Genomic DNA, 57413 nt, shown 5'->3' on the forward strand with positions numbered 1-57413 from the left:
TCGCCTTCGCATTTGCCGCCGCGCCGCTGCTGCGCGCACGCACGTTTCCGGCGATGGCGCTGATGCGTTCGGGCATAACCCCGCTAACACGCGATTGGCGCGCCTTGGGCTTTACGGTTGCAGGTCTTGCAGCGATTTGCGTTCTGGCGCTTCTCACCACCGATCAGGTCTGGCTGTCTGCGGGGTTTTTGGCTGGTGCAGCCGGAGCATTGCTCGCCCTCGCCGCGCTGGGCTTTGCAATAAAGAAACTTGCCAAGAGCCTGCCCCGCCCCAGTAACCCCTTGCTGCGCAGCGCACTGTCGAACCTCCATCGGCCCGGTGCGCCGACCAGTGCGCTTGTGACCGCACTGGGCTTCGGCCTGGCCGCTTTCGTTCTGCTGGCTGGCGTTCAAAGCGCGATTGACGGAAACATCGAAAGCCGTGTGCCGCAAGAGGCGCCTGACTACTTTGCGCTTGATGTGCCGGTTGCGGAAGAACAACGTTTCGTCGAACTGGTGCAAAACCGCTTTCCAGAAGCAGCACTGCGTACAGTGCCGACCCTGCGCGGAGCGGTGCTCGCATTCGGGCCTGAAGAAGACATGCAGCGCGTATCGGAACTCGAAGAGATCCCGGAAGGCGCATGGGCGCTGCGCGGTGAACGCGGCATCACCTATGCCGACGAAATCCCCCAGGGCAACCGCGTGGTCGAGGGCGAATGGTGGGACGCTGATTACTCAGGCGAACCTCTAGTTTCGATCGACAAACAATTGGCGGACGCAGCCGGGCTCGGCGTCGGGGACTACCTGACGATCGGTGTGCTCGGCGTTGAGCGCAAAACGCGCATCGCCAATATTCGGGAGATTGATTGGGAAAGCATGGGCTTCAACTTCACCATGGTCTTCTCTCGCAATGCCATAGCCGATGCGCCACACAACCTCTCGGCGACGCTCGATCTGCCCGACGGGGCGGACACAGCCGCGCGCGGTGAAATGCTGCGCGATCTTGTGCGCGAGTTCCCTTCAAGCTCGGTGATCGAGACCGGAGAGATTCTGGGCGAGGCCCGCACAATCTTGCGCCAGGTTGGCCTTGCAACCCTCGCAGCGGCCGCCGTCGCGGTTCTGGCTGGCCTCGCGGTCTTGATGGGCGCAATAGCAGCCGCAAGAGCCTCGCGCATGTATGACACGGTTGTGCTGCGCGTGCTTGGCGCTAGCCGCCGTCAAGTCTTGCTCATGCAATTGGCCGAATATGGGCTGATTGCAACGCTATTGGCCTTGGTCGCCTTGGCGCTTGGATCGACCCTCGCTTGGGTCATCATCACGCAATTGTTCGAGTTTGACTGGCTGCCGTCCTGGGGAGCCATTCTTGCGGTGCTCGGGGTTGGTCTTGCAATGGTGCTCGCTTTTGCTCTTGGCGGCTCGCTGCCACTGCTGCGCGCGAAGCCAGCCCAAGCATTGCGAGAGCTCTGACGCAGAGCTCTCGCCTAGCCTGCCCAAATCCTAGCCGAACGTTTCGCCGAGCTCTTGAACCGAGCTGTCGCTGACCTCTGCGTGCAACGCGGCCATCACGGTCGATGCGAACAGTGAGAAGAGAATGTAAAGCGGGAACAGCAACAGCAACCCAACTGCAAATGCTGCGACCATTCCGCCCACCCCAGCGGCAGGATTGTCGACATCGAAACCTGCACTGAAACCGATGCCAAACAGCACGCCGAACAGTGCGCCGAAAACGACAAATGCGCCCACGGACAACACCACCAGCACCACGAAGATGCGCAGCACATTGCCCGCTGTCAGCTGCCATGATCGGGACAGGGCATTGATCGGATTGTAGGTGCGATCAACTGCGATAACAGGCACTACCAGGACAAGGCGGCAGGCAAGATAGATCAGCACCGGCAATATCAGGATGGCAAACAGCGCCGCGCCAATATCGCCCAGCATTGTCATTACCGCGCCGACAAGTCCCAGCAGCAAAATGCCGATGAGGTAAGCGATAAGGATCAGGACCAACACACCCATAAAGGTCAGCCCGCCGCGCAATCCCGCATTCAGAGCGTCGCTGAAACTAGGTTTTTCAAGCGGAGTGGCCATGGCGACCATTGCGCATTGCTGGGCGCCGTTGATGTAGAAGTACCCCACGTAGAACAGCAGAATCAGGATGATGAAACCGGCGCCAAACGCCCCTGCATTCTCAAGATCTGTTCCCGCGCCCACAAACGCGGCTCCGCCCATGCCAAAGCCAAGCACCATAAACAGCGCGATGCTGGCGCCAAAGAATACACCCCACACACCCAGCAGTGACAAGAACCTCTGCCGGAGAATGGCAAAGCTATTGGTGAATACGCGTCCGATATCGACTTGCATGTGATCCCCTCTCACCGGTCATTCCGGCATCAACACTGCTTTGACAATGCACACAATTTTATTGTTGTCGCAACCGTACATCCGGCAATGTGCAAGGGTTGGACACAAAAAAGGGGCCCGCAAGCGCGAGCCCCTCTTGGTTGTCTTGATCTGATCGGATCAGAACTTGAAGCGAACCACGCCGCCATAGGTGCGTGGTTGGTTCGGATAGCCCGATACCGTACCAGCTTGCGCCACACCGTCGAACACAGTGAGGATGTGCTGGTCATCGGTGAGGTTACGGCCCCACACGCCAACTTCGAGGCCGTTGTTGAGGGCCAAAGTCATCGACGCGTTCACAAGGTTCACTTCGCGGCGGAAGATGTCGGTGTTACCCAGCGCCGTGTTGAACGTCGGCAGGCCATTGTTGATGTCGGTGTTGCTCTCGTGATTGTAGTCAACACGGCTGATCAGGCGCGTACCGCTGTCCCACTCATGTGTGTAGGTTGCAGAGGTAGAGATTGCCCATGATGGAATACCGCCAGGACGTTCACCGCTGAGATCGCCAAGAACGCTTCCGGGGAAATCATCGAAGATCGGGTCAAGGTGGGTTGCGGCAAAGGTGAGAACCAGACCGTCGGTCGGTTGGATCGTCGTGTCGAGCTCAAAGCCACGGACCGACTGTTGACCAGCGTTACGAAGCGCAAAGCCTGTGCCGGTGAAAGCAAAGCTCTGGAAGCCTTCAATCGTCTGGTCGAACACTGCGAGGTTGAAGCCAAATCCTTCGAACTGCCCCTTGATGCCGATTTCGTAGACTTCAGCTTCCTCTGGGCCAGCAAAACGCGAGCCTGATACGAGGTTCGGCAGCGCCAGTCCTGCATTCACGATTGGCGAATCCGGAGCGGCGAAAGTCGAACCACCTGGTCCGGCCAGGAAGTCTGTGTTTGATGGACGACTGTCGCGCGACAGGTTCACCGAGCTTGCTTTGAAGCCGGTCGCATAGCTTGCGTAGACGTTGATATCTGGTGTGATCTCAAAGGCTGCACGAAGCAGGTAGGTGAACTTGTCATCGTTGGTCTGACCAGGCTCAACCGCGTTTGGAATGGCCAAGAACGGTGGCTGGAACTGGAAACCAGCCAGCGGCAGCAATGGGTTTACGTTCGGATCTGTCGCAGCAGCAAGCAGTGCATCCTGGTTCGCCTGAGGCAGAGCCTGGAACTGGTCGCGTGTGGTGACAGCGCCGGCAGTGGCCCCGACGATGAAGGCATCGACGAAGTTAACCTGCGCAAGCGGGTCGAAGCTTGTCTGGCTAAGCGCGAAATCCTTCTGATCATCGGTGTAGTTGAAACCACCGGTCAAAACGATACCGTCAACCGGCTCGAAATCAACCGTTCCGAAAATCGACCACGAGGTGTTCTCCATGCGGAAGGTTTCTTCGGTCAACAGCGGCGTGTTGAAGATGCTCTCCTGAGGGAAACCAAAGTTAGCCTCAAGACCGTTGAACAGAGTCGGCTGACCCGTCAGAACCGCGACAGGATCTTCGCCTGCGAGGATTTCGAAGAAGTTGCGGATGTCAGCGCCGTTCTGAATCGCGCTGTCCTGGCTGATCTTCTCGTCGAAGTAGTAACCACCAAGCAGGAAGTTGATCGGCCCATCGAAATCAGAGCTGATGCGGAATTCCTGAGTGAAGCTCTCCACGTCCTGATCACGCGTCTCAGTCGCGATCGAAGCGCTGGTGTAGTCGATGTCTGACAGGAAGAAGTTCTTCAGCTCGCGATACGAGGTAATCGAAGTGACCGAGATGGGCCCGGAATCCCAATCGACCTGAACCGAGCCGCCATAATTGTCGACTTCGTTGGTCGGTACGAAGTTCAAGAATGCTTCGTAGCCGAAGAAATCGGTGCTAAGCTGACCGCCCACCGCGGCAATGCCCGCAGCCGTTGGACCAGCGACCAAGGTTGCGACCTGACAGCAAACCTCGTCAATGCGCGAATAGTCGCCGATCGCGCGGATGCGCAGATCAGGGGTTGGTTCAAACAGCAACTGGCCGCGAACGCCCCAGCGATTGCGATCGTTCTGCTCTTCGTTGAGGTTGACGATGTCAGCATAGCCATCGCGGCGGTTGTAGTTACCATCGAGTGAGAACGCGACGGTCTCGCTGATCGGGCCAGTTACGTCGGCCTTTACAGTCACCGCGTTGAAGTTGCCGTAGGTCACTTCGACAGCGCCGCCGAAGTCGAACTGCGGCTCGCGCGTAACAACCGAGATAACGCCTGCAGATGCGTTCTTGCCGAACAGCGTCGATTGCGGGCCGTTCAGGACCTCAATCCGCTGGACGTTCGGAAGGTCAGACAGAGCAGCGGCAGAGCGCGAACGGAAAACGCCGTCGATGAAGACGCCCACCGATGGCTCAATGCCGAAGTTGTTATCGCCGTTACCGAAACCGCGAATGATGAAGGTCGAGGCCGATGACGTTTGCAACTGGCTCACGCGCAGCGAAGGAGTAACGGTCTGCAGATCGAGCACGTCGCGGATCTGAGCCTGCTCCAGTGTTTCGCCGGTGGTAACCGACACCGAAACCGGAGTTTCCTGAAGGGTTTGTTCGCGCTTGGTCGCGGTAACAACAATTGTGTTGTTGTTGAACTCGTCGTCTGCTTCGACTTCGGCGTCTTGGGCAAAAGCCATGCTTGGCGCGCAAAGGGCAACAGCCGCGGCGCCAGAAAGCAGGGTGAATCGTTGAGCACCGGCAGAACCGGCAAAAATCGAACGCATGGGATCTCCTCTCCACAATAAAGTCAGCTGCGACCACATCTCCAAATGCGTTGATGCCCCAACTGATTACCCGCTTGAATAAGCGAGCGGTGCATATGCGACAAGTTACAAACGCCTCGCGCACGAGGGCGGAATCGACGCTGTGTCTTTGCCGTCACACTGTGGATTTGCTGCACTGCACCGATTTTTTGGGCCCGCTATTGCTTGCCGTAAGGGCGGCACTGCGCTAGGCGCGCCACCAATGTTGCAGCGCAACAACGTGTGCGCAGCCAATTTTGTCGAATTACAGGCGCTCGATAGACGCCGCACCTTTGCTGTTATAGCCGCTCGGCGACTGCCAGCAACATTCATCCGAAAGCGTTTTCAAACATGTCCGCCTCTCAAACCCGCGCGCTCCGCAACATCGCCATTATAGCGCACGTCGACCACGGAAAGACGACCCTGGTTGACCAGCTTTTCCGCCAATCGGGCACCTTCCGTGACAACCAACGGGTCGAGGAACGTGCGATGGACAGCGGCGACCTCGAAAAAGAGCGCGGCATCACGATTCTCGCAAAGTGCACCAGTGTTGAGTGGGAAGGCTCAGACGGTGAGACCACTCGCATTAATATCGTCGATACGCCAGGCCACGCCGATTTTGGTGCCGAGGTTGAGCGTATCCTCAGCATGGTTGACGGCGTAATTCTGCTGGTCGACAGCGCAGAAGGCGCGATGCCGCAGACCAAGTTTGTGACCGGCAAGGCGCTTGCATTGGGCCTGCGTCCTATCGTCGTCGTCAACAAGATCGACCGCCCCGATGGCCGCCCGCAGGAAGTGCTCGACGAGGTTTTCGATCTGTTCGCGAGCCTCGATGCCAATGATGAGCAATTGGACTTTCCTTCACTGTTTGCATCAGGCCGCGATGGCTATGCCAGCGAAGATGAGAATGCTCGCGAAGGCACTCTCGCCCCGCTGTTTGAGAAGATCATCGACCACGTGCCAGCGCCGGACCTCGACACAACTGGTCCATTCAGCTTCCTCGCCACGCTGCTCGACCGTGACAACTTCATGGGCCGCGTTCTGACCGGACGCGTGCAGTCGGGCACGCTCAAGGTGAACGATCCGATCCACGCCATCGACGTCGATGGCAACGTCGTCGAAGTCGGTCGCGCGACCAAACTGATGAGCTTTGACGGGCTTGACCGCGTACCTGTCGAAAGCGCGCAAGCCGGTGACATCATCGCACTCGCCGGCCTTGAAAAAGCTACCGTTTCCAACACCATATGCGACCCTTCTGTGAGCGATCCTATCGCCGCGCAGCCGATTGATCCGCCTACGCTTGCCATGCGCTTCGCGGTGAACGATAGCCCTCTTGCAGGCCGCGAAGGCGATAAGGTAACGAGCCGCATGATCCGCGATCGTCTGCTGCGCGAGGCTGAGACCAACGTTGCAATCCGCGTGACCGAGGCCGAAGACAAGGACGCCTTTGAGGTCGCTGGCCGCGGCGAATTGCAACTTGGCGTTCTGATCGAAACGATGCGCCGTGAAGGCTTCGAGCTTGGCATTTCGCGCCCGAAAGTGCTGTTCCGGGAAGAAGGCGGTGAACGCACAGAACCATACGAAACCGTCGTGATCGATGTGGATGACGAGCACTCCGGCACGGTCGTCGAGAAGATGCAAAAGCGCAAAGCCGACCTCACCGAAATGCGCCCATCGGGCCAAGGCAAGACGCGCATCACCTTCTCCGCTCCGTCGCGCGGGCTGATCGGCTATCACGGTGAGTTCCTGTCCGACACGCGCGGAACGGGCATCATGAACCGCTTGTTCGAGAAGTATGGCCCCTACAAAGGTGCGATTGACGGTACCGCAACAACGGAGTTCTGATTTCCAATAGCGACGGTGAAACGGTCGCCTACGCCCTCAATGCGCTTGAGGAACGTGGCGAGCTGTTCGTTGGCCCACAGATGAAGGTCTACGAAGGCATGGTGATCGGCGAAAACGCGAAGCCGGATGACCTTGAAGTCAACCCGCTCAAGTCGAAGCAGCTCACCAATATCCGCTCATCGGGCAAAGATGATGCGATCCGCCTGACCCCGCCACGCCGGATGAGCCTTGAGCAGTCAATCGCCTATATTGATGACGACGAGATGGTCGAAGTGACCCCGCAAAGCATCCGTTTGCGCAAGACTTTGCTGTGCCCGCATGAGCGCAAAAAAGCGAAGCGCAAGAAAGATGCAGCCTGAGTTGTTGCAGATTTGCTACAGCGAGAATGACGGCTCACTGCACGATGCAAATATCTGTGTCGAATGTACTTTTTAGATAAGTTTCGTTTTCGAAACTGATTTTACGCATTCCTATGCGTGACAAAGTTTCACCGCGAAACCAATCCGCACTTTCATTCGAGAATCTCCTTATTTATGAGGATATTTGAGAGAGAGGAGTGCCCCTAGATGAAACTCACCAAAACTGCATTTAAACTGTCGTGTGCCGCAGCCGCTGTAGCGTTTGCCTCACCTGCACTGGCCCAAGATCAAGACGTCAGCAGCGACACCGAAGCTGCCGACGAATTCGACGATGGTAACACTATCGTCGTCACGGGCTCGTTTATTCGCCGCAACTCGCAAGCCGACCTGGCCTCGCCACTGGCGACCGTCGATGCTGGCGCGATCAACGATATCGGTGCGCAGAACATCGGTGAGATTACGCAGTCGCTGACAATCAACAGCGGCGCGCAAAACAACCCGGATGCCTTCACCCAGGGCGGCACGACAGGTACGTCCAACATCAACCTGCGCGGTCTCGGTGTCGCCTCGACCCTGATCCTTCTCAACGGCAAGCGTCAGACGCTTTCCGCATCGCCAACCAATGACGGCATCAACTTCGTCGACACGTCTTCGTTAGTACCGCTGATTGCGGTTGAACGCGTCGAAATCCTGAAGGACGGTGCGTCATCGCTTTACGGTTCGGATGCTGTAGCCGGGGTGGTCAACTTCATCACCCGCAAGGACTACGAAGGTGTACTGCTGTCAGGCGAGTACACCAATCACCTCGGCACGGGCGATTACGACGAATATAACCTTCAGGCTCTCGCCGGTTTCCAAGCGGGCGATTTCAACCTGGTTGGCGCGATCAGCTATGTTGATCGTTCTCCGTTGACGACAGCCGAACGCCGCCTGTCACGCGGACCAGAATTCGACGCAAACGGCGTCCCGACATTCATCGGTGATGACACATCTTCGCTCGGCAACCCTGGCTCGTTTTTTGGCGTCCCCGGTTTTCCAGCAAGTGCACCAGTCATTGACCCCGGATGCGGCCAAGCCGGCGGCATTCCCACCGTCATCAGCGCTACACCCGCAGGCATTCCTGATGTGGGCCTCTGCCGTTTCGACTTCGGCGAGTTCTTCAACCTCGTTCCGGACGAAAAGCGCATCACCGCCTTCGTTTCTGCGAATGCTGATCTGTCTGACTCGGTACGCTTCAGCGCCGAGGTCGGCTATGCCGATAACGAAGCGCGGCGCGGCAACTCGCCAACCTTCCCGTTCTTGCAACTCGGCCAGGCTGTTGTTCCAGACTTCAACCCGAACAACCCGTTTGGTGCCAATGTGGTCTTCTTCGGCCGCGCGAGCGGTGTCGGCGGCGAGGTTTCCCCTGCGCTGTTTGAATCGCAAACACTGCGTATCTCGACCACTCTCGAGGGCGACTTTGACGGTTTGCTTTCTAACGGTCTGTGGAACGTCAGCCTGACCTATGCGGACAATGACTTCACCGGAAACACCGAAGACACCGTTCGCGACCGGTTCGCTTGCGCCCTGCGCGGCTTTAACGCTGTCCCTGCGTTCAATGCGGCAACCGGCCTCGATTGTACCGCGAGCAACCCGTTCCTGACTGCCAATGGCGCGACGATCCCGGGTGATGGCACATTCTTCAACCCGTTCTCGTCAGCACTGCTCGGCAGCCCGGGTAGCAATGCAGCTCTGCTTGAATACATCACCGAATTCTCGGTTTCGAACCGCGAATCTGAATTGTTCGTCGCAGAAGGCTTTATTTCGGGCGATCTGTTCGAATTGCCTGCGGGCCCCGTCGGGATCGCGCTTGGCGTGCAATATCGCGACCAGCGAATTTCGGCGACGTTCGACGACATCACGCAGAATGATGGCTTCGCCTTCCTGATTGGTGAGCAAGCGTTCTCCGGCGCTCAAGATGTCTATGCATTCTTCGGCGAACTTGCCGTGCCGGTGACTGAATGGCTCGACCTCCAGCTCGCTTTGCGCTTCGAAGACTATGGCGATGACGGTGGCGACACGCTCGACCCGAAAATCGCTCTGCTTGCCCGTCCAACCGATTGGCTGTCACTGCGTGGATCGTTTTCGACCTCGTTCCGCGCGCCGTCGACCTTCCAGCAGCAAGGTCAGTCGACCACGTTGCAACAGGTGTCTGACCCTAACAATGGCGGAGCAAACGCCTTTGTCGCGGTCCGTGCAGTCGGCAATCCGACTTTGGTTCCGGAGGACTCTACCGCATACAACCTCGGCTTCACATTGCAGCCATTCGGTGGTCTTGAGATCAGCGCAGACTATTACAATTTCGAGTTCGACAACGCGATTGTACAGACCTCGGCTCAGGCGCTCGTGAACGCCGATCCAAACGGCCCTGACATCATCCGCAGCCCGGCTGGCACGATCATCCAGGTCAACAACAGCTATGCCAATGCGGCCAGCGTTGAGACCTCGGGCATCGACTTCTCGATCCGCTACATCATCGACACCGGCTTCGGCACGATCACGCCAAGCTTCGAAGGTAACTACATCATCAGCTACGACCTTCAGGAATCTGTAGGTGGTCCGGTGATCGAGGGTGCTGGAGTTCGCAACTTCACAAACTTTGGTTCGCCAGCGCCAGAACTGCGCTTCAACGCAGGGCTCCAGGTCGAAGCGGGTGCGCATTCGCTGAACGTCTTCGGACGCTACATCGATAGCTATCTCGACGATCAGAACGCGTTGGCAGACATCGACAGCGACTTCCGTGTCGACATTCAATACAGCCTCGCCATCAACGAGCTGTTTGATCGCGACAAGGCTTTGACGCTGACCGCAGGTGTTAGGAACGTGTTTGACGTTCTCCCACCGCGCGTTGCCACGAATGGCGGGTTTGACAGCCGGGTCCACGACCCACGCGGCGCCGTTGGCACGATCGGCCTCGTTGCTGAATTCTAATCGCAGCCAACCTGAAAAATCGAAGGAGCCCCGACCGTTGCAAACGTCCGGGGCTTTTCCTTGCATCCGTCTGGTATGAATTCGAAACATCCACGCGGATGCCAACGAGCGGCCTCTTCCACCACGGCAAAACCTGTTACAACCATGGCTCCAGGACCTGGGAGGGAATTGAGAAATGACCGAAACGAACGAACCGCGCGTCACCGGATTGGGCGGCGTCTTCTATGTTGCCCAAGACCCGGCAGCGACACGCGAATGGTATCGCGACGTACTGGGCATTGACGGAGAGTACGGACCGCAGCTCGCTTGGGCTGACGAGCCCAAGAAAAACCCCTATTCCCTGATAAGTCACTTCTCCGATGATCAGTATATCAAACCGGGCAAAAGCGGGTTCATGATCAATCTCAGGGTTAGTGATCTCGACGGGTTCGTAGCCAAACTCAAAAAGAAGAAGGTGAAGATCCTCGACACCGCCGATGAAGGCTACGGAAAGTTCGCCTGGCTGCTTGATCCCAACGGCATCAAGATTGAGCTTTGGGAGCAAGTCGCCGAAGACCTGCCGTAGAGCTTTGGGATACGCGCCTCTAAGCGTTGCGGTGAATAGGGCCGATTTTGCGGCATGACCCACGCGTGCCAGTTATCCTTAGCAGCTTGTTAACCATGTTTGCGGCATGGTTCGAGCATCATGAAACACACTGCGCCGTTCCGTCTTACTCTTCTGTCGCTCAGCGCTTTTGGATTGACTGGATGCAGCCTGTTGCCCTCGTCAGGGGGATCGAGCAGCCCAAGCGCTCAGCGCAGCGATGCAAAGCCGCGCGTCACTTCCGCACAGAGCCGGATATCACAGCGCGCCGATGATCGCGCCTGTTTCAGCCAACTGAGCGCCAGCGGCACGCGATTCTCCGCTCTGCCTGATCAATACAACGCACCCGGCTGTACCCAGCTTGGCACGGTGCGATTGTCTTCGCTCGCCGGTGATCGTTCCGCCTTCGGCGTAAGCAATATCGGTCCAGTCCAGTGCAAGACCGCCAATGCATTCAGTGCCTGGGCACGTTTCGGAGTGGACCGCGCGGCGCGGCAAATTCTTGGCAGCCCGCTCGAACGGATCGAGACGATGGGTTCCTATTCATGCAGGAACGTGGCGGGGACGTCACGGCGCTCTGCACATGCGCGCGCCGAAGCGATCGACATATCCGGTTTCATCTTGAAAGACGGTCGGCGAATCAACGTCAAAGGCGACTGGTCAGGCGGAAGCGCGGCTGAACGCGAATTTTTGCGTGTCGTGCATCGCAGCGCCTGCAAGCGCTTTGGCACGGTATTGGGACCAGACTATAATCGCGCGCACGAAGACCACTTTCACGTCGAAGGAACTGGCGCAAAGTTCTGTCGCTAGTGCGATCTACCGCCTCAAGCGCGATTGGACGCCCCAATGCAGTCGCGCGAAACGACCGCACAAAAGACCTATGTTTTGATCCCAGGGCCAACCCGAAGGCCTCTTTTGTTCTTCAGCCAAACTGCGCCTCGTGCAAAGCGCTAGTCGGCGTTTGGCATATCCGGTTCAAGCTGGGCTTCGAGCTTCAGCCGCACTGCTTCAGCGGCATGCCGTGCGCCAAGTTTGCTCATCATATTGGCGCGGTGAATTTCGACCGTCCGGGGACTAATATCGAGCTCACGCGCAATAAGCTTGTTACTACTGCCCTCCGATAGCCAGTCTAGCACTTCGCGTTCGCGATTGGACAAATTGGAAATCCGATTTCGCGCTTCAATCATGCGGCGACGCGCCTCGCCAAAGACTTCGGCTTCTTTCTCGATCCGATCGAGACAGCGAGCGAAGCGCTCCGGATCGAGCGGCATGGAAAGGTAATCCAGCGCGCCGGATTTGACCGCCTCGACAATTCGTCCGGGCCGCGGCTGCTCATCGACCGCGATCAGGGGCAACCAGACGCCGAGCTTGCTCAAACGATCAAGGATCGTTGCAACCCCGCCTTCTTCAACAGCGTCTCGCGCGATGATGATACCGTCGCGGGGCGGGTGCACAGACAGATCGCCGAGATCGCCGTAGACCTCGCAATGGTGACCCAATGCGAACCCCACACGCGATAATTCTGCCCGATGCCGGCTCGACGAGTCGATAAAGTGAAGGGTTGCTTTGCGTGTCATGCGCATCTGATGCGCTGCGATTCAGTGCATTACACGCGAGAGCGTGTCCGATTTCGAGCAATGATTCGGCAATACTTATCTAAAGAGGCGCAAAATCACGCTTATTTTCCGCCATTTCGGAGATAGTTTGTATTCCAAGAAAAGAAGGCTTTCAAATCACTGGAAAATTTATCTCTATTTCGTGTCAATTGTATAATTGGGCAGCGAATGAAACGCCGATTTCAGCGCATCGCCCCAGCTAGACGAGATCGACTCAAAATATGGATCCTCCTGCGTGATGCGGTGCTGGTGGCTGGGCGCGAAAGCGTCTCGCTCGATCACCATCAGGTCGAGCGGAAGGCCGACCGACAGGTTCGCCTTCAGCGTTGAATCGAACGACACCATCAGCAGCTTCACCGCGTCTTCGAAACTCATGTCGCGATCATAACCGCGCAGGATAATCGGGCGTCCATACTTGGTCTCACCAATCTGGAAGAATGGAGTTTCAATGCCCGCTTCGATGAAGTTGCCCTCAGGATAGATCATGAACAGGCGCGGCTCCATACCTGCAATCTGTCCTGCGACAATGATCGATGCTGTGAAACGCCCCTTGCCCCGATCGCCATTAGCAGATTGGCTTTGTTCGACGGTAGAGCGCAGCAACTTGCCGATATCGGACGCGACTTGAAACATGGTCGGAGATTTAAACAGAGTGTTCTCGCGCTCATCGGGCGCCTTGGTCCGCTCTTCAAGCTGTCCGACCACGGCCTGCGTCGTAGCGAGATTACCCGCCGTCATCACTGTGATGATCCGCTCTCCCGGCACGCTCCAGTGAAACATCTTGCGAAACACAGAGATGTTGTCGACGCCCGAATTTGTGCGGGTATCGCTCATCATCACGAGCCCTTTGTCGAGCACCATCCCAACGCAATAAGTCATACAAGTCTCTGTCTAAAATGAGTGCGGCTGATTAGTCGAGAATGCGCGCCGATCAAAGCTATATTGCGCGGTTGGATATCGCCGAGCGTCATTGTTGGTGCTGCTGCTCAACAGCGACCTGCACCGTCAAAGCCTGCTCTGCCGAACCGAAGCTTATCCCGGTCACAGGCGCGGCGTCGCGATAGTCTCGCCCGGTTGCGACGCGGACATAGCGCGGATCGGGGCTGATCCCGTTTGATATGTCAAACCCAACCCAGCCCAGCCCGTCAATGTGCGCTTCTGCCCAGGCATGGGTGGCATCCTGGTCGATCCGGTCATTCATCATCAGATAGCCGCTCACATAGCGCGCCGGAATGTCTGATGCGCGCGCGGCGCCCAGAAAGATATGCGTGTGATCCTGACACACGCCTTTGCAAGCTTCCAATGCCTGTTCTGCGGTGGTGGTGACGGTACCGTGAACCCGGATTGATAGGCCACGTCCTCACGGATCTTCGCCGACAGTGCATGCAGGAAATCGAGCTTGTTCTGCTGGCTGCCGTCTCCGCTTTCGGACAGTTCACGCATGAGTGCGCGCATTTTTGGGCCTGGCTTGGTGAGCTTTGTCTGTCCGAGAAAACTCCACAGCGGCAGGTGTCCGGAATGCTTCCCGATGACGCCAGCATTGTCGCGTGTCTCAACTGTGCCGCGGCATGTTACCGTCACTTCGCGCGAGCCAGGCTTGACCGAGATCAAGGTAACTGTGTTGAAGTGCTGGTCCTCATGCTCAAGCTCGGCATGGGCGTTTTCATACTCCATTTGCCAATCGAGGATCGACTGGCCTTGCGTCTCCTTCGGGGTCAGGCGCAGCCGCTGCAGCGCGTGCACCACCGGCTCGGAAAAGGTGTAATGCGTGGTGTGGCGGATCGCCAATCTCATTGTGCGCTCCTCATGCCAGGAACCTGTAATCTTCACTGATGGCCTGCGCTATCGCGCCGCTGCGGGCCATGAACCTCAAAAGGAATTCGTGCAGGCCAAGTTCAAAAATTCCTTCAACGGTCAGCTCGTTGATCTCCATATCCGCATTGCGCATCAACTCATTGCACTCGCCCTCGGCACCGTGGATCTTCGCCAATGCGGCCAAGTGTACGCGCAGCGCATTGCGGCAAAAGGCAAGGCTGCGCGGAAAGCGATCATCGAGCACCAGAAACTCGACGATGCTGCGCGCGTCGATCACGCCTGCATTGAGCCAGCTATAGGCGCTTTCACCCGCAACCGAGCGCAGCACTTGATCCCACTGTCCGGTATCGAGACTGGTCCCGACATGCTTCACGCTCGGCAGCAGCAGATAGTATTTCATGTCGAGAATGCGCGCTGTGCTCTCCGCCCGCTCGATAAAGGTGCCAGCGCGCGCGAAGTGGTAGCCTTCATTGCGCAGCATGGAACCTTCGACCGCGCCGTGAACCATCGTGCCCGCCCGGCGGATCATGCTGATCACGTCACCGACAACATTGGGACCGATGGGCCTAGCGAGCCGCTCATCAAGCTCCATCCAGCTTTCATTGACCGCAGTCCACACCTCGCTCGAAATATTGGTCCGAGCCATGCGCGCATTCTGCCTGACCAGGCCGAACATTTCACGCACATTGGCAGAGTTTGCCCGCTCTCGCAGGATGAAATTCCACACCTGCTGTCCGGTATATTCGTCATATTCCGCTTCATAAGCGGCGCGCTGGCCAGAGGTTGCGATCACAGAGCGCCATTCGGCCTGAGCCGTCGCTTCATCGCGAGTAAGAGCCATGCGCATGCCCGCATCGAGCAGGCGCGCAGTGTTCTCCGCCCGCTCAAGATAGCGGAACATCCAGAACATCCCGTTGGCGGTCCGGCCTAGCATGTGCGCACCTCCACCATCAGTCTTTCAAAACCCAGGTGTCTTTGGTGCCGCCGCCCTGGCTGGAATTGACGACCAGCGATCCCTTCTTCAGCGCAACACGGGTCAGGCCACCGGGCGTAATGTCGATCCCGTCGGGCGAAACGAGCACGAACGGGCGCAGGTCTAAATGGCGCGGCGCAAGACCTTTATTGGTGAAGATCGGACAGGTCGACAGCGATAGGGTCGGCTGCGCGATATAGCTTTCCGGATTCGCTTCGATTTTCTTCCGGAACGCCTTGATCTCGCGTTTGGTCGCGGTCGGGCCGATCAGCATGCCGTACCCGCCCGAGCCGTGGACTTCCTTCACCACCAGCTCGTCAAGATTGTCGAGCACGTGCGCTAGGCTATCGGAATCGGCACACCGCCACGTTTCGACATTGGGCAGCAGCGGCTTTTCACCCGTGTAGAATTCGACGATCTCCGGCATGAAACTGTAAATCGCCTTGTCATCTGACACGCCCGTACCCGGTGCATTCGCGATGGTGACATTGCCCGCGCGATAGACATCCATGATGCCTGGAATGCCGAGCACGCTGTCAGGGTTGAACGTCAGCGGATCCAGATATTCATCGTCGACCCTACGATAGATCACATCGACTTGCTTATAGCCATCGGTGCAGCGCATCTGCACCCGGCCATCGACGACGCGCAGATCGCTCGCCTCGACGAGGACCGCGCCCATTTGGTCAGCGAGAAACGCGTGCTCGAAATAGGCGGAATTGTAGATGCCCGGCGTCAGCACCGCGACATTGGGTTTGCCGGTGATCCCTTCCGGTGCGCAAGCTGCAAGACTGCGCGCGAGACGGCGCGGATAGTTGGATACGCTCTCAACCGCGACGCGAGAGAAGAGGTCAGGGAACATCGACATCATCGTCTCGCGGTTTTCGAGCATGTAAGACACGCCCGACGGCGTGCGGGCATTGTCTTCGAGCACGAAGAAATCGTTCGGGCCGGTGCGAACCAGGTCAATTCCGACAATATGCGTGTAAATCCCGCCCGGCGGGGTGAAACCGACCATATTGGGCAGCCACGCATCGTTGTTGCGTAGCAGCCGCTCGGGAAAGCGCCCCGCACGAATGATCTCTTGCCGGTGATAGAGGTCATAGAGAAACGCGTTAAGCGCCCTCACCCGCTGCTCGATCCCGCGGGTAAGCTTGCGCCATTCATCCGCCGTGATGATGCGCGGCACCATATCAAACGGGATCAAGCGCTCTTCCGCCTCATCTTCGCCATAAACATTGAAGGTGATGCCGGTGCGGCGAAAACTCTCGTCCGCATCTTTCGCCTTGCGCTTCAACAGCTCGTTCGGCTGCTCGTCGAACCATTTACAATAGTCGGCATAGGCCGGGCGAACTTCGCCAGCCGCGTCATACATTTCGTCAAAGTTGGCGGACGACAGAACAGTTTCCCCGTGATTTGCGATCGCAGAGGGACGCTAAGCGCAAACCCCCGTCTTCACAAGGAAAGGCTCAGACGGATTCTAGTTCCTCAAGAACCGTCTCAATCGCATCGGTCGCATAGGTAAAGCCAATATGCGTGCAGCGCAGGGAAACGGCGCGGTCGCGCTCTCCTGGCTTACCGCAAGCGGCGCGCACGTCAATCATGCCGTCGCGCGGGCTCCACAATGCGATCGTTTCCACCGGCGGCTTTTCCGCAACATCGGTTTCGACCGGCGGATTGTCGACGCTGTGTCCAGTTACGAATTGATAGATGCGCCATACATTGTTCGCTCGCGGATCACCCGAAAACGGCGAGCCCATCGTGATGACTTTGGCGACCGCCTGGGGCTGGCGTTTGGCCAGTTCGCGCCCGAAGATCCCGCCAAGACTCCACCCGAGCAGCACGACCTTTTCACCGGAGCGCTCGTGCAATTCGAGCAGGCGCGCCTCCAACTGCTCCAGATTTTCCTCGGTAGGGCCAAGGTTCCAACCTAGCCCCCATCGCTTGGCCGTATGCCCGGCTTTTTCCAGATGCTGCGCCATATAGCGCATCCGATAGGGGTGCGTCATAAAGCCCGGTAGCACCATCACTGTGCGGGGATTCTCGGCCTTGCGAACAATGATCTGGCGGCGGCGGCGACGCACGACTTCGCCAAGAGCCTGCGCCTCTGCGGCAAACCGCCATAGCGGCGGGCGACTCGCTGGCGCTTCAACGGGTTCACGCGCCAGAGCAACCCGGCGCGCAAGCTCCTCCCGCGTCCAAAGCGAAGAACGCCTATCAGAAAAAGAAGCGCGCGTGGCCATGCGCCGTTTCATCGCTCACCTCGCGTGAACACCGACTGAAGCCTGCGCGCAGCTTACCCTACTCGGTGCACTCGTCAGCGACCCATTCGGAGGTGTTCTTCATCGTCATGGAGGCTTCGCCAACGCCGGGTATCTGTGAGGTCATGGTCATGTTCGTCTCGGTCTTGGTCGCGCCAACGGTGCCTTCCATCGCCATGCGCATCTCGCCGCCCGCAGCCTTGCAGACGAGCACCGCGTCGAGCTGATCGCCTTCGAGGTCGAACTTCTCGTAAGAGCAATCGCCTTCCTGACCTTGGCTCATCATGTCCTGGAAACCGTTTTCAGCCTGCTCTTTGGTAACGCAATATTCGACTGTCGTGTTCATCCCAGCCTGGTTCATCTGGTCAGCAGAGATTCCGGGAACCTTCGCGTCGATCATTTCCACGGTTGCCTTGTATTGGCCCGCCTTAGGCTTAATCGCGCCGCCGGCTGCATCCACCGCCGCGCCCGCTTCAGCCATGCTGACTGCGCCATCGCCATCAGTGTCAGCGTCTGCCGTGCTGATATCCGAGCTGTCCGAGCAAGCCGCCAAGGTAAGTGCGAGCGCCGCTGCGCCAAAAATAGAAGTCTTCATCAGTAATCCCTTCACAAACAGCTCGGGGGAGCCACATCGCCATCAATCACGAATGTCTAGAGGTATCGCCGCCTCGCTCTCTTCACAAGGGCGATCGGACAACGCATATGGGCTGACATGTCAGAACTGATCATTAGGCGCGGTCTGGAAGAGCCGGAAACCGGCGAAGAATTTACCCCTCACCGCCCGCAGCGCCCCGAAAAGTCGATGCCGGGCAAGGCCTTCAAGCTGGTGTCCGATTATGAGCCTGCGGGCGACCAGCCGACTGCGATTGCGGAACTGGTAAAGGGCACACAGGAAGGAGAAAAAACGCAAACGCTGCTAGGCGTGACGGGGTCGGGCAAGACCTTCACCATGGCCAAAGTAATCGAGACGCTTCAGCGCCCTGCCCTGATCCTTGCGCCGAACAAGATCCTCGCCGCGCAGCTTTATGGCGAGTTCAAAAGCTTCTTTCCCGAAAACGCGGTCGAATATTTCGTCAGCTATTACGACTACTACCAGCCAGAGGCCTACGTTCCGCGCTCCGACACTTACATCGAGAAAGAGTCTCAGCGTGAACGAGGCTATCGACCGGATGCGCCACTCGGCCACCCGCGCGCTGCTTGAACGCGATGATGTGATCATCGTTGCCTCGGTCTCGTGCCTGTACGGTATCGGCTCGGTCGAGACCTATTCGGCGATGATCTTCGACATCAAGAAGGATGAGACGGTCGACCAGCGCGAGCTGATCCGCAAGCTCGTCGCGCTGCAATACAAGCGCAACGATGCGGCGTTTCAGCGCGGCACTTTCCGCGTGCGGGGCGACAATCTGGAGATCTTCCCCAGCCATTATGAAGACATGGCGTGGCGCATCAGTTTCTTCGGTGATGAGATCGAGGAGATCAGCGAATTCGACCCCCTGACCGGCAAGAAGGGCGCCTCGCTCGACAAGGTTCGGGTCTATGCGAATTCGCACTACGTGACGCCCGGCCCGACGATGAAGCAGGCGACCGAGGCGATCAAATTTGAACTGGAGCACCGGCTAAAGGAACTTCAGGAAGAGGGGCAATTGCTCGAAGCGCAAAGGCTGGAACAGCGCACAAATTTTGACCTTGAAATGATCGCGGCGACGGGCAGCTGCGCGGGGATCGAGAATTATTCCCGCTTCCTCACCGGCAGGCTTCCCGGAGAGCCGCCACCCACCCTGTTCGAATACCTGCCGGAAAACGCGCTGCTCTTCGTAGATGAGAGCCACCAGACCGTGCCGCAAATCGGCGCAATGTCCAAAGGTGATCACCGGCGCAAAATCACACTTGCGGAATACGGTTTCCGTCTGCCCTCCTGTATCGACAACCGCCCCTTGCGCTTCAACGAATGGGACGCGATGCGCCCGCAGACCTTCGCCGTCTCGGCCACCCCCGGTGCGTGGGAGATGGAACAGACCGGCGGCGTCTTTGCCGAACAGGTCATCCGCCCCACCGGCTTGATCGATCCGCCGGTCGACATTCGCCCGGTCGAGGATCAGGTGCAGGATTGCATTCAGGAATGCCTTGAGACCGCGAAAAAGGGTTATCGCACGCTCGTTACTACGCTGACCAAGCGCATGGCCGAAGACCTTACCGAATTCATGCACGAAGCGGGCGTCAAGGTCCGCTACATGCACTCCGATGTTGAGACGCTCGAGCGCATTGAGCTGATCCGCGATCTGCGGCTCGGCGTTTATGACGTGCTGGTCGGCATCAACCTGCTGCGCGAAGGGCTCGACATTCCCGAGTGCGGGCTGGTGGCGATCCTCGACGCCGACAAGGAAGGCTTCCTGCGTTCCGAAACGTCGCTGATCCAGACGATTGGGCGCGCGGCGCGGAATGTCGATGGCCGTGTGATCCTCTATGCCGACCGCGTCACCGGCAGCATGGAACGCGCGATGGCGGAGACCGAGCGTCGCCGCGAAAAGCAGCGGGCCTTCAACGAAGAGCACGGCATCACCCCGCAAACAATCAAGCGCGACATTGCCGATATCGTCGCGCACAGCGCTGCGCAGGATGGCGTCACCGTCGATACCGGCGATGATGAGGTCAACAATCTGGTGGGCCACAACTTGCGCGCATACATCGAAGACCTCGAAAAGCGCATGCGCGATGCGGCGGCGAACCTCGAATTTGAGGAAGCCGGACGCTTGCGCGATGAAATCCGCCGGCTTGAAAATGACGAGCTCGGCCTGCCTGATGACCAGAAGAAGGCACCGCGCGTCGGTCGTTCAGACGCAGGCCGACCCGGCACACGCAAAACACGCTATGGGAAGACGCGATACAAGAAGATGGGCGGGAAACCGTGAGGATTGCGCTAGTCCTTGCGGGCATGGCCACTCTCGCCGCGTGCAAGCCGCCGCCGACCGATGCGGATATCGCGCGCGATATGCCTGAGGAGGCACACACCGGTCCGTCCGAGCCCCTCGATTCTCCTGATACCGAAGGGGCGACGTGGGCCGCCAGCGCGACCCCTTGGCGGATCATATATGGCAAACCGGGAGAGCCGCCGCTGGTTGCGCTCTCCTGCCTCGACGAAGGGCCAGAGACAGTGCTGCGCGTCACTCGTTTTGCTCCGGCTCGATGAAGGCGCAGGCGCGATCCTCGCCTTTGTCGGGAACGGTCATATCGGGCGGATGGAGGTCGATGCGACCGAGGTCGACGGCACATTCGTGTGGCAGGGTGAGGACCCTGCGAGCGACACTGACTGGGAGCCGCTGACCGGCCCGCGCGACTTGACCGTGACGATCCCCGGCGCAGGGATGGTGACACTCAACCGCAGTGAATTGGCGCGCGATCTGGTGATCGGGTGCCGCGGCGGCAGGGTCAATCCAGAGCCTGAGTTTCTGGCAGAGGCGGACCGGTCAGAGAGCGAGCTTGTTGATAGCGAAGAGCTTACCGAAGAGCCTGAGCCCGCTGAATAAGCATCTCAGGCGTCAGAACTTGCGGCAATTGCTCCGCCTGAGCGTCAGGCTCGTACCACAGGTATAGCGGCACGCCCGCCGCCCCTTGCTCGCTCAGGAACATGGTGATTTCCTCGTCGCGCTGGGTCCAGTCGCCGACCATCGCAATCACGCCCGCTTCCTCGAACGTTTTGGCGGTTGCCTCGCGCTCGATCGCGACGCTCTCGTTCACTTTGCAGGTAACGCACCAATCGGCGGTGAACCAAACAAAGACAGGCCTACCGCTCGCCCGCGCCTCAGCGAGAGCGACGTTGCTGAACGCCTGCGGTTTGAGGAGCGATTTTGAGAGGTCCGAAGTTTGCTCGGTGTAGCTTGATGGAAGTGCGAAAGCTCCAAAGATCAGGAATGGCGCAGCGATCAGGCCAAAGGCAGGCCAGGCCATTTTACCTGCGCGTTGCAGCTTGCCCACCACCATCAGGCCTAGGATCACGCCGAAGACGACGATAAGCGCGAACATCGCAAAGCCGCGTCCGCCCAGCTGCACAGTGAGCCACAACAGCGCCAGCGCAGTGAGGCCCATCGGGATTGCCATGATGCGGCGAAAACGCTCCATCCACGGCCCCGGCTTGGGCAGGCGTCTGCGCAAGGCTGGCACAAAACCGATCAGCAAAAATGGCAGCGCGAGGCCTAGCCCGAGAGCCGCGAACAGCAGCAAGGCTGGAGTGATGGGTAGCAGCAAGGCTGCACCCAAAGCCGCCGCCATAAATGGTCCGGTGCACGGGGTCGCAGCGACAGCGGCCAGCACGCCCGTCGCGAATGCTCCGCGTCCGTGGCTCTCGCCCGTGTCGATGCTCGGCAATTCGAACAGCCCGCCAAAGTTTGCGGTGATCACGCTCGCAAGCACCAGCAGCGCCACCACCACGCCGGGGCTTTGCAATTGGAACGCCCAGCCCACCTGCTCGCCTGCTGCACGCAAGGCCAGCATCAGCCCGCCCAGCGCAACGCAAGAAAGCACCACGCCTGCGGTATAGGCCAGCCCGTCGCTGCGCGCAGCGGCTTGGCTCTCACCCGCGCGGGCGAGCGACAACGCTTTTAGGCTCAGGATCGGGAAGACGCAGGGCATGATGTTGAGCAGAAAGCCCCCGCAAGCGCGCCCAAGAACAGCGTCCAAAGCGGCGGAATACCCGACATTCCAACCGGGCCTGCGATCAAATCACCCTCAGGCTGCACATCGCCCCTGATCGCCTCGAACCGGACGCCGGTTTCATCGTCAAATGCCAGAATGCCGGAAATCGTCTCCATCGTCCCGTCATTGGAGGGATTGTAGGGTATCTCAGCGAACAGTTTATCGCCGCTCCGACGGAACGTCTGCGCCCCAGCATATTGCACCAAGCGCGTATTTGCTACGAACACATGCGGAGCCGCCAGTTCGACGCTTTCGGGGATAGGAATGGAAAGGCGCACATTGTCGCCGCCCGGGGCCCATACTGCCGTGGCATCCAGCAGCGGCGCAATCTCCGCCCGCCAGCGCGCAAAATCGCCGCCCTGTGTCTCTCGTAGAACCGTATCCTGCGGCACGCATATCTCGTCAGTGCAGGCGAGATATTGGACAAATCCCATCACCGGCGCGCGGGCCGTGTTATCGACCTCTGCTCCGACCGTAATCGGCACCAGCACCGTATACGACCCCTTATAGATGTGGTTCATCAGATTGCCGGTCTCGAGCGCCTGCACGAAGGTCTGCGGGACGGGATAGAGCGGCTCTCCCATCTCCCAGCCCTCGGGCAGATCGAGCTGCAACTGCATCCCCTGCCCCGCATCGCCGGGATTGGACCAATATCCGTGCCACTCCTCTCCACTCGCCTGATCGGGCGTAAAACGCAGCGCGAGCATCCATTCTTCGCCAGCCACCGGCAGGCCATCGGCAAACAGCTCAACGGAAATGTTGTCATCGCCAAATACCGGCTCAGAGGGAATTGCCGCCGAGTTGTCCTGTGCAGCAGCCGGTGCGAGCAACGGCATCAACCCGCCGCCAATTGCGGCGAGCGCAAGCGCACATGCAACAAACCATAGCCTTGCAAAGCGAAACATTCTTGCCTCTATCACGGCCAAACCTTTAGGAGCGCTGATGAGTATTCGCAATCGGCGCGGATAAGGTTGCACGAGGTTTGCAAGATATGAGCGAAGAGACACGCGACCTGTTGATCCTTGGCGGCGGACTGGTCGGCATGACGTTGGCCCTAACGGCAGCGCGCAAGGGCTTCTCGAGCCATGTGATCGACCGCGCAGATCCGGCTGAACTGACCGCCGAAGGGTTTGATGACCGCGCGACCGCAATCTCGACCGCCAGTTGGCATCTGTTCAAGAACATCGGCCTTGCTGAGGGTCTAGAGGAATTCGCCTGCCCTATCTCGAAAATCGCCGTCACTGACCAGCAAAAGCCGGGGCGGATCGACTTTGAGCCAGAGCCGCATGAGGGATCGCTCGGGCGGATGTTTCCCAATCGCCGCCTGCGCTTGGCGCTGTTCGAGGCTGCTGCGGACGAACCGCTGATCAACTGGGTCTCGAAGGCCGAAGTCAGTGAGCGTCAGCGCAGCGAATATGGCGTCGCAGCTGTGCTCGCCGATGGCCGCAAACTGAAAGCGCGGCTGATGGTCGCCGCCGAAGGTCGCCAATCGCCGACCCGCAAGGAAGCAGGCCTCGTCGTTGCCAATTGGGATTACAGCCACCGCGCCGTGATCGCCGGACTGACGCATGAAAAACCGCACGAGAACATCGCGTGGGAAATCTTCTATCCCGCCGGTCCGTTCGCGTTGCTTCCTATGCTCGATGATGAGCAAGGTCGCCACCGATCCTCGCTGGTCTGGACCGTCTCGGAAGAAGATGGCGCGGGTGTCACAAAACTGGGCGACCGTGCGTTTCTCGCCGAGGTCGAAAAACGAATGGGCGGCATTTATGGCAAGGTGACAAGTGTTGGCGTGCGCTCATCTTGGCCGCTCGGGTTCCATCACACCGCCAAGATCACCGGAGAGCGGCTCGCGCTGGTTGGCGATGCTGCGCACGGCATCCACCCGATTGCGGGACAGGGCCTGAACCTCGGGCTGCGCGATGCGGCAACTTTGGTTGAAGTACTGGAAGAGGGCCGCCGCATTGGTCTCGACCCCGGCGATCACCAATCGCTTGTGCGCTATGAGAATTGGCGCGGGCTCGATGCCTTTATGGTGGCCGGCGCGACCGACACACTCACCCGGCTGTTTGGTGTAAAAGGCAAGACCGCCTCTGCCGTGCGGCGGCTAGGCATGGGCGCGGTGCAGCGCAGCGGCGCATTGAAGCACTGGTTTATGGACGAAGCGCGCGGCGTCTCCGGCGATCTGCCGGAATTGCTGCGCGCCTAAACAAGCAGCCTACTCTTCAGACGTAGCTTCGACCGGGCTTAACTGCTCAACCGGATTGCCGGCACCATCGCGCAAACGGCGTGGCTCCAGAACAGCGGCGGTTTCAAGCGTTTGCAACGCTTCCATCGCATTGTTGTAACGCGTTGCATCAGCAATCCAGTTTTCCGCCCGCGCGGCGCCGGGAAGGTTTTGCACTTCGGCAATCGCTGCATCCACGCGCCCGCTTTGCAGGAACAGTTTTGCGCGGTCCAGCCTACGCTCGGGCTGCGGCGAAGGCGTATCTTCGCGGCGGATGACGAACATCTCACCGATCTCGCGGCGAATATCCGCCCAGGAATTGATTTCATCACCCTCGGTCACTTCCGGCCCTAACCCCTCAAGCCGCGCGAGCAGTTGATCCAGCGTGATCGGGCGGCGAGAGAAGGTGATGATAGTGCGAACGGCATTGGGCCAGTTGTCGCCAAAACGCAGCCGCAACTGGTCGGCGAGGAAGCCAAGCTCAGCGCCGCGCTCGACCGCCCGGCGGGTCGCAAAAGCGATCAGCAGGCCTTCTGCGCGCGCCGCGTTGCCAGCCGCCGCCTGCGCTTGCAGATCAAGCCGCGCGAGGCGCTGCTCTGCCGCCGCAAGCCGTTGATCCAAACCACCCTGCTGCTCAGCCAAGCCTTCAACCGCCTCGGCCTGTTCTTCAATCGCGGCCTCGGTCGCCTCGCCAGTCGGTTCGGGCAGAGCAGGAAGTTCAGCCTCGCCGGTTTCGGTAGGGCTTGCGGTTTCGGCGGGTTCGCTAACCGCCGCGATCTGCGTCGGCTCGTTCTGGTTGGCGTTATACCACACGATATAGCCGATCAGCGCCCCGCCTGCGGCAAAGCTCGCGAGCGCTGCTAACAATACACCTTTGGTAGAGCCGCTTTTGCGACGACTGCCGTATTTCGATTCCATTATTGTCCGTTCTGCGATCCGTTTCGCGGGCCACCAGGCGCGCGGATTTTGGCTATTCTTGCCATATGTCCTGCGCCAAAGCTAGCAATTCGGCCTCATTTGGGGAAGCGGGAGCATGCGTAGCTGCCCAGCCCGAGCCTGCTGCGGCGAGGATACGTGGGCCCAACGCTGCGAGCGTGATCTGACTGCGATCAACTCCTAAGCGGACGCATTCATTGGCAAAATGCTGCGCCGAAGCTGCCGAATAAAGCAGCACGATGCCAGGCAAAGGAGGTGCATTTTCGAGCGGCAGGTGCCGCATCCTGTAAACCACTTTTTCGGTGATAGTGACGCCTTCGGGCGGGTGAAGCGTGATCCGCTCCTCACCTGCGAGGCGGATATAGTGCGCTGGCGCGACTGCCAATGTGTCTAGCAGAGGCTGCAAGCCGCCGTCGCCGGTGAGAGCCACACCAAAGCCCGCATCGCGCGCTGCTTTGGCTGTCGCATGACCAACCGCGTGAACCGGCAAATGTTTGAGGTGCTCAAGCTGCGGGCCGCCGTGGCGAAACGCGTTCGCGCTGCCCACGAGGATAGCGTCGATCCCTTCGAGACTTGGCGCTTCCCATTGGACTGGCTCGGCAGTTGAGAGCGCTATTCCCTCAATGGGCAGACCCAATTCCTTTCCCAGTTCGAGTGTCGAGCTGAGCCCCGGTTCGGGTCGGATGGCGATGATCGCCGTGCGCATCGGATGTCAGCCCGCGCCGCCGAAGTTTTTCAGAATTTCAGCGCTCGCTCGTCCGAGCAGGTCCGCCGCAAGCGCCTTCGCCGCCGCGTCGTCGCCAATGGCAAAGCTCGCCTCGCCATCGACCCGTTCTTGACCATCGCCGCTGAACAATGCTGCGCGCATCGTCAGCGTCTCACCCTTGGCATCGCATTGCACCGCAACCGGGCTGTGGCAGGTGCCGCCAAGCGCTTCGAGCAGCGCGCGTTCGGCCAGAACCTCGGCACGCGAGAGGGCGTGATCAATCGCCCTGACTGCTGCGACCGCCGCTTCATTTTTGACGGCGCATTCGATCCCGATGGCGCCTTGCGAGGCGGCGGGGATCCATTCGCCTGTGTCGAGCGGCGCGCCAACCGCTTCCTCGCCCAAGCGCTGCAATCCTGCCGCCGCAAGGAAGGTCGCATCCGCCTCACCCGCTTGCAATTTGCCAAGCCGGGTCGCGACATTGCCGCGAAACATCACGACTTTGAGATCAGGCCGGTGGTTGAGCAATTGCGCAGCGCGGCGCGGCGCACTTGTGCCCACAATTGCGCCTTCAGCAATCGCAGCGATGCTCTCTGCCCCGATCAGCACATCGCGTTTGTCCGCGCGCGGCAGGATTGCGGCCATGGTGAAGATTGCGGGCCGGATCGTCTCGACGTCTTTCAGGGAGTGCACCGCCGCATCGATCCGCCCTTCGGCAAGCCATGCGTCCAGTTCCTTGGTCCAAAGCGCCTTGCCGCCAATGTCGGCCAGCGGGCGGTCCTGGATCTTGTCCCCGCTCGCGCTCACCGGGACCAGTTCAACCTGATCCTCGCCCCAGCCATGCGCCGCACACAGCCGCGCCCGCGTCTCATAGGCCTGCGCCATCGCCAGCGGGGATTCGCGCGTCCCCAGCCGCATGCGAATCTCGCGCGGCGCCGGACTGCTGGGCTGTTGCATCGTAGATTGGGTCATAGCTGCGCTTGCCCTAGCTTCCCGTTCCTCTAAGGGGAAGCCGCATGAGCGAATTGCCGCCCTTGATCCTCGGAATTGAATCGAGCTGCGATGAGACGGCGGTGGCGCTGGTGCGTGGTGATCGGGTGATTTTGGCCGAGCGGATTGCAAGCCAGGAAGCCGAGCACGCCCCCTATGGCGGGGTCGTTCCCGAGATAGCCGCGCGCGCGCATGCCGACCGGCTCGCGCCCATGATCCAAGCGGTTTTGGATGATGCGGACATGTCTTTAGACGACGTCGATGCGATTGCGGCGACCGCCGGTCCCGGACTGATTGGCGGAGTGATGGTCGGGCTGGTCAGCGCAAAGGCGCTGGCGATGTCATCGGGCAAGCCGCTGATGGCGATCAACCATCTGGAAGGCCATGCGCTATCGCCCCGCCTCGCCGACGCTGAATTGGGCTTTCCCTATCTGCTACTGCTCGTCTCCGGAGGGCACTGCCAGATCTTGCTGGTCGAAGATGTCGGCGAGTATCGCCGCCTCGCGACCACGATCGACGATGCATTGGGCGAAGCCTTTGACAAGACTGCCAAGATCCTCGGGCTTGGCTATCCCGGCGGGCCAAAGGTCGAGAAGCTCGCGCTCGATGGTGATGCCAGCGCAGTGCCACTGCCGCGCCCGCTGAAGGGATCGAAAGAGCCTCATTTCTCCTTTGCCGGCCTAAAAAGCGCGGTGCTGCGCGCAGTCGAAGGCGGAGAATATGCACCTGCAGACATAGCCGCCAGTTTCCAGGCCGCCGCAATTGACTGCCTGATCGACCGGCTCGGCCACGCACTAACACGTATCGAAACGCCGCCTGCGCTGGTCATTGCTGGCGGGGTTGCGGCAAATAAAGCGGTGCGCAGCGCGCTTGAAGGCTTTGCCGATACCCACCAAATGACATTTACCGCGCCACCATTAGCGCTGTGTACAGACAATGCCGCGATGATCGCCTGGGCGGGGTGTGAGCGGTACGCAACCGGTCAGTCCGATCCGCTCGATTTCAAGGCGCGGCCGCGTTGGCCGCTTGATCCCGACGCGGACACGGTTCGCGGGGCAGGAGTGAAAGCATAATGCATGAAACAGTGGGCGTAATCGGCGCAGGCGCGTGGGGCACAGCCCTCGCGCAAATGCTCAGCCTCGACGGGCGCGATGTCATTTTGTGGTCGTACGAAGCCGAAGTCGCCGAGGCGATAAATTCCGAGCATCGCAACCCGCTTTACCTGCCATCAGCCACGCTCTCGCCGAGCATCCGCGCGACGAGCGATCTCGGCGAATTGGCGACACTCGACACGGTGCTTGTGGTAACCCCGGCACAAGTTCTGGGCACCGTCCTGACCCAATTGCCGAACGACCCGCGCGATCTCGTGCTGTGTTCCAAAGGCATTGACGCCAAGACCGGTCAGCTGATGAACCATGTTGCGAAAAGCGCCTGCCCGGGTAGCGAGATTGCAGTCCTATCCGGCCCGACCTTCGCGCATGAAGTTGCAGACGGCCTGCCCACCGCAGTCACGCTCGCATGCAGTGGCGGCAACGAGCAATGGGAGCGGCTGTCTCCGGCAATCGCGCGTGAGACCTTCCGACCTTATTACAGCGACGATGTGACCGGCGCGGAAATCGGCGGGTCGATCAAGAACGTGCTCGCTATCGCGTGCGGCGTGGTTGACGGGCTTGCGCTCGGTCAAAACGCCCGCGCTGCGCTGATCGCACGAGGCTATGCCGAAATGCTGCGCTTTGGCGATGCACTTGGAGCGCGAGCAGAAACGCTCGCCGGGCTGTGTGGCCTCGGCGATCTGGTGCTCACCTGCTCCTCGACCTCCAGCCGCAATTTCTCGCTCGGCAAGGCGCTTGGCGAAGGGCAACCTGCAACAGACCTCATGTCTGACCGGCGCACAGTTGCCGAGGGCGCGCACACCGCACCCGTGCTTAAAAAACTGGCCGAGGATCACGGCATCGCCATGCCGATCGTTGTCGCGGTGAATGAAATCCTCGCGGGGGAAAGTCCGCGTGCGGTGGTCGCCAGCCTGCTCGCCCGTCCGCTAAAGGCGGAGCAAGACACCGGCACCAGGAACGCGAACGCTTGAGCCAAACGCCAGACCAACCTCCTCCGCCAACCGGTGGAGCGTCTGTCGCACCCGCCTCTGGCGGTGACGACATGGCGACGCTCGCTAAGGGTGGGCGTACCAATGCGATGGGCTTCTTCATCCGCCTGCTCGGCGGCATCCCCTTCCTGTTTATTGGATACCGGCTTTACGGTGTGGACGAGATGGGGCGCTTTGCCGCCGCCTTCGTCATTATCGAGATTTTCGCGCTGATCTGCGCATTGGGTGAGAAGCGCGGGCTCGCACAGCGCTTGACCGAAGGAGCCGAGGAGGACGGGCAAAAGCGCGTTAATCTTGTGTTCGACGGAATGCTCACCTCGCTGCTGTTCTCTTTGGCGGCCTGCGCTATCCTGGTGATCTTTCCCGTGATCATCTTTCCGAGCGGGACGAATAGCGACGTCGACATGTGGATGATCGCCTCGATTCCCGCGTTTGCGCTCACTGAAATTCTGCTCGCGGCCCAAGCCTATAAGTACGATATCGCGACCACCGTGCGCGCGCGCGCCATTGTCGAGCCGTGGACCAAGTCGATCGCGGTGGGGGCATTTTTCTATCTGCCGCTGCTGATACCAGGCAGCGAGTGGCTGCGCGAAGGCGGCCTCGCACTCGCTTTTATCGCCGCGATTTACGCCGCGCTTCTGACCGCGCTGATCGCGTTCTTACGGACCTATGGAATGCCCAAAGCCTGGCGCCCTCGCCCCAATTATCTCAGCAAGATGACCGCGCGCGCGCTGCCGCTGATCGGGGCGGATGTGATCGAGCGCGGCACGCGCCTGCTCGATGTATTCCTGATTGGGCAATCCGCCTCAGCCGCGACCGTGGGCATCTACTTCTTCGCGAAGGAAGTGGTCAGCATCCCGCAAAAGCTCAAAACCAGTTTCGAACCGATCCTCTCGCCGGTGATCACCAAGAATTTGAAGATCGGCAATATGGAAGCGATTGCCTCGCAAGTACGACAGGTGGGCTTCTGGATCATCGCTTTGCAGGCCGGCATTGCGCTTGCGCTGGCAATACCGGGCGAAGCAGTGATGGGGCTTGGCGGGCCGGCAATTGTTGGCGGCACAGGCGCGCTGGCGATCCTGCTGGCAGCCGAAGTGATTGCATCGATGGCGGTAGTGTCGGAAAGCGTCCTGGTATATATTGCGCGCAAGCGGAATTTCGCGATCTCGGTCGGCGTGATCGCGCTTCAAGGCGCGCTCACTATTGGCTTTATCCTGCTCGCTGATCACCTTGGCCTTGGTGAAGGCTATAAGGCAGCAGGCGCAGCGCTTGCCCTGTTTGTCGCGCTGGGCGTCTCCAGTCTGGTGAAAGCACTGGTGCTCAAGACGTTGCTTAAAGCCTCGGTGAGCAATTGGCGTTGGGCCTTAGTCTATGCGACGGCGCCGGCTGTTGTCGTCGGCTTCATCTTCACGCTGCTGCCCGAATGGGTCGAGCTGATTTTCGGCATTCCGGCGATCCTTGCGACTTACGGCTTTGTGATCTGGAAGCGCGGTTTTGGCGACGAAGATCGGATGCTGTTCCGCAAATCCAGCAAATAGGCAGGACTGAAAAACCGTCTAAAGCCGGTTGGAATCGCGCTCGTCCCGCTGCTATGCGCCTGTCGATGCTTTTTACATCTGAGGATCTGAAATGACGCCTGAATTCTTCGAGGCCAACTGGCCGTTTATCCTGATCGTAGCATTGGTCGTTCTGGTGCTGGCGTTCTTCTGGCTGGCAGGAAGGCGCACGACCTCCGTTGTGACAACTGACAAGAAGGATGTGCTGGATGAAGGCGCATCGCCAGCAGCGCGCAATCAGGCGCTGATCGACGCCCCCAGCGCGGTTGCGAAGGATGTCGGCGTTACCTCGGCCAATGCGAATTCCGACATAATCGCCGCTGCGGGCGCAACCGCCGATGCTGAAGCGGGCGCGAGCGTTGCCCCGCTGATCAAGGAAGACCCCGTGCCAACCAATGTGGGCGAAACGCCTGTTCCGAGCCGCACCAGAGCCTGCCCCTGTGAAGGCGCCGAGCAGCGATGGTGATGACCTGACCGTGATCAAGGGTCTGGGGCCAAAGCTTGCAGGCCTGCTCAACGGCATGGGCGTGACCACCTATGCGCAGATCGCAGGCTGGGACGATGCCGAGATCGACCGCGTTGACGAGCAACTTGATCGCTTCAAAGGACGCATCCGTCGCGACAATTGGGTGGAGCAGGCGAAACTGCTCGCCGCGGGCGATGAAACCGGCTTTGCCGCAAGGTTCGGCCAAAACGGATGAAATAAAGGGATCTTTTTTCCTTCATCTGTGTTACTAAGATAGTTGACGCGAGGGGAAAGAGCATGAAACCTGCAAGAATTCTGGTTGCCGAAGACGAGCGGATAATCGCCTTCGATCTGTGTGACACGGTCGAAGAGGCGGGCTTTGAAGTCGCTGGGCCGCATGGAGATATCTCCTCGGCGATGCTCTCCTTTCAAAAGGAAAAGCCCGATCTCGCGATTCTCGACGTGAAGCTCGACGATGGGATCGTCTATCCGCTGGCAGAAAAGCTCGCGAACGAAGATGTACCGATCATCTTCCATTCGGGTCAGTTCACACGCGACGAGGTAGAAAAGCGTTTTCCGGATGCGACCACGCTGACGAAGCCGTGCCCGCCTAATGAAATGCTGCAGACGGTGAACAAGGTTCTCGAGAAACAGTGACACGCCGGGCCCGCGAAACGCGCCCTGACCCAGCCTTTGAAACCGCAATCAAGCGCTTCCCTCGCGCTTCGCCTTGGCCTATCCCTCTGACAAGAGAGATGGAGAGCACTAAGTGAGCCAAGAGCTGTTTCCCGTTCCGCAAGACTGGGCCAATTCCGCGAAGTTCGATGATGCCAAATACCAAGCGCATTATGCACGCTCGATCAGTGATCCGGATGGCTTTTGGCGCGGGGAAGCGCAGCGGATCGATTGGATTGCCCCATTCGAAACGGTCAAAGACGTAAGCTACGACAAGGAAGATTTCCGCATCGGTTGGTTCCTTGGCGGAAAGCTCAACATTTGCGCCAATGCGCTCGATCGGCATTTGGAGACCCACGGTGACACGCCCGCGATCATCTGGGAGCCGGACCATCCCGATACCCCCGTACCGCACCCTCACCTATCGCAATCTGCACCGCGAGGTTTGCAAGTTCGCCAATGCCTTAAAATCGCAAGGCGTTGTAAAGGGCGATCGCGTCACGATCTATCTGCCGATGGTGCCCGAAGCAGCCATCGCCATGCTCGCCTGTGCGCGGATCGGCGCGGTGCATTCGGTGGTGTTTGCGGGCTTCAGCCCCGATGCACTCGCGGGCCGGATCGAGGATTGCCAATCTGACATCGTCATCACCGCGGATGAAGGTCTGCGCGGCGGCAAACCCATCCCGCTAAAGGCCAATGTCGATGCCGCGCTTGAGAAAGCGCGGTGCAAAACCGTCATCATGCTCAAGCATACCGGCTCGGATGTCGGCTTTGTCGAAGGCCGCGATCTTTGGTGGCATGACGTCACAGCCGATGCCTCGCCAAAGTGCGAACCAGAAGTGATGGACGCGGAAGACCCGCTCTTCATCCTCTACACGTCCGGCTCCACCGGAAAGCCGAAGGGCGTGCTCCATACGACCGGCGGCTATGCCGTGTGGACCAGCATGACTCATGAATATGTGTTCGATTATAGACCGGGCCAAATCTACTGGTGCGCCGCCGATGTCGGCTGGGTCACCGGCCACTCCTACGTCACTTACGGTCCGCTAATGAACGGTGCCACTCAAGTTATGTTTGAGGGCGTGCCCAACTATCCCGATTTCAGCCGGTTCTGGCAGGTCATCGACAAGCACAAAGTCGAGATCTTCTACGCCGCGCCAACGGCCCTGCGCGCGCTGATGCGCGAAGGCGATGAGTGGGTAACCAAGACCGACCGCTCTTCGCTCCGTCTGCTCGGGAGCGTGGGTGAGCCGATCAACCCTGAGGCGTGGGACTGGTATCACCGCGTTATCGGGGAACGTCGCTGCCCCATCGTCGACACATGGTGGCAGACCGAAACGGGCGGCGCGATGATCACGCCACTGCCCGGCGCAACCGCCCTGAAGCCCGGAAGCGCCACGCGTCCGATGTTCGGCGTCCAGCCCGCGCTGGTCGATCCGGAAAAAGGCACCATGCTCGACGAAGCGACCTCCGGCGCGCTTGTCATCACCGACAGCTGGCCCGGCCAGATGCGCACCGTCTATGGCGATCACCAGCGCTTCTTCGACACCTATTTCAGCCAATATCCCGGCTATTATTTCACCGGCGATGGCTGCCGCCGCGATGAGGATGGTTATTACTGGATTACCGGGCGGATCGACGATGTGATCAATGTCTCCGGCCACCGCATGGGTACCGCCGAGGTTGAAAGCGCGCTGGTCGAACATGCGCTCGTGGCAGAGGCGGCGGTCGTCGGAATGCCGCACGATGTGAAGGGTCAAGGCATCTACGCCTATGTCACCACCAATGCAGGCACGGACGACAGCGAGCAGTTGCGCAAGGAGCTGATCCAATGGGTGCGCAAGGAAATCGGACCGATTGCAACGCCAGATGTGCTGCAATTCGCGCCCGGCCTGCCCAAGACGCGTTCGGGCAAAATCATGCGCCGGATCCTGCGCAAGATCGCGGAAAATGATATGTCGAACCTTGGCGACACATCGACCCTCGCCGATCCAAGTGTAGTCGATGATCTGGTGGCGAACAGGCCCGCGACCTAACGCCCAAGCTTGGGGTTGAAACCCGCACACAACACTGCGACATACGCCGCCGATAGTTTCAGGAGTAACCAAATGAACGCCCCTCATAAAATCACGCAGTCGCCTGGCGGCATGGCTCCGTTCAATTGGGAAGACCCGTTCGATCTCGAAAGCCAGCTGACCGAAGACGAGCGGATGATCCGCGACACCGCAAACGCATTCGCGCAGAGCGAATTGCAGCCGCGCGTGATCGACGCTTTTCGCGATGAGGTTGATGCACCTGAGCTGTTCCCGCTGATGGGTCAGGCGGGCCTGCTCGGCGCGACCATCCCCGAAGAGTATGGCGGGGTTGGTGCCAGCTATGTCGCCTATGGCCTGATCGCGCGCGAGATCGAGCGCGTCGATAGCGGTTACCGATCCATGGCTTCGGTCCAGTCGAGCCTCGTGATGCACCCGATCTATGCCTATGGCTCGGAAGAGCAGCGCAAGAAGTATCTCCCCGGACTCGCTTCGGGCGAGCTCATCGGCTGTTTTGGCCTGACAGAGCCTGACGCGGGCAGCGACCCTGCCGGCATGAAAACCATCGCGAAAAAGGATGGCGATGGATACCGCATCAGCGGCTCGAAGACGTGGATCTCCAACTCACCTTTCGCCGATGTCTTTGTCGTCTGGGCCAAGAGCGAAGAGCATGGCGGCGGCATTCGCGGCTTCATCCTTGAGAAAGGCATGGAGGGGCTTTCCGCGCCCAAGATCGAAGGCAAGATTTCGCTGCGCGCATCGACAACCGGCATGATCATGATGGATGATGTGAAGCTGCCAGCGGACGCTTTGCTGCCCGATGTGCAGGGTCTGAAAGGTCCATTCGGATGCCTCAACCGGGCGCGCTATGGCATCAGCTGGGGCAGCATGGGCGCGGCGGAGTTCTGCATGCACGCCGCGCGGCAATATGGCCTCGATCGCAAGCAATTCGGTAGGCCACTTGCGGCAACGCAGCTGTTCCAGAAGAAGCTTGCAGACATGATGAGCGACATTGCGCTGGGGCTTCAAGCGTCCTTGCGCGTTGGTCGCCTTATGGATGAAGGGCGGTTCGCGCCCGATATGATCTCGATCGTAAAGCGCAACAATGTCGGCAAGGCTTTGGACATCGCTCGCCAAGCGCGCGACATGCATGGCGGGAATGGCATTTCGGAAGAGTATCAGGTGATCCGCCATGCTGTGAACCTTGAGACGGTGAACACCTATGAAGGCACGCATGATGTTCATGCGCTGATCCTTGGCCGTGCGATCACCGGCATTGCGGCGTTTGGATGAGGAAATTCTGTCCTATACGCTGCCCCGGAGCCATAGAGACGGAATGACTATGTCGCCCGCCTCTATCTCTGGCCCAATTTTTGGGCGATTTTGGGTGCGGAAAGAAAACACGCAGGACCGTGTAACATGCAATCCACGTGTTGCGTATGTGAGACGAACCGAGCCTCGGGAGTCCCGCCTATGAAACTCTATGGCTACTACCGCAGCTCGACCAGCTACCGCCTGCGCATCGCGCTGGAGCTGAAAGGCATTGCGTTCGACAACGTGCCGGTCGACTTGCTCAAGACCGAGCAGAAGGACGAGGCCTTCACCGCGCGCAACCCGTTCGGCTCTGTGCCAATGCTGGAGGCAGATGGCCGCGACCGCGCGCAGTCGATGGCGCTGCTCGAATGGCTGGACGAGGCCTATCCGGAGAGGCCGCTGCTGCCTGCCGACATCGAGGATCGCTACACCGTGCGCGAGCTCACCTATGCGATCGCGACCGAGCTACACGCTCCGCTCAATCTGCCGGTGCTGAAGTACCTCAAGAACGAATATGGCAAGTCGCAGGACGAAGTCGAGACGTGGTATCGCCACTGGCTCGCGCGCACGCTGGAGCCAGTCGAAGCTCGGCTTGCGCAGATCGAAACAGGCGACTTCTTGCTTGATACGCCCGGCCTTTTCGAGGTTGTACTGATGCCTCAGGTCTACAATGCGCGGCGGTTCAAATACGATGTCAATGCGCATCCGCACATGGCGCGGATCGAAGCCGCGTGCCTTGCGTTACCTGAGTTCCAGCGTGCGCATCCTGACAATCAATCCGAAGCCTTGGAGGCAAACACATGAAGCTCGCCACACTCAACGATGGCACACGTGACGGCAAGCTCGTCGTCGTCTCAAAGGACCTTACACGCTGCTGCGCCGCAGGCTACATCGCGCCAACCATGCAGGCCGCGCTTGACAATTGGGAGCGGATCGCTCCCCAATTGGAGGTGCTCGCCACGGATGTGGAGCATCAGACCGTTCCGTGCGAGCGGTTCCACGAACGCGAGGCGCATTCGCCCCTGCCGCGTGCCTATCAATGGGCCGATGGCAGCGCCTATATCAACCACGTCGAGCTGGTGCGCAAAGCGCGCAATGCAGAGGTGCCCGACAGCTTCTACCACGATCCGCTGATGTATCAGGGCGGCTCTGACACCTTCCTGCCTCCGCGCGCAGACATCCCGCTGGGCGATGTCGCTTGGGGCTGCGATATGGAGGGCGAGGTTGCTGTGATCACCGACGATGTGCCGATGGGCGTCTCAGCGGAGGACGCGGCGGGACACATCAAGTTGGTGATGCTGGTCAATGACGTGTCCCTGCGCGGCTTGATCCCCGGCGAGCTTGCCAAGGGTTTCGGCTTCTTCCAGTCCAAGCCTTCCAGCGCCTTCTCACCCGTCGCAGTTACGCCAGACGAGCTGGGCGATGCATGGAAGGATAGCCTCGTCCACCTGCCGCTGATGGTCGACTACAACGGGGAGGCGTTTGGCCGCGCAGAAGCTGGCGAGGATGCAACCTTTAACCTCGCTGAGCTGGTCGCTCATGCCGCCAAGACCCGCAATCTAGGCGCTGGCGCGATCGTTGGTTCGGGCACGGTCTCGAACAAGGGCGCGGATGGCGGCCCCGGCAAACCGGTCAGCGAAGGTGGGCTCGGCTATAGCTGCATCGCTGAAATCCGCATGATCGAGACGATCGCCAATGGCGAAGCATCGACCCGCTTCATGCAGCCTGGCGATAGCGTGAAAATCGAGATGCGGGACAAGGACAACCACTCGATCTTCGGCGCGATTGAACAGAACGTGGTTGCTGTCTGATCAAACCTCGATGGGCTTGAATGCCGTGTCGTGATCACCGGTGTTCGGCGTTCCCTCGGCATCCATCACTAGCAGCTTGACCTCGCCTTCACGTGCACAAGGCCGGTGTTCCGTTCCTTTGGGAACGACTATCAAATCGCCCTGACTAAGGCGTTCCGTCCGGTCGCGAAACTCCATATCGAGCGTGCCCTCAATAACGAGGAACAGCTCATCTGTGTCGTCATGCTTGTGCCAATGAAACTCGCCTTTCACCTTGGCTAGGCGGACCTCATTGCCGTTGTAGCGCGCGACGAGACGTGGCGCCCAGTGCTCGTCGAACAGCGCGAACTTGTCAGTCAGGTTAACCTTGGAAATCATCAGTACACTACCACACTGCGGATGCTTTCGCCTGCATGCATCAGGTCGAAGCCCTTATTGATCTCCTCCAGTGTCAGCCTGTGCGTGATCATCGGGTCGATCGCGATTTTGCCGTTCATATACCAGTCGACGATTTTGGGCACATCGGTCCGCCCTTTCGCCCCACCAAAGGCCGTGCCACGCCAATTGCGTCCGGTTACCAGCTGGAACGGGCGGGTGGAAATCTCGCGGCCAGCCTCAGCCACACCGATGATGATCGACGTGCCCCAGCCCTTGTGACAGCATTCGAGCGCATCGCGCATCACTTCGGTGTTGCCGGTGCAATCGAAAGAATAATCCGCGCCGCCATCCAGCATCTCGACCAGGTGCCCGACCACATCCTTGGTCTCGCGCGGATTGACGAAGTCGGTCATCCCGAACTTCTCGCCCCACTCGCTCTTTGACGGGTTGATATCAACGCCGACGATCCGATCAGCGCCCGCCATTTTCGCGCCCTGGATTACATTGAGCCCAATCCCGCCGAGTCCGAACACCACCACGTTGTCACCCGGCTGAACCTGCGCGGTGTTGGTCACCGCCCCCACTCCAGTCGTCACTCCGCAGCCGACATAGCACGCGCTTTCAAACGGAGCGTCAGTGCGGATTTTAGCCACCGCAATCTCGGGCAAAACCGTGAAGTTCGAGAAGGTTGAACAGCCCATGTAGTGATAAATCGTCTCGCCCTTGTAGCTAAAGCGAGAGGTGCCATCGGGCATCAGGCCCTTACCCTGCGTTTCGCGGATCGCGCTGCACAGATTGGTCTTGCCCGACAGGCACATTTTGCACTGGCGGCATTCGGGCGTGTAGAGCGGGATCACATGATCGCCCGGCGCAACCGAAGTGACGCCCGCGCCCACTTCGCGCACGATCCCGGCACCTTCATGGCCGAGAATGCTCGGAAAAAGCCCTTCGCTGTCCAGCCCGTCAAGCGTGTAGGCATCGGTGTGGCAAATGCCGGTCGCCATGATCTCGACCAGCACCTCGCCAGACTTCGGGCCTTCGAGATCAAGCTCGACAATCTCGAGCGGCTGTTTGGCCTCGAATGCAACGGCGGCACGGGTCTTCATCAGGCGTCTTCCTCAATTCGCTTAGAATGGAGGGCAACACCAGTGCGGCGCGCGCGTCAAGCAATCATGCCGAAGGGCGAGCCTTAGTCGCGCCGTTTGTCGTCGATCATCGCGACCATGCCGTGATTGACGTCGCGGTGCTCGGCCTCGTCGGCGCGCACAGCGATAATCACGTCACGAAGGCGCGCATCGCTCGGCAACTGCCAGTAGTCGATGGCGATCTGCGGCGCGGGCACATTCTCATGTCGTCCAGCGTCGACCTCGGCCAAGTATTGAGTGTAGCTGATCACCGCTTCCTCTTCGAAGTATCCGACCACGCGGTGCGCAGTGCGCGGCGCGAAAAGATAAAGCCAGAAGTAGCAATTGTAGAACACGAGTTGCACTGCAACGATCAGAGCGCGCTCAAACCGGCTTGGGTCGGCGATCTTAATAAAAGTCATCAGATGCATTCGCTCATTCTCCGCTTCATCGAGCAGAGTGCGGATCCAGCCCTCATCATCGCGCATGTAGCGCAGCGCCTTCAGGTGGAGCCAAAGCCCGCCGACCATGCCGGGGACAGCAGCGACAGTCTCAAGCACGACTGCACGGTGGCCGTAGCGCTTCGCAAAGAAGGTATCGGCGAAAAAGCGCAGCAATTTAACGAATGCAAAAGCGATCCTATCGCTCTTCGTCTTCGGCTCGACATGAGCGGTTAGATCAATCCTGTGATTGACCTGCCGAACCAGCGGTTTGGTGTCGATATGCTGCATGTGACAACTCCACTTATGCACCGTGATTGATCTTCGAATGCCGCGCGTGCGGCCTCACTCGATCAACGCATAAATGGCAGCCTCGATCCCCCAGCGGAATCAGATTCGAAGCAGTATATGTTCTGTTTTATGCAACCGTGCAAAAAGCTCTAAAAACCAAGGCTTTCAGCGACAGCCTCGTTGACAATTTTGCCCTTATGCACGTTCAAACCGGGCGCGAGATGCGGATCGAGTTCGCACGCGGCAATCCCGTGCTTCGCCAGCGCTAGTCCGAACGGCAAAGTCGCGTTGTTGAGCGCATAGCTTGAGGTGTGCGGAACCGAGCCGGGCATATTGGCGACGCAATAGTGAATGACGTCATCGACCAGATAGGTCGGGACATCATGCGTAGTCGGTTTGGAAGTCTCGAAACAGCCGCCTTGGTCAATCGCCACATCGACCAGAACAGCGCGGTGTTGCATCAAGGAAAGCATTTCGCGGGTGATCAGTCGCGGAGCGCTCGCGCCGGGAACCAAAACCGCCCCGATCACGATATCGGCATCGGTGATCGCATCTTCGATCGTTCCTGCGTTCGAGTATCGCGTGGTGGCGCGGCCCTGGAACATATCGTCCAGCTCGCGGATGCGAGGCAGCGAACGGTCTAGGATCTCGACATTCGCGCCCAGACCCACCGCCATGCGAGCCGCTTGCGTGCCGACAACGCCGCCGCCGATCACAACCACCTTTGCCGGAAGCACACCGGGCACACCGCCCATCAGAATGCCGCGTCCGCCATTCTGCTTGTGGCTCGCCTGCGCGCTCGCTTCGATGGACAGGCGGCCCGCCACCTCGCTCATTGGGGCGAGCAGCGGGAGAGAACCGTCAGGAGCCGTCACCGTCTCATAGGCGACCGCTGAGACGCCCGCCTCCATCAGCCCGCGGGCCTGGTCGGGATCGGGGGCAAGATGCAGATAGGTGAACAGGATCTGGTCTTCACGCAGCTGCACCCATTCATTGGGTTGCGGTTCTTTCACCTTCACCACCATCTCGGCCTTGGCGAAAACTTCCTCAGCCGTGTCGACGATCTGAACGCCAATCGCGCGGTAATCATCGTCCGTCTTGCTGATGCCCAACCCAGCGCCGCTTTCGAGCATGACCTGATGGCCGCGACTGATATATTCGCGCGCCGCCTCTGGTGTGAGGCCCACACGGTATTCGTGGGTTTTGATTTCTTTGGGGACGCCGACAAGCATGCCTAACTCCATGGGCAAATGGGAGGTGAATTCGCGACTCGTTTTATGCGATGCGCAACAAAGTTACAATCGAAACAAATATGCTTGCCATCACTCATGCGCTTTGGTGAGAAGGCTCGGAAGCCTCGTACCGCACATCATCAGGAGACCCGTCATGACCGCTTACCCAACATTGAAGATGCTGATCGGCGGCGAATGGATCAGTGACGGCGGTGATGGCTCGTTTCCTGTCAGCAATCCCGCGACTGAGGCAGAAATCGGCGATTGCCCAAAAGTCTCAAGCGAGCAACTTGATGGTGTAGTTGCGGCCGCCGATGAAGCGTTTCCGAAATGGGCAGCGACCCCCGGTGCGGAACGGCACAAGATCTTGCGGCGCGCCGCCGATCTGCTGCGCGGGCGAGCGCCCGAAATCTCGCGGATTATGACGATCGAAGTCGGCAAGCCACTCGCGCAAGCCTCTGGCGAGATCATGAACGCTGCAGAGATCATCGATTTCATGGGGGAAGAGGCCAAGCGACAAGGCGGACGCCTAGTGCCCGTCCGTGGTAGCCATCTTCTGCAACAACGCGTGACGCAAGAACCGATCGGCCCGGCTGCGCTGTTCACGCCATGGAACTTCCCCGTCAACTTGCCCGCCAAGAAGATTGCAGGCGCATTGGCGGCAGGGTGCTCATGCATCTTGAAACCCGCCGAGACGACACCCGGCTGCGCGCAGATGCTGGTCGAATGCTTTGTCGAAGCAGGCGTGCCGGCGGGCGCCATCAATCTGGTCTATGGCGATCCGGCGAAGATATCCGAGCACCTCATCACTGCTAACGCGATGCGCAAAGTGAGCTTCACCGGCTCGACTGCGGTCGGCAAGCAACTGGGCGCTATGGCCGCGAAAGGCCTCAAGCGCTTTACTGCAGAGCTTGGCGGACATGCGCCGGTTGTCATTGGAGAAAGCGCGGATTTCGAGCGCACAGTGGCGGCTTGCGCGACGACTAAGTTCCGCAATGCTGGGCAAGTCTGCGTATCGCCAACGCGTTTCCTGGTTGCGCGGGGGATCTATGACCGGTTTGTGAGCGAGTTCGCCGCCTATGCGAGCGGCCTCAAGGTGGGCGATGCCAGCGCTGATGACAGCGTCGATATGGGACCGCTCGCCCATGCCGGCCGGGTCGCCGCGATGCAGGACTTGATGGGGGCGCTCGGCGGCCAAAAGGGCGAAATTGTCACAGGCGGTTCGGCTCCAGACGGCCCAGGCCATTTCTTCAGCCCGACGGTCGTTGCTGGCCCTTCACCTGACAGCCGATTGATGACGGAGGAACCGTTCGGCCCGGTCGCGGGGATTGTCCCTTATGACGATATCGAAGAGGCTGTGCGGATCGCGAATTCGTTGCGCTATGGCCTCGCGGCCTATGCTTTCACGGCAGATCTCGATGAGAGCCATTACCTGGGCAACGCATTGCGAGCCGGAATGGTCGCGATCAATCACTTCGCCGTTGGTTCTCCCGAAACGCCATTTGGCGGGATCGGCGATAGCGGATTTGGTTCTGAAAGCGGCGTAGAAGGTTATCTCGGTTATACCGAGACCAAGCTAGTAACGGTCGCCAAGTCGGGCGCTTGAGCTAAAGTGGGATGACTTTCGAAAGGACGCGAGCAAATGGACCTTTCGATTCCATCGGCTGGATGCGGTACGTATCGCGCGCGGCGCGATGCTTCGTCTTTCTGCTGAACAGTCCGGCCCATGCAGTCTGGGCCACTCGACCTGATAGTCGGTATCTCCATGCGTCGCTTCCCCGTGGTGGGCTCTTATGGCCCGATTCGCATATTCTGGTTAATTAAGTGATATCACCAATGGTGTGGAAAACTGAGTCCAAATTTCACACTTTGATTTGACGGTACGAATTGAGCACTCGCTTCAGAGTGGCAAGCGAGCGAATCTCACAGACAATAGTAAGTGCCGCTTGCGTCCTTAAGCGGTCCTCTGCACTCCTGCCGCGCGGACATCCTTAAGCGTGGGATAGCCATTCACCGCCATCAGCAAATCGGCCTCGGCTAAGATTGACCGCAGGACAAACTCTGCGCCTTTCGCTCCTCCGAGCGCCAAACCATACGTGTAGGGCCGCCCTACTCCAACCGCAGTTGCACCCAATGCCAACGCCTTCACCGCGTCTGTGCCGGACCGAATGCCGCTGTCGAACAGCACAGGCACGTCGCCAGCGGCCTTCACTACGTCTTCAAGCAAGTCGATTGTCGCGATTCCGCCATTGGCCTGCCTGCCGCCATGGTTCGAGCAATAGATCCCGTCTGCACCTGTATCGACGGCCTTCTTGGCGTCATGAGGATGACAGATGCCTTTGAGCACGATTGGCAGCTTGGTGACCGATTTGAGCCACTTCATGTCCTCCCACGTCAGCACCTGCCCGAAAGTCGCCGCCCAAGTAAGGATCGCAGTCTGCGGGTCTTCTTCAGGGGTCTTCTGCAGCAGCGAGCGGAACACCGGATCGCAGAAGTAATTGTGCAGAACCTTGCCGCGCAATTGCGGGAAATTTGACGCGTTGAGATCGCGCGGACGCCAGCCGGTGACCCAGGTGTCGAGTGTTACCACCAGCGCCTTGTACCCGGCCGCCTCAGCGCGCCCGATCAGGCTCTCCGCCAGCCCTTTGTGCCGCGGCGTATAAAGCTGGAAGAAGGCAGGCGTGTCGCCGCAAGCCTCATGCACGTCCTCCATGCTGTCATTGGCGAGCGTTGAGGCGCAGAGCGGAACGCCGGTCGCGGCAGAGGCCTGCGCGGCGGCAATGTCTCCATGCTTGTCCTGCGTCGCTTCGCCGGTCAGGCCGATGGGAGCCATAAACAGCGGGGTTGGCAGCTTTAGTCCAAACAGGTCGATCGACAGATCGCGCTCCTGCGTATCGACCATCATACGCGGGATCATACCCCAATGATGGAACGCGGAAGAATTGGTGTCCTGCGTGTGCTCGTCGCCGCAGCCGCCCGCGACATAATTCGTCATCGACGGGCCGAGCGCTTCGTGCGCGCGCTTTTCGAGCGTAGCAAAGTCGACCGGAAATTCGGGCAGAACGCCTTGCAATCCGGCGTTGTAAATCTCGTTTTGCATCGCCCCGAAATAACTCATGCCCGCCTCTCTCCCATTGATCGCGTGATTTGTCGGGCACAGCTTGGTCCGAAGCGGAATTTCACGCAAATAGTTTTTGCAGGGCGGGCCGTATGCGCAAGAAGCCGCGATAGAGCGGCTCAAGAATAGCGAGAACCACGCGATTCCGGGCCAGCAATCCGAGCGGGCGCAAAACTGGGATCGCACGCCACATGGCTGCAAACGCTGCGGCGCCGCTTAGCAAGCGTCCGTCTTCCTCGGCATGGAAGCGTGCCAGCAATTCTTCGCGGTCGATCGGACAGGATGCCTCGGTCGACGCTTCGGAGACGTCGATGAATTGCAATCGATCCTGGCTGTCGAGACGGCGCATTAGCAAGATCTCGCGGCGGCACAGGGGGCACGCACCATCATACCAGACTTTCACTTCGCTCATGCTAGACCAATGCAGATTGGCCCGCCGCGTTCCAAATGCCTCTTGTTGGCTTAGAAGTTGATTCCGGCGCGCACATTAAGCTGCGGCTCGTTATCATCGCCGCGCTCTGCCGTTCCGCCGAGCGGGAAGCCGCCTTCCACTTCAAAGCCGACGGGACCGATTTGTGCGCGTACCCCTGGCCCCGCTGAAAACAGTGAGCCTTCTCCAACACCTAGCCCAATATCGGAGACATAGCCGCCATCAACGAATGCGTAGAACTGAAGAGAGTCGAGCGGGAGATTGTCAGTCGCAACGCGATAGCGCAATTCTGCGAGACCGTAGATGCCCTCATCGCCCAAGACTTCGCTGAAATTGTATCCGCGCGTCCTGTACGCGCCGCCGAGTGCGATTTCTTCGCCAGACAGCAATGGTCGATCTGCGATCTGGCCACCGGCAGACAGAAACACATCCAGCCGCGACGCCAATGGCAATCGGAGATCGCTCCAGAAGTTGACCTTTGAAAACACCCCGTCGCCATCACTGCGCGAGGCGAACACATCACCGCGCCGGGTTGCCCCAAGTATCCCAAGTCCGCGTTCGTGGGTGATGCCGGCGCGCAAACGCCCACCAGCGACTGCAAACTGCGTCGTCAGGCCGATTGATGCAGTGACGATCGTATCATCGCGCAGCAATTGGCCCAGATCGTCCTGGCTGATCTGGATATAGGATCCTGATGCGTTGACCCAAAGGCTGGCATCTTTGGAGCGAATAACTGGTTGGCTCAGTGTCACTCGGTACCGCGTACTGAATCGCCGTTGATTTCGCTGTCGCCGAAGGGGCCGCCAGGCGAAGTTGTCCCGACTGAACCGCTAGCTGCCGCAGTCAAACCGCTATTGCTGAGTTGTGTCTTGTAGGAAACTGACGCGTAAAGCAGCTCTTCGAGATCGACCGGATTGATCCGTACCGAGGCGTAGATTTGATCCGAAGACGATATCGCATCTGTTACGCGAGCTGACATAGAGGCCCGGTAAGGCCCAAAGGATTGTGTGCCGTAGTTGTCGGCTTCGACACGGTAGCGATCGTCACGCTTTGCCAGTTCGACAACGAGCACGCTCTGGCCATCTCGGCGCTTGATGTTGGCACCGCGCAAGCGGACCGCAGGAATGTCGCTAACGAGCAGCAGCATACGCTCAAGATCGGCCTTGCTGACCGGTCGTCCGATGAGCTCATTGAGCATGCGTGTAGCTCGCGCGTTCTGATAGCCTTCGATCTCCACGCCATCGACCCGGCCTTCGTCGATGGAAACCTGCACGACTCCGAAGCCGCTCGTATCTTCGATGATCGAGGTCCGAGCGTATGGATAGCCCTCGTCTCGCGCAAGGTCAGCAATCTGGTTGGTGAGGCGCGCCAGAACTTCTTCGTTTCGCGGTTCGCCAAAGAAATCTTCTACTGCGGCCTGATAGCGCGCGTCATCGATTGCCTCGTTTCCGACGATCACGACCGCAGCAATTTGGCCCTCATCCGGATCAACGGCAGTCGGCTCCGAAACATAGAGGACATTCTGCATCGCGATGCGTGGAGTATCGCTCGCCTTTTCTGCGGCCACAGCAGGGGCCGCGATGCATAGACATGCACCCAACATTCCGACCCTGGCAAACACCATCAACGACTCCTGAGATAGAGCCGCCCGCTTAACCATGCTGACCTAAGAAAACCTTACAGATGCAGCATTTTAAGTCGGTGTTAGGGAACCCGCTTCAACTCTCTTTTAGACGGCCCGGTGCATTAGGGGCAGCGTGCACAAGAAGAGAATTCGGAATTCGAGTATGTTTGGGTTAGTCAAAAAATCGGTTGTGGTTGCGGCGCTATTCGCCAGCACCAGCGCCTATGCGAGCAGCGGATGGGCTGTGTCGGAAGCGAGCGGCTCCGTTACCGTGACACGCGGAGACCAGGTCGTCTCGGCCCGTAAAAACACCAAATTGCAGGCAGGCGATGTCATCCGCACGGGCAAAGGCAGTCGCGCTGTGCTCGTGCGCGGCAAAGAATACGTGGTCGTCTCTCCCAAGGCGCACATTCGCATTGCTGAGCCGAAGAAAACCGGCGCGGTAACCCAGATATTCCAATATCTTGGCAACGTTCTCTTCAAGATTGAGAAGAAGAGTACTCCGCACTTTGGTGTCGAGACGCCGTACATGGCAGCGGTAGTCAAAGGAACGACCTTTAACGTTTCCGTGACCGAGCAAGGCACAAGCGTGCAGGTTACCGAGGGCGCTGTGGAAGTCAGCACTGGTGACGATCTTGAAGCCGCCCTGCTTACCCCTGGGCTTGTCGGTTTGGTCGAAGCTGATGATGCCAGCGAGCTGATCGTGATTTCCGGGCAAGACGAAGCCGCATCCGAACGCGCCATTGTGCGTGGCCAACCGAGCTTCGTCACACAACTGCGCGAGGCGCCAGGTCGCCCTGACGCGACCGGAATTTCAATCGGTGCAGACCGCGCTCAGGCGAACCGCAACAATGATGGTCGTATCGCTTCAAGCGGCAGCCCGATCACCCCATCTGCAGGCCCAATCATCGACAGCGATGATATCGAGCCGGTTCTAGGTACAGCGAGCGAGCGCGAAAATGGCAACGCCGCTTCGGAAAGTCGCAGTAATGGAGGCGCTCGCGCCAACGCTGATTTCGAAGATGAGGATATCGAAGAAGAACGCGAGGATGAAGGCCTCAACGAAGGACGCAAAGACGACGATTTGGAAGAGGATCGCGAGGATGAGGGCCTGAAAGAAGAGCGGGAGGCCGACGATCTCGAAGATAACCGCGAAGACGACGACTTTGACGATAAGCGTGAGGACGAGGATCGCAAGGCCGACGATCTCGACGATAACCGCGACGACGACGACTTTGACGATAAGCGCGAGGACGAGGATGACGACCTCGACGAAGATCGCGATGATGATGGAGACGAACGCTTCCCGTCCGATGACGACGCTGATGAAGACACCGACGACTTGAGCGAAGACTTAGGCCTTGGCGACGATGACGACGACGATGACTATCGGGGCAATGGGAACGGCAAAGGCAACAAAGGTAAAGGCAAGGGCAATGGCGGCCCCAATGGCGATCGAGGCGATGACACCGAAGACGAAAGCCTGCTGCCCAATGACGACGCTGATGAGGACACCGACGATTTAACCGAAGACTTAGGCCTAGGTGACGATGACGACGACGATGACTATCGGGGCAATGGAAACGGCAAAGGCAACAACGGTAAAGGCAAGGGTAATGGTGGTCCCAACGGCAATCGGGACGATGATAACGATGAGCTAGATGTTTCTACCTCCGCCGACGATCTGATCGAAATCAATCTGGGCGCTCCCGTGGGGAATAACGCAGGTGAAGATATTGAACTCAATCTCGGTTTGGGCGTTCGCAATGATCAAGATGAAGATGATCGTCCCGGTCGTGGCCTCGGACGTGGAAACCCTCGCAACTGAGAGATTCATCTCAAGTCCGCGCGCGCCAATCAAGCGCAAGGCCGATATCCTAAACCTCGCATAAACCCTTTTTCGCTAGGCCGGGCACCTTGATTGCGGGCGATTACCGCAACTTGGGAGGATTACGTGCGCGTTTCGCTGACCGGAGCTTTGACCAAAGACGGCACCATCCGTGCCGTGTCATTTGCTGTCGCTGCGTTGGTTTCGATCGCGGCCATTCTTTCGGGTCTTGCCGGCTCGTTCGAGAGCGACTTGCGCCTAAAGCGCGATTATCTTCGAATTGCCCCAGCATCCGGGGAGATTTTAATCGTTGAAGTCGATGGCCGCTCACTCCAGGCGCTTGAGCGCTGGCCTTGGCCGCGCAGCAATTATGCAAAGGCCGTACGCGAACTTGATCGCCTCGGCGCAGACCAGATCGCGTTCGATATCGACTTTTCCGCGGTTTCTACGCCAGAGGAAGATGCGGCATTTGAAAAGGCGCTTGCCGACCTCAATGGTGCAGTCATCCTACCTACCTTCCGGCAGGAAGACCGCGCCGTCGAGGAAGGCAGCGTGACGGAATCCTTGCCGATTGATGCGTTCAAAAAGCATGCATTTCTAGCCTCGGTAAACGTCTTTCCCAACGCCGACGGACAAATCGAATTCTACCCATATGGTATTGTCACGGACGGGGTGCCGCGACCATCTTTGCCGTCAATGGTAACGGGCAAGGCGGGCCAAACCGGACAGTCTTTCCGCGTCGATCAGGCGATAGATCCCAGCTCGATCAAACGAATATCCTTCGTTGACCTGATCGGAGGGAAAGTCACGCGTGATCGCATTGAGGGTAAGAAAGTCCTCATTGGCGCAACGGCAATTGAGCTGGGCGACCGTTATCCCACCGGCCTGTTTGGCGTTAAGCCTGGCGTGGTGATTCAGGCGCAAGCTGCAGAAACTCTGCTCCAGGGTCGGGTGAGAAGCGATAGTGGTCCATGGATCCCGTTGCTGCTTGCTGGTTTATGCATTGGCGCGATTATCACTCGCAAGACACGACGCCTGAATGGATACCAAGCCGCAGCCTTCAGCCTGATCCCAGTAGTCATGGCATTGTTGCTGGACCAATTCTCATCGGTCTATCTCCAACTTATGTCGGGAGCTATCTTCGTCGGTACGTTTCTGGCGTTCGACCGAGCCCTCGTCTCGGGCCTCGAGCTTCGCAATGCGCGTATGACTGACACCGCCTCAAACCTTCCCAATCGCCGCGCTATGGAAGTTGCCGCGCTCAAGCGCAAATCTGCATTATTTGCGGTGGCCCGGATCGACGATTTTGCTCAAATGGAGGCTGTCCTCAACAGCGAAAACGTGTCGGGCCTGGATGCCAAAATCGCAGAACGCCTGACTCTGCTTTCCGGCAATTCCGCTGTCTACAGGATTGATCGTGCAAAATTTGCCTGGTTCGTACCTGACGAACAATGCGGGGAATTGGACGATCATTTCGCGACCGCTCGCACGGTGCTCAACTCGCCGTTTGAGATCAATGAAAAGCGCCTCTTGGTCAAAGCGCGCTTCGGCAGTTCGGCAGACTCATTGGCGGAAGCTGTCACCGCTGCGGAATATGCAAGGCGGCAATCAATCCATTGGTCGTCCAGTGCCGTCGGCCTTCAAGATGAAGCGGCCTTCCAACAGCACGTTCTCGGTGAGCTCGACGAGGCCCTAAATTCGGGCGCAATCCATGTTTTGTACCAGCCCAAAATGCGGCTGTCGGACAAAGTGGTTTATGGCGCAGAATGTCTGGTGCGGTGGGAGAGCGAAACACTCGGGCCGATCTCTCCGTACCGACTTTATCCCGATCCTTGAAAAGAAGGGGCAAGTTGGAGCACTGACAAAATTCGTGCTTGCTGAAGCTCTGGAGCGCAGCCGCGAAGCAGCGGCACTAGATGTGCCATTGCAGCTCGCCGTCAACATATCGGCGCAATTGCTGTCGGATCGCGAGTTCATCAATTCGATCACTGAAATGCTGTTGTTCGAGCGCGCCAAGGGACACAAGGGCATCACTCTGGAAGTCACAGAAAGTGCGCCTCTGCAAGACCCCGATCTGGCCAAACGCGCGCTGAACCAATTGAGTAACGCGGGCGCGCGAATTTCTATCGATGATTATGGCACCGGGCAGGCCACTCTCAACTACTTGCAAGGTTTTCCGGCGAACGAGATCAAGCTGGATCAGAGCTTTGTGCGCGATCTCGTCAACAACCGTGCTGACCGGATCATGGTGCAATCCACTATTGATCTTGCGCACGCCCTCTCGTTCGAAATTGTCGCTGAAGGAGTGGAGGATCTCGCCACACTCGAGTTGCTAGGAACACTTGGGTGCGATTATGTGCAGGGTTGGCAAGTCGGCAAACCAGCAAAGTGGCAAACCCTTCTTGGCCGTATGAACTTACAGCGTGATGGAGCAGTCAGCGCACTTGGGTGAGCTTGGCTCATTCGGATTGCGGCAGAGCCAGTCCAACACGGGATGCGGCGGCTGACACTTGTCCCAGAGGCGCGGGGTCATTTGGCACAATAGGCGCTTTCTCCGGCCACAGCGTCAGCAATCCGTCGAGTGCCTTGCGGATCCCGTCTGCGCGTGGGCCATCCAGATCAGCAGCCAATTCTCGAGCGACTGTGACGAAGCCCCACGCATCTTGGTATTCACCAGCGTCGGTAACAGTCGCTGCTGGAACTGCGATGGCATATTCCTCAACCGTCACATCCATCAGATATCGGATCAATTCATACGGATCGCCGCCAGCTTTTTGACGAAGTTCGCGAAGATCGGCTTCCGCAGTCTCAAGTTGAGGCTCAATCTCGGCGGCAGGCTTCCCTTCTTCCAACGCCTTTGAGACAGCCTCAAACGGGACCGGGTCAAAACCGAGTTCTTCCAAACCCTTTCGCTCAGATGCATGGGTTTCTGAAACAGGATGCAGCAAATGCGGGGCTGCCGCTTCAGGCTCACCGGCCCGATAAAGAGCAATCCCCGCGGCGACGTGACCAGACATAAACGCAAGCCGCTTGGGCAATTCCAGCGAACCGACTGCGCCGCTTTCACCCCCTTCACCGCCCTCCCCGGCTCCAGCTTCCCCACCTTCGCCAGCGCCAGCTTCACCATTCTGTGCAGCCTCGCCGCCTTCACCGCCCTCGCCGGCTTCCCCCGAACAGCCAGCCAGCGCGGTTCCAGCCAATGCCGTGGCTAGCCCCAAACCAGTCCAAACTCTAATCGTTGATTTCATCGCAAATTCGCTCCCGTAATGCGCGAGCATACCATACGCGCATGGGTGAGCAACCAGACGGACAAGTCGCGGAATCCGCATCCACGTTTACCTGGAACAGTAAGAACGACACGGCCTATTCAGAGTAATTGAAGCTGTGATTCATGTCTTGAATTCTAAGAACAACTCGCTCCGCCGAGCACACAAAAACGCGCGCAATGCGGATGATTGAGTTGGACAGAGCGGCTTGCCTCCTGGAGCGTTTCGCCCAAGTCGAAATCCGCTTGGTACGGCAGCAAGGTGCAAGCGGCCACGCACGGTTTGGCCTCTCCCTTGCGCTTTACCACCATCCGGCTTGACGCGCACATCATGCTGCGCGGGTCCACGCTCAGTATGTCCCAACAATCGGTCGTGATTTCCGGAATATCTGCCGTCTCATCCATCTCTGGGAATAGAACGAGCTGCCCCGGATCGTTCGCATTCAGTTGTATCCCCAATTGAGCGAAGAGCATTGCAAAGCCTGCGCGAGCATCAGCGTCCGTTTCGTTTTCGAGGTGTCTGCCCGCCACTGCTATCTTGAAGCCGTTTCCTGCTAGCCATTTCAGGCCATCAATGGCCTTGTCCCAGCTTGGCCCGCGTTCTGCCTCGTGGACCGATTTCGTGTAGTGATCGAGGCTCACACGGATTGTCAGACGATCCTTATTTTCGAGGCTAAGCAATTGCTGTTCAAACCGTCTCATGGGACGCATCGCGTTTGACAAAACGAGCACATCGAAACCGCGCGCTAGGCTCAGCTCCAGAATGTCGATGATATCCGGGTTCATGAACGGCTCACCGCCCGTGAACGCAATCTCACGGGTAGTCAGATTGGCGGCAGCGATCTCGTCCAAATAGCTGCGCACCTCCGCCAGAGAGATGTAAACAAGCGCATCGTTAAGCGGCGAGCTTTCGATATAGCAGGACTTGCATTCTAGGTTGCACAGAGTCCCAGTGTTGAACCAGAGCGTGTCCAAGCTATCAAGCGCAACAGATGCACGCTCTTCGCCCTTCAGCGTGCGGAACGGGTCGGCGAATTTGCCAGCTTCGATACGGCTAGGCTTTGTAAGCGCGAAGGGCGATCGCTCATTTTGCATGATCTAGAATTCGATTGATTGCGGTGGTTGGTTACCTGAGAGGCGACGGTCATAACCGATCTCCATCGGGTTGCGAACCGGCCATTGTGAAACCGTGAAAATCGGCAAGTTCATCGGATGTCAGGATAGTGATCGGCCAATCCCTCACGCACTCCGTACCGACCACATCAAAGCAACCTTCAAGTACATCAAGTGCGCCCGTAGACTGCCCAGCTCTGCAATGCGACGATCGGATGTTTTAACAAAGCGGCGAAGAACCCGGGTCCGCCCGAGCTCGGCAAAGTTGATGCAAAGTCCGGGCTCTTCCATAATGCCGAGCCGCTCATCGCAGCCGCCAATCGCGAGAAAATCTGCGCGCCGGAAAAACATCGCGTGATCTCCGAATAGCAAACGTACCCCGCGCAAGAATAGGAGCGGCCTAGTCAGCAGAGGCGCGTACCATGTCTTGATGAAGTTATGGATCGTGGACCCCCACCGCGTGCGGCTTTCTCCGACCAGCTTCGGCAGAAAGCTCGCCAGAGCGATCTTGCGATCCGCCATCGTGCTGCGGATCAGTGCGACCGCGTCGGCGGGAAGTTGGCTGTCGGCGTGTAACACACACACAACCTCGCTCTCAGCTTCGGCGACGCCGACGTTGATCTGCACGCCGCGACCTTTGCGCGGAGACCCTATAGTTTTCAGCGCTGCATCCTGCGCAATCTGAACCGTCGCATCATCGCTACCGCCGTCGACCACGATCACTTCGTCTGGTTGCGGATCGAGCATGGCAAGCGATGCGATTGTTTTCGGGAGCGCGACTTCCTCGTTGAAGGTCGGAATGAGGATCGTGACGGTGGTCACGGGCGCAATTCCGGCCAGCGATCGAGATCTTCGGGCCGGTCGCAGTCTGAAAGCGTTTCAAGCATAAGCGGTTCAACACCCATCTCAGAACACCGCCGCAGAGTTTCGGGCAAGACCTGAGCCGTGCTCCACGGCATATCGGTTAGCAGTTGAGGCACACACTCACGCATTCCGATCAGATAATAACCGCCATCTTCGAGCCGGACCAATCACTACCGGATGTGTCTTTAGGCCTTCGACCGCGGCGGCGATGTGCGCGCTGCTGAGATCGGGCGTGTCCGCGCCGAAAAAGATGACGGGGGCGCGGCCTACGAAAGCAAGCAGACGATCGCTCAGATTGCCTTTTGGTTGCGGGACAAACTCAATCCCGGACCCCAGCCAATCGCGAAATTGCCCTTCACCGCCTCCTGTCATTGCCACAGTAAAGGGACACCCAGATTGGCGAAGCAATCTGGCGGTACGGCCCGCCAGCTCGCGATGAATTCTAGCCGCCCCCTTTGCGCCAACGGCAGGTATCAAACGGGTCTTGCACTCTCCGGCAATGGGGTATCGGGCGAACAAGACAAGGTTGGGCAGCGATGACATTTCGGCATAGCCATGGATCAGCCGAGAGCTTTGCGCAATCGGGCCATGTTCAAGTGGCAAGTGCTGATAACTCCAGGCACATCAATTCTCCAAAGGAATCGCATCCAGACCACTGAAATCGCTTGATTTGCTTGCCATCCGCCACATTACCGATAATCTACCACCCATGAACGAGCGCAACCCGAGCCGAGAGGCTCTTCTTGCAGATTTGGATATCGAGCTGGTCTCAGCGCTTTATCAGGCCGCAAGCGAAGCGGACACGTTCGACAACCTGATAGCCACGATGCAGCGCAGGTACGCTCCGACAGCGCCCGCCGCGGACGAAGCCTTGCGAGAGTCCGTATCCCGCCAGCTCGGAACCATCGATAATCTGATGGAACATCAACAAGTCGCAGTTTCTCGAGATCCGCTGGAGCGCGCGGTTGAAGAAGTTCCAACTGCGGCAATCGTCATTGATCCATCTTGCCATGTGATTGTTGCCAATGAGCTCGGTGAAGCCTTGTTTGCTACAAAACCGGGGGCGGCATTCGACACGATTTGCATTGATCCCAGCTACCGCGCTCAATTTGACAGCTTTTTGACGAGCGCACGCCTGCGGGGCAATCAGCGGCGCATTATTGTGCGGCTCGATCCTGACGAACTGTCAGGCGCTGAAGACCAACCCATCAAGCATGAGCTCGCCGAGGGGTTGATCATTGACAGTCCGCATCGTGATCACGGGTGCATTGCCCTGCGAGCCCTTGAGATTCCGTGGCCCGACGCACTCTGCCAGCAATTGCAGGAAACCTTCGGCCTGACAGAGGCGGAATGCGGCATCGCCCGCGAATTCTACGAATTGCGCGACAGCAAGGCAGTGGCTGAGCACCGCGGCACAACCGTGCCCACTGTTCGCACGCAACTCAAATCGATCTACGCCAAGTCGAACACCGCCAATCAGGCGCAGCTTTTGCAATTGCTCTCGCTGTTAGCAGCTCGCGCCTCACTCGACAGTCGCAGCCGAAAAGCGCCATGGTCAAACCCGCTTGGTCGCGAGGCGTCCTTTGTGCGAAGCGATGGCCGCTCAATCGCCTATGCCTGGCAGGGTGCGCCGAACGGCAAGCCGGTGCTGGTGGTGCATGGCCATACACTCGCCCATTTGTTCCCGCCCGAGGCTGACCAGCTCTTTCGCGAAGCGGGCTTAAAACTCCACATCCTCTCGCGTCCCGGCTTTGGCCACAGCGAGTTTGATCCCGACTGCGACGCCACCGAGGACAGCGCGATGGCAATCCGCGAATTTTGCGGACTGCACGATCTGAAAGGCGGTCCCGCTATTGCGATTAGCAGTGGTCTGATTCCGCTTGGCAAAGCGATACAGGACGAACCGGGTCTGGTTAGCTCGGTCGCGCATACGGGTTACATCTGGTTGCCATACATCCCGCTGCCCGACGACATTCGTACCGCATCACCGGATCGCGTTCAAGCTTGCCCAGCTAGCCCCGCGCTTGCTGCAGACTTTCACTCGCATTGCCTATCGCAATATGATCCGCGTCGGCGCGGATTGGTATATCGACCGTATTTTGGGCGAGGACTCGGTCGATGCTGCGTATTTCCGCGGAGGCAGCAATGCCGGACTTATCCGTGCTGCTGCTCGGCATCTGTTGGCGCAAGGGGCGGATGTGTATTCGCGCGAATTCACCCAATCGCGCGAGCCTGCGCTCGAACTGCTCAAAACCAGCACGTTGCCGATGCTCTTCGCCGTGCCTGAGCAGGACGAGATTCATGAGATAGACGCCTATCGTAGAGCTGTAACAGAAGGCGGCAACCGCACGCTCGAAGTCCTCCCTAACACCGGTGAGCTCTATTTCTACCGCGCTGCAGAAAGCCTTGCGCAGCTGACAATCCGGCATATCGGCGAGAACGCGCCGGGATACGCAAGCTGTCTCGGCGCGATCGCAGCCAAAGCTGAATAAGCATTAGATTTTTCAAAAATATCTACCGCATACCCCATCGGGTGTATGACAGCCCGGCGGGCCTCGGCCAGCACACCCTCACAAACAAACAATTGGTCGCGCACTTAAACCATACGTTTGAATGAGGGGACACCCATGAAGAAGACTGTTTTGTTTGCCGGCACTGCGATGCTGGCTGTTGTAGGTTCCATGGCCGTCGCGCCGAGTGAAGTACGGGCAGATGAACGACCTTGCGAGGATGGTTCTGGTGATCCCGCGCAGCCGCTTTCTTTGCAATGCGGGGCTCTTGCCACCGCTTCAGGCGATGCTTCGGTTGCGGTAGGAACGGATGCGAATGCTTTTGGTGATGAGACCGTTGCCGTTGGTCGCCAATCAAGTGCTATCGGCCAGAATTCGACTGCGATCGGTGAACGAGCCGGTTCGATAGGTAGTGACAGCACTGCAATTGGCCAGACTGCCGTCGCCATTGGCGACGAAAGCACAGCTTTGGGAGCTAATGCGAGAACAGAAGGCAATGCCACAATCGCCATTGGTCATGATGCGCTCGCCAGTGGCGGGGGATCTACGGCGGTCGGAACATTTGCCCAAGCCACAACCGGTTCTTCGACTGCGCTTGGCATCTTTGCAATTGCTTCTGGCGCGGAAAGTTTGGCTGCTGGTTGGAGCGCCGATGCGACCGCTGAAGGCAGCACGGCATTGGGCGGCGCAGCGCAAGCCACATCCATTGGCGCGCTCGCTATTGGATCGGTTGTTGGTACGACTGGGCAATCGGGTGCCAATGCTTCCGGTGATTACGGTATCGCGATCGGCACTACGAGCTTCGCCAGCGCATTTGCCACTACCTCGGTCGGATACCAATCCGGAGCATCTGCTTTAGGCGCAACGGCACTTGGCTATCTGGCCCGTGCTGAAGGCATCAACAGCTTCAGCGCCGGTCGCGACTCGACCGCGTCTGGCAACGCGGCAATCGCGTTGGGATTGAATTCCGTTTCGAGCGGCTCTGATTCTACCGCTATCGGAACGAACTCGGCGGCGAGCGGCGCTGACTCGATCGGCTTCGGCAATGGCAGCTCCGCCTCTTCCAGTTTCGCCGTTGCCATTGGTGCAGCCACCATCGCTTCTGGTGTTAACGGGACGACCGTCGGCTATGGCGCTCGTGCGACCGGGTTAAACTCGACTTCACAAGGCTTTGCGGCTTCTGCCTTGGCGGCTGATTCCACAGCCCTCGGTTCGATAGCCCTTGCCGATGCGTCGAAAGCTATCGCGGTCGGAGCGAGCGCGAGCTCGACGGCGGTGCGATCCATCTCGCTGGGCGCGTCAACTACGGCCACTGGCATTGGCGCAATTGCGATTGGATCAGACGGTAACGATGCTGATTTTGTTGGCGCCAGCGCCGGTGCCGAGGGCGCGATTGCAATCGGGACGGACAGCGAGGCTTCGGGCTTGCGATCTATCGCATTCGGAGATCGTTCTATTGCAGCTGCGAATTTTTCCTTCGCAGCCGGCTTTAGTGCGGACGCACTTAATGTCAGTGCTACGGCAGTTGGCAGCGGGTCGCAAGCGCTTGGCTTCCGCAGCACTGCGATTGGATCGGGATCCGAGGCGCGCGATGCGGATACGGTCGCTGTCGGTATTGCGGCCACCGCGACCGACTCTGAGTCTGTGGCAATAGGCAGTGCGGCAGTCGGACGGAATGGCTCTTTGGCCCTTGGTGCCGGTGCAAACGCGACTGGCGGTGAGGATTTCCTTCTTGGGACATCCTCATCGACCGCGGTTGGTCGCCAGTCGAATGCCGTTTCCGGCACGGGATCAAGTGCATTTGGCTGGAATGCCGATGCATCGGGAGGCCGTTCGACAGCGCTCGGGCAGAATTCGTCTGCTAACGCCGATAGCTCGGTCGCATTAGGCGCAAACTCGGTTGCCGACGTCGCCGATACCGTTTCGGTCGGCAACAGCACACTCAAGCGTCGCATCACCAATGTCGGCGACGCGGTCGATGCAAGTGATGCGGTAACATTGGCGCAGTTGAACAACGCCATAACCGGTATCGATCCAAGCGGCTCGCTCTCGCTTGTCGCCGTGGATGCGGATCAACCTGGCTCGCTCGCAGATGCTTCCGGTGTCGGTGCCATCGCTATCGGCGGGGACAGCGATGATGCCGGCACAGTTGCCGCGCGGGCCATGGGTGAAGGCTCCGT

Annotated in this window: 51 protein-coding genes and 3 pseudogenes (2 of these 54 only partly in view); 26 read left to right on the forward strand and 28 right to left on the reverse strand. The window is 58.9% G+C overall.

Annotation, left to right across the window (positions count from 1 at the left end; genetic code table 11):
• Nucleotides 1–1445: the 3' portion of an ABC transporter permease gene (locus ACZ1GU_RS10230; protein WP_472647893.1), read on the forward strand. The gene continues 1102 nt to the left of window position 1, outside the view; the window shows 1445 of its 2547 coding nt (coding positions 1103–2547); its start codon lies beyond the left edge, outside the window; its stop codon occupies nt 1443–1445.
• Nucleotides 1446–1475: 30 nt separating this feature from the next.
• Here the strand turns inward: ACZ1GU_RS10230 and ACZ1GU_RS10235 are convergent, their stop codons facing one another.
• Nucleotides 1476–2342 carry a glycerophosphoryl diester phosphodiesterase membrane domain-containing protein gene (locus ACZ1GU_RS10235; RefSeq protein WP_472647894.1) on the reverse strand — a complete coding sequence of 289 codons (867 nt, stop codon included), beginning with the start codon at nt 2340–2342 and terminating at the stop codon, nt 1476–1478.
• Nucleotides 2343–2501: 159 nt separating this feature from the next.
• Nucleotides 2502–5093, reverse strand: a complete 2592-nt coding sequence (locus ACZ1GU_RS10240) for a TonB-dependent receptor (RefSeq protein WP_472647895.1) — start codon at nt 5091–5093, stop codon at nt 2502–2504.
• A gap of 369 nt (nt 5094–5462) precedes the next feature.
• On the opposite strand from ACZ1GU_RS10240, the pseudogene typA reads away from it, so the two are divergent.
• From typA to ACZ1GU_RS10260, 4 genes and pseudogenes are all read left to right on the forward strand, one after another.
• Nucleotides 5463–7315: pseudogene (gene typA / locus ACZ1GU_RS10245) on the forward strand (translational GTPase TypA).
• A gap of 207 nt (nt 7316–7522) precedes the next feature.
• Nucleotides 7523–10285, forward strand: coding sequence for a TonB-dependent receptor domain-containing protein (locus tag ACZ1GU_RS10250; protein WP_472647896.1), 2763 nt, complete (start codon nt 7523–7525; stop codon nt 10283–10285).
• Between the two features lie 175 nt (nt 10286–10460).
• The gene (locus tag ACZ1GU_RS10255) at nt 10461–10850 is read left to right on the forward strand and encodes a VOC family protein (RefSeq protein WP_472647897.1); all 390 of its coding nucleotides are present in this window, start codon (nt 10461–10463) and stop codon (nt 10848–10850) included.
• A 120-nt stretch (nt 10851–10970) separates the two neighbouring features.
• Nucleotides 10971–11678 (forward strand): extensin-like domain-containing protein, encoded by a 708-nt coding sequence (locus ACZ1GU_RS10260; protein WP_472647898.1) that lies wholly within the window; start codon nt 10971–10973, stop codon nt 11676–11678.
• Nucleotides 11679–11818: 140 nt separating this feature from the next.
• Here the strand turns inward: ACZ1GU_RS10260 and ACZ1GU_RS10265 are convergent, their stop codons facing one another.
• From ACZ1GU_RS10265 to ACZ1GU_RS10300, 8 genes are all read right to left on the reverse strand, one after another.
• A complete protein-coding gene (locus tag ACZ1GU_RS10265; RefSeq protein WP_472647899.1) occupies nt 11819–12445 on the reverse strand; it encodes a response regulator transcription factor in 627 nt (208 codons plus the stop codon).
• A 174-nt stretch (nt 12446–12619) separates the two neighbouring features.
• Nucleotides 12620–13363 carry a proteasome-type protease gene (locus ACZ1GU_RS10270; RefSeq protein ID WP_472647900.1) on the reverse strand — a complete coding sequence of 248 codons (744 nt, stop codon included), beginning with the start codon at nt 13361–13363 and terminating at the stop codon, nt 12620–12622.
• Nucleotides 13364–13451: 88 nt separating this feature from the next.
• Nucleotides 13452–13769 carry a transglutaminase-like domain-containing protein gene (locus ACZ1GU_RS10275; protein ID WP_472647901.1) on the reverse strand — a complete coding sequence of 106 codons (318 nt, stop codon included), beginning with the start codon at nt 13767–13769 and terminating at the stop codon, nt 13452–13454.
• Entirely contained in the window at nt 13700–14278 is a 579-nt protein-coding gene (locus ACZ1GU_RS10280; protein ID WP_472647902.1) for a transglutaminase N-terminal domain-containing protein, read from the reverse strand. Before ACZ1GU_RS10280 ends, ACZ1GU_RS10275 begins: the two co-directional genes overlap by 70 nt.
• A gap of 10 nt (nt 14279–14288) precedes the next feature.
• Nucleotides 14289–15233 carry an alpha-E domain-containing protein gene (locus tag ACZ1GU_RS10285; protein WP_472647903.1) on the reverse strand — a complete coding sequence of 315 codons (945 nt, stop codon included), beginning with the start codon at nt 15231–15233 and terminating at the stop codon, nt 14289–14291.
• Nucleotides 15234–15249: 16 nt separating this feature from the next.
• The gene (locus ACZ1GU_RS10290) at nt 15250–16647 is read right to left on the reverse strand and encodes a circularly permuted type 2 ATP-grasp protein (RefSeq protein WP_472647904.1); all 1398 of its coding nucleotides are present in this window, start codon (nt 16645–16647) and stop codon (nt 15250–15252) included.
• 94 nt (nt 16648–16741) lie between these two features.
• Complete coding sequence (locus ACZ1GU_RS10295) at nt 16742–17515, reverse strand: esterase/lipase family protein (RefSeq protein WP_472647905.1); 774 nt, start codon at nt 17513–17515, stop codon at nt 16742–16744.
• A gap of 58 nt (nt 17516–17573) precedes the next feature.
• Nucleotides 17574–18128, reverse strand: coding sequence for a DUF3617 domain-containing protein (locus ACZ1GU_RS10300; protein WP_472647906.1), 555 nt, complete (start codon nt 18126–18128; stop codon nt 17574–17576).
• A gap of 117 nt (nt 18129–18245) precedes the next feature.
• Here ACZ1GU_RS10300 and uvrB point away from each other — a divergent pair.
• The 3 genes and pseudogenes from uvrB (at nt 18246) to ACZ1GU_RS10315 (ending at nt 21057) form a co-directional block, all read left to right on the forward strand.
• Nucleotides 18246–20442: pseudogene (uvrB, locus tag ACZ1GU_RS10305) on the forward strand (excinuclease ABC subunit UvrB).
• Nucleotides 20439–20720: a hypothetical protein gene (locus ACZ1GU_RS10310; protein ID WP_472647907.1), complete on the forward strand. Its 282-nt coding sequence runs from the start codon at nt 20439–20441 to the stop codon at nt 20718–20720. The pseudogene uvrB and the gene ACZ1GU_RS10310 overlap by 4 nt, the downstream one beginning before the upstream one ends.
• Nucleotides 20704–21057 (forward strand): hypothetical protein, encoded by a 354-nt coding sequence (locus ACZ1GU_RS10315; protein ID WP_472647908.1) that lies wholly within the window; start codon nt 20704–20706, stop codon nt 21055–21057. The genes ACZ1GU_RS10310 and ACZ1GU_RS10315 overlap by 17 nt, the downstream gene beginning before the upstream one ends.
• Here the strand turns inward: ACZ1GU_RS10315 and ACZ1GU_RS10320 are convergent.
• Both ACZ1GU_RS10320 and ACZ1GU_RS10325 read right to left on the reverse strand, forming a co-directional pair.
• Complete coding sequence (locus tag ACZ1GU_RS10320) at nt 21029–22159, reverse strand: protein-disulfide reductase DsbD family protein (RefSeq protein ID WP_472647909.1); 1131 nt, start codon at nt 22157–22159, stop codon at nt 21029–21031. The genes ACZ1GU_RS10315 and ACZ1GU_RS10320 overlap by 29 nt on opposite strands.
• Entirely contained in the window at nt 22135–23127 is a 993-nt protein-coding gene (locus ACZ1GU_RS10325; protein WP_472647910.1) for a protein-disulfide reductase DsbD domain-containing protein, read from the reverse strand. The genes ACZ1GU_RS10320 and ACZ1GU_RS10325 overlap by 25 nt, the downstream gene beginning before the upstream one ends.
• An 86-nt stretch (nt 23128–23213) precedes the next feature.
• Here ACZ1GU_RS10325 and ACZ1GU_RS10330 point away from each other — a divergent pair, with 86 nt between their 5' ends.
• Nucleotides 23214–24431, forward strand: a complete 1218-nt coding sequence (locus ACZ1GU_RS10330) for an FAD-dependent monooxygenase (RefSeq protein WP_472647911.1) — start codon at nt 23214–23216, stop codon at nt 24429–24431.
• A gap of 9 nt (nt 24432–24440) precedes the next feature.
• Here ACZ1GU_RS10330 and ACZ1GU_RS10335 read toward each other — a convergent pair whose 3' ends face one another.
• The 3 genes from ACZ1GU_RS10335 to hemC are packed head-to-tail and all read right to left on the reverse strand — an operon-like array spanning nt 24441 to nt 27009.
• Nucleotides 24441–25367 (reverse strand): hypothetical protein, encoded by a 927-nt coding sequence (locus tag ACZ1GU_RS10335; protein WP_472647912.1) that lies wholly within the window; start codon nt 25365–25367, stop codon nt 24441–24443.
• A 52-nt stretch (nt 25368–25419) separates the two neighbouring features.
• The gene (locus tag ACZ1GU_RS10340; RefSeq protein ID WP_472647913.1) at nt 25420–26091 is read right to left on the reverse strand and encodes a uroporphyrinogen-III synthase; all 672 of its coding nucleotides are present in this window, start codon (nt 26089–26091) and stop codon (nt 25420–25422) included.
• Nucleotides 26092–26097: 6 nt separating this feature from the next.
• Nucleotides 26098–27009, reverse strand: a complete 912-nt coding sequence (gene hemC, locus ACZ1GU_RS10345) for a hydroxymethylbilane synthase (RefSeq protein ID WP_472648758.1) — start codon at nt 27007–27009, stop codon at nt 26098–26100.
• 98 nt (nt 27010–27107) lie between these two features.
• On the opposite strand from hemC, the gene tsaD reads away from it, so the two are divergent.
• The 10 genes and pseudogenes from tsaD (at nt 27108) to ACZ1GU_RS10395 (ending at nt 37037) form a co-directional block, all read left to right on the forward strand.
• The gene (tsaD, locus tag ACZ1GU_RS10350) at nt 27108–28154 is read left to right on the forward strand and encodes a tRNA (adenosine(37)-N6)-threonylcarbamoyltransferase complex transferase subunit TsaD (protein ID WP_472647914.1); all 1047 of its coding nucleotides are present in this window, start codon (nt 27108–27110) and stop codon (nt 28152–28154) included.
• Complete coding sequence (locus tag ACZ1GU_RS10355) at nt 28154–29164, forward strand: NAD(P)H-dependent glycerol-3-phosphate dehydrogenase (protein WP_472647915.1); 1011 nt, start codon at nt 28154–28156, stop codon at nt 29162–29164. Before tsaD ends, ACZ1GU_RS10355 begins: the two co-directional genes overlap by 1 nt.
• 71 nt (nt 29165–29235) lie before the next feature.
• Complete coding sequence (locus ACZ1GU_RS10360) at nt 29236–30720, forward strand: lipopolysaccharide biosynthesis protein (RefSeq protein WP_472648759.1); 1485 nt, start codon at nt 29236–29238, stop codon at nt 30718–30720.
• Nucleotides 30721–30811: 91 nt separating this feature from the next.
• Nucleotides 30812–31204 (forward strand): hypothetical protein, encoded by a 393-nt coding sequence (locus ACZ1GU_RS10365; protein WP_472647916.1) that lies wholly within the window; start codon nt 30812–30814, stop codon nt 31202–31204.
• Entirely contained in the window at nt 31179–31439 is a 261-nt protein-coding gene (locus ACZ1GU_RS10370; RefSeq protein WP_472647917.1) for a hypothetical protein, read from the forward strand. The genes ACZ1GU_RS10365 and ACZ1GU_RS10370 overlap by 26 nt, the downstream gene beginning before the upstream one ends.
• A gap of 62 nt (nt 31440–31501) precedes the next feature.
• Nucleotides 31502–31861 (forward strand): response regulator, encoded by a 360-nt coding sequence (locus tag ACZ1GU_RS10375; protein WP_472647918.1) that lies wholly within the window; start codon nt 31502–31504, stop codon nt 31859–31861.
• Nucleotides 31862–31973: 112 nt separating this feature from the next.
• Nucleotides 31974–33915, forward strand: a pseudogene (gene acs / locus ACZ1GU_RS10380) (acetate--CoA ligase).
• A 111-nt stretch (nt 33916–34026) separates the two neighbouring features.
• Nucleotides 34027–35205, forward strand: coding sequence for an acyl-CoA dehydrogenase (locus ACZ1GU_RS10385; protein ID WP_472648760.1), 1179 nt, complete (start codon nt 34027–34029; stop codon nt 35203–35205).
• Between the two features lie 180 nt (nt 35206–35385).
• Complete coding sequence (gene maiA, locus ACZ1GU_RS10390; RefSeq protein WP_472647919.1) at nt 35386–36030, forward strand: maleylacetoacetate isomerase; 645 nt, start codon at nt 35386–35388, stop codon at nt 36028–36030.
• The gene (locus ACZ1GU_RS10395) at nt 36027–37037 is read left to right on the forward strand and encodes a fumarylacetoacetate hydrolase family protein (protein WP_472647920.1); all 1011 of its coding nucleotides are present in this window, start codon (nt 36027–36029) and stop codon (nt 37035–37037) included. Before maiA ends, ACZ1GU_RS10395 begins: the two co-directional genes overlap by 4 nt.
• On the opposite strand, the gene ACZ1GU_RS10400 is transcribed toward ACZ1GU_RS10395, so the two are convergent.
• The 4 genes from ACZ1GU_RS10400 to ald all read right to left on the reverse strand — a co-directional run bounded on the left by ACZ1GU_RS10400 (nt 37038) and on the right by ald (nt 40481).
• On the reverse strand, nt 37038–37394 hold the full coding sequence (locus ACZ1GU_RS10400; RefSeq protein WP_472647921.1) for a cupin domain-containing protein: 357 nt from the start codon (nt 37392–37394) through the stop codon (nt 37038–37040).
• Nucleotides 37394–38500, reverse strand: a complete 1107-nt coding sequence (locus ACZ1GU_RS10405; RefSeq protein WP_472647922.1) for an S-(hydroxymethyl)glutathione dehydrogenase/class III alcohol dehydrogenase — start codon at nt 38498–38500, stop codon at nt 37394–37396. Before ACZ1GU_RS10405 ends, ACZ1GU_RS10400 begins: the two co-directional genes overlap by 1 nt.
• A gap of 83 nt (nt 38501–38583) precedes the next feature.
• Complete coding sequence (locus ACZ1GU_RS10410) at nt 38584–39249, reverse strand: alternative oxidase (RefSeq protein WP_472647923.1); 666 nt, start codon at nt 39247–39249, stop codon at nt 38584–38586.
• A gap of 149 nt (nt 39250–39398) precedes the next feature.
• Nucleotides 39399–40481 (reverse strand): alanine dehydrogenase, encoded by a 1083-nt coding sequence (gene ald / locus ACZ1GU_RS10415; RefSeq protein ID WP_472647924.1) that lies wholly within the window; start codon nt 40479–40481, stop codon nt 39399–39401.
• A 154-nt stretch (nt 40482–40635) separates the two neighbouring features.
• Between ald and ACZ1GU_RS10420 the strand changes: the two genes are divergently transcribed.
• Entirely contained in the window at nt 40636–42087 is a 1452-nt protein-coding gene (locus tag ACZ1GU_RS10420; protein WP_472647925.1) for an NAD-dependent succinate-semialdehyde dehydrogenase, read from the forward strand.
• Nucleotides 42088–42435: 348 nt separating this feature from the next.
• Here the strand turns inward: ACZ1GU_RS10420 and ACZ1GU_RS10425 are convergent, their stop codons facing one another.
• The 4 genes from ACZ1GU_RS10425 to ACZ1GU_RS10440 form a co-directional block, all read right to left on the reverse strand.
• Nucleotides 42436–43599, reverse strand: a complete 1164-nt coding sequence (locus tag ACZ1GU_RS10425) for an alpha-hydroxy-acid oxidizing protein (protein WP_472647926.1) — start codon at nt 43597–43599, stop codon at nt 42436–42438.
• 61 nt (nt 43600–43660) lie between these two features.
• Nucleotides 43661–44011, reverse strand: coding sequence for a thiol-disulfide oxidoreductase DCC family protein (locus ACZ1GU_RS10430; protein ID WP_472647927.1), 351 nt, complete (start codon nt 44009–44011; stop codon nt 43661–43663).
• A gap of 50 nt (nt 44012–44061) precedes the next feature.
• Nucleotides 44062–44781, reverse strand: coding sequence for a ShlB/FhaC/HecB family hemolysin secretion/activation protein (locus tag ACZ1GU_RS10435; RefSeq protein WP_472647928.1), 720 nt, complete (start codon nt 44779–44781; stop codon nt 44062–44064).
• Nucleotides 44778–45653, reverse strand: a complete 876-nt coding sequence (locus ACZ1GU_RS10440; RefSeq protein ID WP_472647929.1) for a POTRA domain-containing protein — start codon at nt 45651–45653, stop codon at nt 44778–44780. Before ACZ1GU_RS10440 ends, ACZ1GU_RS10435 begins: the two co-directional genes overlap by 4 nt.
• Before the next feature lie 163 nt (nt 45654–45816).
• Here ACZ1GU_RS10440 and ACZ1GU_RS10445 point away from each other — a divergent pair, with 163 nt between their 5' ends.
• The 3 genes from ACZ1GU_RS10445 (at nt 45817) to ACZ1GU_RS10455 (ending at nt 49933) form a co-directional block, all read left to right on the forward strand.
• On the forward strand, nt 45817–47481 hold the full coding sequence (locus ACZ1GU_RS10445) for a FecR domain-containing protein (protein WP_472647930.1): 1665 nt from the start codon (nt 45817–45819) through the stop codon (nt 47479–47481).
• A gap of 126 nt (nt 47482–47607) precedes the next feature.
• Entirely contained in the window at nt 47608–49317 is a 1710-nt protein-coding gene (locus ACZ1GU_RS10450; protein WP_472647931.1) for a CHASE2 domain-containing protein, read from the forward strand.
• Nucleotides 49238–49933, forward strand: coding sequence for an EAL domain-containing protein (locus tag ACZ1GU_RS10455; RefSeq protein ID WP_472647932.1), 696 nt, complete (start codon nt 49238–49240; stop codon nt 49931–49933). Before ACZ1GU_RS10450 ends, ACZ1GU_RS10455 begins: the two co-directional genes overlap by 80 nt.
• Nucleotides 49934–49940: 7 nt before the next feature.
• On the opposite strand, the gene ACZ1GU_RS10460 is transcribed toward ACZ1GU_RS10455, so the two are convergent.
• The 5 genes from ACZ1GU_RS10460 to ACZ1GU_RS10480 all read right to left on the reverse strand — a co-directional run bounded on the left by ACZ1GU_RS10460 (nt 49941) and on the right by ACZ1GU_RS10480 (nt 53266).
• On the reverse strand, nt 49941–50729 hold the full coding sequence (locus ACZ1GU_RS10460) for a hypothetical protein (RefSeq protein WP_472647933.1): 789 nt from the start codon (nt 50727–50729) through the stop codon (nt 49941–49943).
• A gap of 155 nt (nt 50730–50884) precedes the next feature.
• The gene (locus ACZ1GU_RS10465) at nt 50885–51841 is read right to left on the reverse strand and encodes a radical SAM protein (protein WP_472647934.1); all 957 of its coding nucleotides are present in this window, start codon (nt 51839–51841) and stop codon (nt 50885–50887) included.
• Nucleotides 51842–51985: 144 nt separating this feature from the next.
• On the reverse strand, nt 51986–52681 hold the full coding sequence (locus ACZ1GU_RS10470; RefSeq protein WP_472647935.1) for a glycosyltransferase: 696 nt from the start codon (nt 52679–52681) through the stop codon (nt 51986–51988).
• Nucleotides 52678–52890, reverse strand: coding sequence for a TIGR04282 family arsenosugar biosynthesis glycosyltransferase (locus ACZ1GU_RS10475; protein ID WP_472647936.1), 213 nt, complete (start codon nt 52888–52890; stop codon nt 52678–52680). The genes ACZ1GU_RS10470 and ACZ1GU_RS10475 overlap by 4 nt, the downstream gene beginning before the upstream one ends.
• On the reverse strand, nt 52844–53266 hold the full coding sequence (locus ACZ1GU_RS10480) for a TIGR04282 family arsenosugar biosynthesis glycosyltransferase (protein WP_472648761.1): 423 nt from the start codon (nt 53264–53266) through the stop codon (nt 52844–52846). The genes ACZ1GU_RS10475 and ACZ1GU_RS10480 overlap by 47 nt, the downstream gene beginning before the upstream one ends.
• A 166-nt stretch (nt 53267–53432) precedes the next feature.
• Here ACZ1GU_RS10480 and ACZ1GU_RS10485 point away from each other — a divergent pair, with 166 nt between their 5' ends.
• From ACZ1GU_RS10485 to ACZ1GU_RS10495, 3 genes are all read left to right on the forward strand, one after another.
• Nucleotides 53433–55010 (forward strand): bifunctional helix-turn-helix transcriptional regulator/alpha/beta hydrolase, encoded by a 1578-nt coding sequence (locus tag ACZ1GU_RS10485; RefSeq protein ID WP_472647937.1) that lies wholly within the window; start codon nt 53433–53435, stop codon nt 55008–55010.
• On the forward strand, nt 54991–55215 hold the full coding sequence (locus tag ACZ1GU_RS10490; RefSeq protein WP_472647938.1) for a hypothetical protein: 225 nt from the start codon (nt 54991–54993) through the stop codon (nt 55213–55215). The genes ACZ1GU_RS10485 and ACZ1GU_RS10490 overlap by 20 nt, the downstream gene beginning before the upstream one ends.
• A 135-nt stretch (nt 55216–55350) precedes the next feature.
• Nucleotides 55351–57413, forward strand: the 5' portion of a protein-coding gene (locus ACZ1GU_RS10495; protein ID WP_472647939.1) for a YadA family autotransporter adhesin. It continues 1057 nt past the right edge of the window; only the first 2063 of its 3120 coding nucleotides appear in the window; it begins with the start codon at nt 55351–55353; its stop codon lies off the right edge, out of view.

The organism is Erythrobacter sp. HA7-11, from assembly GCF_055693605.1.

Excerpts from the sequence above, each read along its gene's own strand:
- ACZ1GU_RS10255 (WP_472647897.1), top strand. The coding sequence starts at position 10,461 with ATGACCGAAACGAACGAACCGCGCGTCACCGGATTGGGCGGCGTCTTC.
- ACZ1GU_RS10250 (WP_472647896.1), top strand. The coding sequence starts at position 7,523 with ATGAAACTCACCAAAACTGCATTTAAACTGTCGTGTGCCGCAGCCGCT.
- ACZ1GU_RS10335 (WP_472647912.1), bottom strand. The coding sequence starts at position 25,367 with ATGGAATCGAAATACGGCAGTCGTCGCAAAAGCGGCTCTACCAAAGGT.
- maiA (WP_472647919.1), top strand. The coding sequence starts at position 35,386 with ATGAAACTCTATGGCTACTACCGCAGCTCGACCAGCTACCGCCTGCGC.
- ACZ1GU_RS10440 (WP_472647929.1), bottom strand. The coding sequence starts at position 45,653 with ATGGTGTTTGCCAGGGTCGGAATGTTGGGTGCATGTCTATGCATCGCG.
- ACZ1GU_RS10480 (WP_472648761.1), bottom strand. The coding sequence starts at position 53,266 with ATGTCATCGCTGCCCAACCTTGTCTTGTTCGCCCGATACCCCATTGCC.
- ACZ1GU_RS10325 (WP_472647910.1), bottom strand. The coding sequence starts at position 23,127 with ATGTTTCGCTTTGCAAGGCTATGGTTTGTTGCATGTGCGCTTGCGCTC.
- ACZ1GU_RS10465 (WP_472647934.1), bottom strand. The coding sequence starts at position 51,841 with ATGCAAAATGAGCGATCGCCCTTCGCGCTTACAAAGCCTAGCCGTATC.
- ACZ1GU_RS10430 (WP_472647927.1), bottom strand. The coding sequence starts at position 44,011 with ATGAGCGAAGTGAAAGTCTGGTATGATGGTGCGTGCCCCCTGTGCCGC.
- ACZ1GU_RS10360 (WP_472648759.1), top strand. The coding sequence starts at position 29,236 with ATGGCGACGCTCGCTAAGGGTGGGCGTACCAATGCGATGGGCTTCTTC.
- ACZ1GU_RS10235 (WP_472647894.1), bottom strand. The coding sequence starts at position 2,342 with ATGCAAGTCGATATCGGACGCGTATTCACCAATAGCTTTGCCATTCTC.
- ACZ1GU_RS10385 (WP_472648760.1), top strand. The coding sequence starts at position 34,027 with ATGGCTCCGTTCAATTGGGAAGACCCGTTCGATCTCGAAAGCCAGCTG.
- ACZ1GU_RS10330 (WP_472647911.1), top strand. The coding sequence starts at position 23,214 with ATGAGCGAAGAGACACGCGACCTGTTGATCCTTGGCGGCGGACTGGTC.
- ACZ1GU_RS10355 (WP_472647915.1), top strand. The coding sequence starts at position 28,154 with ATGCATGAAACAGTGGGCGTAATCGGCGCAGGCGCGTGGGGCACAGCC.
- ACZ1GU_RS10445 (WP_472647930.1), top strand. The coding sequence starts at position 45,817 with ATGTTTGGGTTAGTCAAAAAATCGGTTGTGGTTGCGGCGCTATTCGCC.
- ACZ1GU_RS10300 (WP_472647906.1), bottom strand. The coding sequence starts at position 18,128 with ATGAAGACTTCTATTTTTGGCGCAGCGGCGCTCGCACTTACCTTGGCG.
- ACZ1GU_RS10425 (WP_472647926.1), bottom strand. The coding sequence starts at position 43,599 with ATGAGTTATTTCGGGGCGATGCAAAACGAGATTTACAACGCCGGATTG.
- ACZ1GU_RS10375 (WP_472647918.1), top strand. The coding sequence starts at position 31,502 with ATGAAACCTGCAAGAATTCTGGTTGCCGAAGACGAGCGGATAATCGCC.
- ACZ1GU_RS10295 (WP_472647905.1), bottom strand. The coding sequence starts at position 17,515 with ATGGCCACGCGCGCTTCTTTTTCTGATAGGCGTTCTTCGCTTTGGACG.
- ACZ1GU_RS10400 (WP_472647921.1), bottom strand. The coding sequence starts at position 37,394 with ATGATTTCCAAGGTTAACCTGACTGACAAGTTCGCGCTGTTCGACGAG.
- ACZ1GU_RS10420 (WP_472647925.1), top strand. The coding sequence starts at position 40,636 with ATGACCGCTTACCCAACATTGAAGATGCTGATCGGCGGCGAATGGATC.
- ACZ1GU_RS10395 (WP_472647920.1), top strand. The coding sequence starts at position 36,027 with ATGAAGCTCGCCACACTCAACGATGGCACACGTGACGGCAAGCTCGTC.
- ald (WP_472647924.1), bottom strand. The coding sequence starts at position 40,481 with ATGCTTGTCGGCGTCCCCAAAGAAATCAAAACCCACGAATACCGTGTG.
- tsaD (WP_472647914.1), top strand. The coding sequence starts at position 27,108 with ATGAGCGAATTGCCGCCCTTGATCCTCGGAATTGAATCGAGCTGCGAT.
- ACZ1GU_RS10290 (WP_472647904.1), bottom strand. The coding sequence starts at position 16,647 with ATGTATGACGCGGCTGGCGAAGTTCGCCCGGCCTATGCCGACTATTGT.
- ACZ1GU_RS10490 (WP_472647938.1), top strand. The coding sequence starts at position 54,991 with ATGCTCTTCGCCGTGCCTGAGCAGGACGAGATTCATGAGATAGACGCC.
- hemC (WP_472648758.1), bottom strand. The coding sequence starts at position 27,009 with ATGCGGCTGGGGACGCGCGAATCCCCGCTGGCGATGGCGCAGGCCTAT.
- ACZ1GU_RS10455 (WP_472647932.1), top strand. The coding sequence starts at position 49,238 with ATGGCGCAGAATGTCTGGTGCGGTGGGAGAGCGAAACACTCGGGCCGA.
- ACZ1GU_RS10260 (WP_472647898.1), top strand. The coding sequence starts at position 10,971 with ATGAAACACACTGCGCCGTTCCGTCTTACTCTTCTGTCGCTCAGCGCT.
- ACZ1GU_RS10265 (WP_472647899.1), bottom strand. The coding sequence starts at position 12,445 with ATGACACGCAAAGCAACCCTTCACTTTATCGACTCGTCGAGCCGGCAT.
- ACZ1GU_RS10280 (WP_472647902.1), bottom strand. The coding sequence starts at position 14,278 with ATGAGATTGGCGATCCGCCACACCACGCATTACACCTTTTCCGAGCCG.
- ACZ1GU_RS10270 (WP_472647900.1), bottom strand. The coding sequence starts at position 13,363 with ATGACTTATTGCGTTGGGATGGTGCTCGACAAAGGGCTCGTGATGATG.
- ACZ1GU_RS10240 (WP_472647895.1), bottom strand. The coding sequence starts at position 5,093 with ATGCGTTCGATTTTTGCCGGTTCTGCCGGTGCTCAACGATTCACCCTG.
- ACZ1GU_RS10285 (WP_472647903.1), bottom strand. The coding sequence starts at position 15,233 with ATGCTAGGCCGGACCGCCAACGGGATGTTCTGGATGTTCCGCTATCTT.
- ACZ1GU_RS10410 (WP_472647923.1), bottom strand. The coding sequence starts at position 39,249 with ATGCAGCATATCGACACCAAACCGCTGGTTCGGCAGGTCAATCACAGG.
- ACZ1GU_RS10340 (WP_472647913.1), bottom strand. The coding sequence starts at position 26,091 with ATGCGCACGGCGATCATCGCCATCCGACCCGAACCGGGGCTCAGCTCG.
- ACZ1GU_RS10320 (WP_472647909.1), bottom strand. The coding sequence starts at position 22,159 with ATGCCCTGCGTCTTCCCGATCCTGAGCCTAAAAGCGTTGTCGCTCGCC.
- ACZ1GU_RS10405 (WP_472647922.1), bottom strand. The coding sequence starts at position 38,500 with ATGAAGACCCGTGCCGCCGTTGCATTCGAGGCCAAACAGCCGCTCGAG.
- ACZ1GU_RS10485 (WP_472647937.1), top strand. The coding sequence starts at position 53,433 with ATGAACGAGCGCAACCCGAGCCGAGAGGCTCTTCTTGCAGATTTGGAT.
- ACZ1GU_RS10365 (WP_472647916.1), top strand. The coding sequence starts at position 30,812 with ATGACGCCTGAATTCTTCGAGGCCAACTGGCCGTTTATCCTGATCGTA.
- ACZ1GU_RS10460 (WP_472647933.1), bottom strand. The coding sequence starts at position 50,729 with ATGAAATCAACGATTAGAGTTTGGACTGGTTTGGGGCTAGCCACGGCA.